Origin of the sequence: Curvibacter lanceolatus ATCC 14669 (assembly GCF_000381265.1) — a bacterium.
GTDB classification, from domain to species: Bacteria; Pseudomonadota; Gammaproteobacteria; order Burkholderiales; family Burkholderiaceae_C; genus Curvibacter; species Curvibacter lanceolatus.
Genome location: NZ_KB906253.1, coordinates 837,823 through 881,170, shown reverse-complemented (window position 1 = coordinate 881,170; position 43,348 = coordinate 837,823). Strand labels below are relative to the sequence as shown.

General features: G+C 66.6%; 38 protein-coding genes (1 of these 38 cut by a window edge). 18 read left to right on the top strand and 20 right to left on the bottom strand.

Annotated features, from left to right (window positions below; translation table 11 throughout):
* Nucleotides 1-116 precede the first annotated feature (116 nt).
* The 9 genes from F624_RS0104255 to F624_RS0104210 all read right to left on the bottom strand — a co-directional run bounded on the left by F624_RS0104255 (nucleotide 117) and on the right by F624_RS0104210 (nucleotide 13,653).
* The gene (locus tag F624_RS0104255) at nucleotides 117-3,509 is read right to left on the bottom strand and encodes an EAL domain-containing protein (RefSeq protein ID WP_019573027.1); all 3,393 of its coding nucleotides are present in this window, start codon (nucleotides 3,507-3,509) and stop codon (nucleotides 117-119) included.
* Nucleotides 3,510-3,839: 330 nt separating this feature from the next.
* On the bottom strand, nucleotides 3,840-5,030 hold the full coding sequence (locus F624_RS0104245) for a porin (protein ID WP_019573025.1): 1,191 nt from the start codon (nucleotides 5,028-5,030) through the stop codon (nucleotides 3,840-3,842).
* Between the two features lie 78 nt (nucleotides 5,031-5,108).
* A complete protein-coding gene (locus F624_RS0104240; RefSeq protein ID WP_019573024.1) occupies nucleotides 5,109-7,076 on the bottom strand; it encodes a glycoside hydrolase family 28 protein in 1,968 nt (655 codons plus the stop codon).
* A gap of 321 nt (nucleotides 7,077-7,397) precedes the next feature.
* The gene (garD, locus tag F624_RS0104235; protein ID WP_019573022.1) at nucleotides 7,398-8,993 is read right to left on the bottom strand and encodes a galactarate dehydratase; all 1,596 of its coding nucleotides are present in this window, start codon (nucleotides 8,991-8,993) and stop codon (nucleotides 7,398-7,400) included.
* Between the two features lie 22 nt (nucleotides 8,994-9,015).
* Nucleotides 9,016-10,302, bottom strand: a complete 1,287-nt coding sequence (locus F624_RS0104230) for a TRAP transporter large permease (protein WP_019573021.1) — start codon at nucleotides 10,300-10,302, stop codon at nucleotides 9,016-9,018.
* 5 nt (nucleotides 10,303-10,307) lie between these two features.
* A complete protein-coding gene (locus F624_RS0104225) occupies nucleotides 10,308-10,796 on the bottom strand; it encodes a TRAP transporter small permease (RefSeq protein ID WP_027475277.1) in 489 nt (162 codons plus the stop codon).
* Between the two features lie 92 nt (nucleotides 10,797-10,888).
* Nucleotides 10,889-11,860 (bottom strand): TRAP transporter substrate-binding protein, encoded by a 972-nt coding sequence (locus F624_RS0104220; protein WP_019573019.1) that lies wholly within the window; start codon nucleotides 11,858-11,860, stop codon nucleotides 10,889-10,891.
* A 66-nt stretch (nucleotides 11,861-11,926) separates the two neighbouring features.
* A complete protein-coding gene (locus tag F624_RS0104215; RefSeq protein WP_019573018.1) occupies nucleotides 11,927-12,823 on the bottom strand; it encodes an SMP-30/gluconolactonase/LRE family protein in 897 nt (298 codons plus the stop codon).
* Nucleotides 12,820-13,653, bottom strand: a complete 834-nt coding sequence (locus tag F624_RS0104210) for an NAD-dependent epimerase/dehydratase family protein (protein WP_019573017.1) — start codon at nucleotides 13,651-13,653, stop codon at nucleotides 12,820-12,822. The genes F624_RS0104215 and F624_RS0104210 overlap by 4 nt, the downstream gene beginning before the upstream one ends.
* Nucleotides 13,654-13,726: 73 nt before the next feature.
* Between F624_RS0104210 and F624_RS0104205 the strand changes: the two genes are divergently transcribed.
* From F624_RS0104205 to F624_RS0104170, 8 genes are all read left to right on the top strand, one after another.
* Entirely contained in the window at nucleotides 13,727-14,545 is an 819-nt protein-coding gene (locus tag F624_RS0104205) for a FadR/GntR family transcriptional regulator (RefSeq protein ID WP_031254023.1), read from the top strand.
* A 204-nt stretch (nucleotides 14,546-14,749) separates the two neighbouring features.
* Nucleotides 14,750-15,724 (top strand): Bug family tripartite tricarboxylate transporter substrate binding protein, encoded by a 975-nt coding sequence (locus tag F624_RS0104200; RefSeq protein ID WP_019573015.1) that lies wholly within the window; start codon nucleotides 14,750-14,752, stop codon nucleotides 15,722-15,724.
* Between the two features lie 63 nt (nucleotides 15,725-15,787).
* Nucleotides 15,788-16,705 (top strand): 5-dehydro-4-deoxyglucarate dehydratase, encoded by a 918-nt coding sequence (gene kdgD, locus F624_RS0104195; RefSeq protein WP_019573014.1) that lies wholly within the window; start codon nucleotides 15,788-15,790, stop codon nucleotides 16,703-16,705.
* 55 nt (nucleotides 16,706-16,760) lie between these two features.
* A complete protein-coding gene (locus F624_RS0104190) occupies nucleotides 16,761-17,210 on the top strand; it encodes a nuclear transport factor 2 family protein (protein ID WP_019573013.1) in 450 nt (149 codons plus the stop codon).
* A 14-nt stretch (nucleotides 17,211-17,224) separates the two neighbouring features.
* Nucleotides 17,225-18,247 (top strand): Bug family tripartite tricarboxylate transporter substrate binding protein, encoded by a 1,023-nt coding sequence (locus F624_RS0104185; RefSeq protein WP_019573012.1) that lies wholly within the window; start codon nucleotides 17,225-17,227, stop codon nucleotides 18,245-18,247.
* A gap of 77 nt (nucleotides 18,248-18,324) precedes the next feature.
* Nucleotides 18,325-19,776 (top strand): aldehyde dehydrogenase family protein, encoded by a 1,452-nt coding sequence (locus tag F624_RS0104180; RefSeq protein ID WP_019573011.1) that lies wholly within the window; start codon nucleotides 18,325-18,327, stop codon nucleotides 19,774-19,776.
* Between the two features lie 89 nt (nucleotides 19,777-19,865).
* Nucleotides 19,866-20,456 (top strand): aspartate carbamoyltransferase, encoded by a 591-nt coding sequence (locus F624_RS0104175; RefSeq protein ID WP_245573549.1) that lies wholly within the window; start codon nucleotides 19,866-19,868, stop codon nucleotides 20,454-20,456.
* Nucleotides 20,457-20,514: 58 nt separating this feature from the next.
* A complete protein-coding gene (locus F624_RS0104170) occupies nucleotides 20,515-21,651 on the top strand; it encodes a zinc-binding dehydrogenase (protein WP_019573009.1) in 1,137 nt (378 codons plus the stop codon).
* Here F624_RS0104170 and fahA read toward each other — a convergent pair.
* The 4 genes from fahA to F624_RS0104150 form a co-directional block, all read right to left on the bottom strand.
* Entirely contained in the window at nucleotides 21,638-22,984 is a 1,347-nt protein-coding gene (gene fahA, locus F624_RS0104165; protein ID WP_019573008.1) for a fumarylacetoacetase, read from the bottom strand. The two genes, F624_RS0104170 and fahA, sit on opposite strands and share 14 nt — an antisense overlap.
* A gap of 41 nt (nucleotides 22,985-23,025) precedes the next feature.
* Complete coding sequence (locus tag F624_RS0104160) at nucleotides 23,026-24,186, bottom strand: porin (RefSeq protein WP_157443293.1); 1,161 nt, start codon at nucleotides 24,184-24,186, stop codon at nucleotides 23,026-23,028.
* Between the two features lie 150 nt (nucleotides 24,187-24,336).
* Complete coding sequence (locus tag F624_RS0104155; RefSeq protein ID WP_019573006.1) at nucleotides 24,337-25,137, bottom strand: cyclase family protein; 801 nt, start codon at nucleotides 25,135-25,137, stop codon at nucleotides 24,337-24,339.
* Between the two features lie 17 nt (nucleotides 25,138-25,154).
* The gene (locus F624_RS0104150; RefSeq protein WP_019573005.1) at nucleotides 25,155-25,859 is read right to left on the bottom strand and encodes a TetR/AcrR family transcriptional regulator; all 705 of its coding nucleotides are present in this window, start codon (nucleotides 25,857-25,859) and stop codon (nucleotides 25,155-25,157) included.
* 137 nt (nucleotides 25,860-25,996) lie between these two features.
* Between F624_RS0104150 and F624_RS0104145 the strand changes: the two genes are divergently transcribed.
* The 4 genes from F624_RS0104145 to F624_RS0104130 all read left to right on the top strand — a co-directional run bounded on the left by F624_RS0104145 (nucleotide 25,997) and on the right by F624_RS0104130 (nucleotide 30,788).
* The gene (locus F624_RS0104145; RefSeq protein WP_019573004.1) at nucleotides 25,997-26,977 is read left to right on the top strand and encodes a tripartite tricarboxylate transporter substrate-binding protein; all 981 of its coding nucleotides are present in this window, start codon (nucleotides 25,997-25,999) and stop codon (nucleotides 26,975-26,977) included.
* A gap of 513 nt (nucleotides 26,978-27,490) precedes the next feature.
* Nucleotides 27,491-27,697 (top strand): hypothetical protein, encoded by a 207-nt coding sequence (locus F624_RS0104140; protein ID WP_019573003.1) that lies wholly within the window; start codon nucleotides 27,491-27,493, stop codon nucleotides 27,695-27,697.
* Between the two features lie 55 nt (nucleotides 27,698-27,752).
* A complete protein-coding gene (locus F624_RS0104135) occupies nucleotides 27,753-29,948 on the top strand; it encodes a phosphocholine-specific phospholipase C (RefSeq protein ID WP_019573002.1) in 2,196 nt (731 codons plus the stop codon).
* 63 nt (nucleotides 29,949-30,011) lie between these two features.
* A complete protein-coding gene (locus tag F624_RS0104130; RefSeq protein ID WP_031254018.1) occupies nucleotides 30,012-30,788 on the top strand; it encodes a DeoR/GlpR family DNA-binding transcription regulator in 777 nt (258 codons plus the stop codon).
* Between the two features lie 89 nt (nucleotides 30,789-30,877).
* On the opposite strand, the gene F624_RS0104125 is transcribed toward F624_RS0104130, so the two are convergent.
* A complete protein-coding gene (locus F624_RS0104125) occupies nucleotides 30,878-31,639 on the bottom strand; it encodes an IclR family transcriptional regulator (protein WP_019573000.1) in 762 nt (253 codons plus the stop codon).
* A 112-nt stretch (nucleotides 31,640-31,751) separates the two neighbouring features.
* On the opposite strand from F624_RS0104125, the gene F624_RS0104120 reads away from it, so the two are divergent.
* The 4 genes from F624_RS0104120 to F624_RS0104105 all read left to right on the top strand — a co-directional run bounded on the left by F624_RS0104120 (nucleotide 31,752) and on the right by F624_RS0104105 (nucleotide 36,621).
* Nucleotides 31,752-32,744 carry a Bug family tripartite tricarboxylate transporter substrate binding protein gene (locus F624_RS0104120; RefSeq protein WP_019572999.1) on the top strand — a complete coding sequence of 331 codons (993 nt, stop codon included), beginning with the start codon at nucleotides 31,752-31,754 and terminating at the stop codon, nucleotides 32,742-32,744.
* The gene (locus tag F624_RS0104115; RefSeq protein ID WP_019572998.1) at nucleotides 32,741-33,520 is read left to right on the top strand and encodes an enoyl-CoA hydratase/isomerase family protein; all 780 of its coding nucleotides are present in this window, start codon (nucleotides 32,741-32,743) and stop codon (nucleotides 33,518-33,520) included. The genes F624_RS0104120 and F624_RS0104115 overlap by 4 nt, the downstream gene beginning before the upstream one ends.
* Nucleotides 33,521-33,555: 35 nt before the next feature.
* Nucleotides 33,556-34,779, top strand: a complete 1,224-nt coding sequence (locus tag F624_RS0104110) for a CaiB/BaiF CoA transferase family protein (protein ID WP_019572997.1) — start codon at nucleotides 33,556-33,558, stop codon at nucleotides 34,777-34,779.
* Nucleotides 34,780-35,016: 237 nt separating this feature from the next.
* A complete protein-coding gene (locus F624_RS0104105; RefSeq protein WP_043425217.1) occupies nucleotides 35,017-36,621 on the top strand; it encodes a sensor domain-containing phosphodiesterase in 1,605 nt (534 codons plus the stop codon).
* Between the two features lie 57 nt (nucleotides 36,622-36,678).
* Here F624_RS0104105 and F624_RS0104100 read toward each other — a convergent pair whose 3' ends face one another.
* The 4 genes from F624_RS0104100 to F624_RS0104085 form a co-directional block, all read right to left on the bottom strand.
* Nucleotides 36,679-36,876, bottom strand: coding sequence for a hypothetical protein (locus F624_RS0104100; protein ID WP_019572995.1), 198 nt, complete (start codon nucleotides 36,874-36,876; stop codon nucleotides 36,679-36,681).
* 110 nt (nucleotides 36,877-36,986) lie between these two features.
* Nucleotides 36,987-37,337 carry an H-NS histone family protein gene (locus F624_RS0104095; protein ID WP_019572994.1) on the bottom strand — a complete coding sequence of 117 codons (351 nt, stop codon included), beginning with the start codon at nucleotides 37,335-37,337 and terminating at the stop codon, nucleotides 36,987-36,989.
* An 80-nt stretch (nucleotides 37,338-37,417) separates the two neighbouring features.
* Complete coding sequence (locus F624_RS0104090) at nucleotides 37,418-38,440, bottom strand: Bug family tripartite tricarboxylate transporter substrate binding protein (protein ID WP_019572993.1); 1,023 nt, start codon at nucleotides 38,438-38,440, stop codon at nucleotides 37,418-37,420.
* A 384-nt stretch (nucleotides 38,441-38,824) separates the two neighbouring features.
* The gene (locus tag F624_RS0104085) at nucleotides 38,825-39,217 is read right to left on the bottom strand and encodes a VOC family protein (RefSeq protein ID WP_031254016.1); all 393 of its coding nucleotides are present in this window, start codon (nucleotides 39,215-39,217) and stop codon (nucleotides 38,825-38,827) included.
* A 234-nt stretch (nucleotides 39,218-39,451) separates the two neighbouring features.
* Between F624_RS0104085 and xseA the strand changes: the two genes are divergently transcribed.
* Together xseA and xseB are read left to right on the top strand one after the other, a co-directional pair.
* A complete protein-coding gene (gene xseA, locus F624_RS0104080) occupies nucleotides 39,452-41,203 on the top strand; it encodes an exodeoxyribonuclease VII large subunit (protein ID WP_019572991.1) in 1,752 nt (583 codons plus the stop codon).
* Nucleotides 41,200-41,514, top strand: coding sequence for an exodeoxyribonuclease VII small subunit (gene xseB, locus F624_RS0104075; RefSeq protein WP_019572990.1), 315 nt, complete (start codon nucleotides 41,200-41,202; stop codon nucleotides 41,512-41,514). The genes xseA and xseB overlap by 4 nt, the downstream gene beginning before the upstream one ends.
* Nucleotides 41,515-41,553: 39 nt before the next feature.
* Here xseB and F624_RS0104070 read toward each other — a convergent pair whose 3' ends face one another.
* On the bottom strand, nucleotides 41,554-42,894 hold the full coding sequence (locus F624_RS0104070; protein WP_019572989.1) for an LLM class flavin-dependent oxidoreductase: 1,341 nt from the start codon (nucleotides 42,892-42,894) through the stop codon (nucleotides 41,554-41,556).
* Between the two features lie 15 nt (nucleotides 42,895-42,909).
* A protein-coding gene (locus F624_RS0104065; protein WP_019572988.1) for an aliphatic sulfonate ABC transporter substrate-binding protein crosses the window boundary here: on the bottom strand, nucleotides 42,910-43,348 show its final stretch. Its footprint extends 557 nt past the window's final position; only the last 439 of its 996 coding nucleotides appear in the window; its start codon lies beyond the right edge, outside the window; it ends in the stop codon at nucleotides 42,910-42,912.

Below are 43,348 nucleotides of genomic sequence, written 5' to 3'. Positions count from 1 at the left end.
TGATTCCGGGCCCCCGCCATCCCGCCTACCCAAAGCGCTGAAGGTTGTGCGGTAGCCGTGCCCTTCTGAATCCGTCTGGTGGCGCGGTTGAGGGGCCATCAGTGGCTGAGTGCAGGTCAACCGCCTTGGCGGGCTCTCTCGGCTTGCCGTCCGCTTTCATAGGCCAGGCGCCAGGCCTGAAACTCTTCCGGCGGCATGGGCCGGGCAATGAAGTAGCCCTGGGCATAGTCGCAGCCCAGGCTGGCCAGCTGGTCCCAATGGGCCTGGGTTTCGACGCCTTCGGCCACCGTTTTGCGGCCCAGGTCGTGCACCAGGTCGATGGTGGAGCGCACGATGGCGGCCGAATCCTTGTTGTTGCACATGTCGCGCACAAAAGACTGGTCGATCTTGATGTAGTCCACCGGGAGCTTCTGCAGGTAGCTCAGGGCGGAGTAGCCGGTGCCAAAGTCATCAATGTACAAGGCGATGCCCTCGGCGCGCAGGCTTTGTAAAACGCCCAGGGCGTATTCGGCGTCTTCCATCACGGCGGTTTCCGTGATCTCCATCTCCAGCAGGTGGGGCGCGCCGTTCCAGGTGCTGCGCAGATGGCGCAGTCGGGGCAGCAGGTTCTCATCGCGCAGGTTGCGCGCAGACAGGTTGATGGCAATTGGCAGCGCGCTGCCCTGGGCGGCCCAGTCGTGGTTGAGACGCAGCGCGGCTTGGATCACCCAGTCAGTCAGCGGCGTGATCAGGCCGGTCTGTTCGGCCAGGCCGATGAACTCCATGGGCGGGATCAACCCGCGTTGGGCATGCCGCCAGCGCACCAGCCCCTCGGCACCGCAAAGGGCGCCGGTGCGTATGTCCACCTTGGGCTGGAGGTAAAGCAGCAGATCACCGCCTTCGATGGCGCGGCGCAACTGCCCCGCCAGATTGAGCTGTTGCGGCTGGCTGGCGCCCAGTGCGAGGTCGAAGATCACATGCCCCACCCCTTTTTTGCGCGCCATCTGCAGGGCAATGTCCATGTGCCGGTACAGGTCGTGTGGGGTTTGGCCGTGTTGCGGATAAAGGGCGATGCCGGTGCGGGCTGAGATGTCGATCTCGATGTCGGCCATCGGCATGGGTGCGGCCAGGGCGGCGCTCAGCTGTTTTACCTGGGCCACGGCAGCGGCCGCGTCGGCGTTGGGCAGCAGGATGGCGAATTCGTCACCACGCAGTCGAGCGACCTTGGCGTCTGGTGGCACGCTTTGGCACAGACGTTGGCTAAATTCGCAAAGCAGTTGGTCGCCGAAGCTGAAGCCCAGGGCATCGTTGATTTCGCCGATGCGCTCGATGTTGATCTGCAACACGGCAAAGCCGCTGCTGTTCCGGTGCTCAGCCATGGCCAGTGCCATGCTGAGGTCTTCTGTGAAGTGGGTTTCATTGGGCAAGCCCGTCAGCGCATCGTGGCGCGTCAGGTGCAGCATCGCCTCTTCGATTTGCTGCTGTTCAACCCGGGCGCGCAGCGTGGCGATGCCAAAGGCCAGGTCGTCTGCCGATTCGCTGAGCAGGTTCACCTCGTCGGGCTTGAAGGTGTCCGGTTCGCTGTCGTACAAAGTCAGTGCACCGATGACCTTGTGGCCCACCCGCAGCGGGCAGCCCAATGCTGAGCGATTGCCGTCCAGGTATTGCAGCCAGGGGGCGTAGCCCGAGCTCTCAAGCACATTGGCAATCACGGTGGTCTGGCCGCTGCGCACGGCCTGCGCGGCCGCCCCTTGCCCGTTCTCGGTGTCGGCCCAGGTCAGGGGCAGGCGACTCAGCAACTCCGCGCTGTTGTGGTTGCCACTCTGGGCCATCAGTTTCAGGCTTTGGGCCGGGTCGTCCATGCGGTACCACACGGCAGCCATGCCAAAGCCCCCGGTGCTGACGATCGCCTGGCACATGTGCTGCAGCAGTTCGTCTTCCGTGGTGGCGCGCAGCATGGTACGGTTGACGGCACTCAGGGTGCGCAGTGCGCGGCCCACGTGCTCCAGCTCATGCACGCGCCGGGCGAGTTCGGTGTTCAACCCCTGGATGGCGGCCTCGCTGCGTTTGCGTTCGGTGATGTCGCTGCCCAGCAGGTAATAGCCCAGCACACGCCCCAGCGCATCGTGCTTCGGAAAGTAGTTGACGGCATGCCACAGGCCGGGTTCGGGCTCCCAGTCAAAGCTCTGGGGCAGACCCTGCAGCGCCTTCTGGATCATGGGAGCCGCAATGGCATAGCGTTCGGGGCCCAGGATCTCGCTCACGCTGCAACCGGTGATATCGGCGCGCTCGGGCGCGAAACGCTGCCGGTAAAGATCGTTCACATACACATAGCGTTGCTGGGCGTCGACATAGCCGATCAAGGCAGGCACCGCAGCCATCACGCTGCGCAGGTGTTCTTCGCTTTCAAGCAGTTGCCGGGTGCGTTCTTCAACGTGCTGTTCGAGCAGCGCGTTCTGGCGCTCGATTTGCAGCTCGGCCTGGTACTGGTGGGTCACATCACGAAACACCAGCACCGTACCGCGCATCTGGCCAGCAGCGTCTCGAATGGGCGCAGCGCTGTCGGCAATCGGGCATTCGCGGCCGTCGCGCGCGATCAGGCTGGTGTGGTTGGCCAGGTCCTGTTGCTGGCCGGTCTGCAGCACGCGCACGATGGGTACTTCGACCGAGGCCCGGGTGCTCTCATTGACGATCACAAACACCTCTTCGGCCAGGCGTCCGCGGGCCTGGGCCTCGGTCCATCCGGTCAAGCGTTCGGCCACGGGGTTGAGTCGCGTGATGCGCCCGTTCAGGTCGGTGGCCAGGACACCGTCACCAATGGACTGCAGGGTGATGGCCAGGTCTTCTTCGCGCTCAACCAGGGTTTCGCGCTGGCGCGCCAGTTGTTGCAGCTGGCGCTGGATCAATTTGTAGGTGGCCGCCAGCAGGGCCAGCAGCAGGGCCGAGACCAGCAAGCCCCCGCGAAGAAGCCATTGGCGGCTGCGCTGCTGCTCTGCGTCGCGAGCGGCCAACAGGCGCAGCTCTTCTTCGCGCATCTGGTCCAGCAGGCTGTAGACCTTGTCACGGGTTTCGCGCAGGGGGGCCCGGGCCACGTAGGCGGTGGCGGCGTCGACACCCTGGGTCTTGCGCAATACCTCGACTTGCCGGGCAATCGCTATGCGCTGGTCAACCACTTCACGCAGTTGCTGCCAGCGGGCCTGCTGCGCTCCGTTGTCGGCCGTGAGTTGTGCCAGGCGGCCCATGGCCTCCTCGCGAGAGTGGGCGGCTTTCTCCCGTTCAAGGAGGTAGCTGGTGTCGCCCGTGATGCGAAAGTTCTGTGTGCTCAACTCGACCTGGAGCATGTCGCCGCGGGTGATGCCCAGCGAATTCAGCACCTTCTGCGTGTGGTTGACGCTTTGCGTGGCAGAGGCTGCATCGCTTGCGAGCTTCCAGGTCAGCACCAGCAAGGCTGCCACCACCAGGGCGGCTGTGCCAAATGCGAGCAGCACCTTGGCACTGAAGCGCTCTTGCAGATCCGGGTGTTGGGGCATGGTTAAACAGACCCAGCTTCTGGGCTTGGCCCTGATCTGTTCGTGTCGGGCAGTCTGTGCGGCATGGAACACCTCCCTGAAGGCGTTGGTTTTCGGTGGTATGCACGATCCAGCTCAGATCTTCGCCTGAGGCCGAAGCGTGCGGCTTGGACTAGATTAGCCGCATTTGAACTTTCAAGCCACCCATGCATGTGCTGAGATGAGGGGTGAAACAAGGGCAAAAAAAAGCCCCGCCGTGGGCGAGGCTCAAACCTTGGATGCAATGAAGATAGGCTGCCGGCCCCGCTGGGGCACATGCGCGTGCAAGCACACTCCACGGCCGGCTGTGCGTCAGAACGACACGCGCAGGCCGATGTCAAAGCCGGTGGAGTTGCCGTTGACGTTGCTGGTGCCGGTGACCGGGCCCAGCGCGCCCGAGCCGTAGGAAGAGGCGGCCATGGAGGCGCCGCCGGAGTTGCTCACGCGGGCCACGGTGGCGTAGGCGGCGGTGCGCTTGGAGAGGTTGTAGATGCCTCCCAGGGCCAGCTTCTGTGCCTTGGCCGAGCCCAGCTTGACCTGGCCGATCGAGGCCAGCACGTTGAAGGCGCCCACGGGGGCGTTCACGCCCAGGCTCCAGCCCTTGGTGCTGAGGTCGTTGCCGGTGGTGGCCACGTTGGAGAGTTTTTGCTGGGCCACGATGCCCATCACCTTGGCGGGGCCGAAGTCATAAGAGCCATAGACGCTGGTGTCGGCCATGTCGCCCGCCAGCGGGGCGGCGGCGCCCGAGGTGCCGGGGCCGGCCAGACCGTTGTTGCCCAGGCTCTGGGTCAGGCCGGCGAAGGTGGTGCGGGTGTAGGCGGCAGCGACATCGAGCGGGCCTTGCTTGTAGCCCAGGCGGGCGCCGGTATAGCGGCCGTTGCTGGAGGTGTCGATGCTGTTGATGGTGGCGTTGCTGGGCTGGTTGCCGAAGGCGAGCATGGCCTGGCCGTAGAGGCCCCCCAGGTTGCCGGGCAGGAAGTAGCCCACAGAGTTGGAGGCGCGCACAAAGGTGTTGGTGGCGGCCGAGCCGGTGTAATCAAGGATCAATGTGCCCACGCCGGCGGCGGCGAAGGGGTCGGCATTGAGGTAGTTCTGCCAGCTGGGGGTGGTGTCGCGGCCGATGCGCAGCTCGCCGAAGGCGCCAGCGAGGCTGACGGTGGCGCGGCGGTTGAAGGTGAGGCCGCCGGCGGCGATGTCGGAGCGCTGGTTGTTGGTGGTGGTGCCGCTGCTGCCGATGCCGCTGGCGGGGTTGATGGCGCCCTCAAGCCAGAAGCCGGCGCTCAGGCCGCCGCCCAGGTCTTCGACGCCGCGAAAGCCGAGGCGGCTGGCGCTGTTGCCGGAAGGGGAGACGCCGGAGACGCGGCCGGCGTTGGTCTTGACGTTTTCATAGGCGAGGTCGAGCACGCCGAACAGGGTGACCGAGGACTGGGCCAGGGCCAGGCCAGGGGCGCCGAGGGCACTCACGGCCGCGCAGGCCAGCAGGGTTTTCTTCAGATGAGTCATGGTTTTATCTCCAGGGTTGACGAAAAGCACGGGGTTGAAAAATCGATGGGGCAAGCCTTGAGCGCAATTCATCGCGCTTCATCGCAGGTCGCTCACGGTGGTGTTGAGGGTGTTGCCCGCGATGCGCACATTGCTCAGGTTCATCGCGTTCACGTTCCAGGCGTAGATGGGCCCGGCCACGGTGGCGCTGGCTGGGCCGGCTGCGGCCGGGGTGCCAAAGTCGCAGTCGCGGAGGGTCACGCCGGTGATGGCGGGCACGGTGGGGGCCGGGGCGCTGCCGTTGTAGTCGTAGGCCACGGGGCCCTGGGCCACGATGGCCTGGAAGCACGAGGCCGTGACGCCGTTCAGAGTCACGTTGCTCACCCGCACGTTGCTGATGTTCACGTTCTGCACCAGGGCCGGTCGGGTGCGGATCGCGTCCTTGGCCGGTTGGTAGTCGCAGTCGAAGGTGATCACGCCGCCTTGCGAGGCCGAGGGGTTGGAGGCCGCCGTGGTGGCCACCCCGATCGGCACGCTGGCATTGATGGGGCTGCCCGCGATCATCGAGCTGCCGTAACCAGCGCCCGTCAGGCTCACGCCGTTGGGCAGGCTGACATCGTCCACATAAAGGTTCTTCACAAAGCCACCGCGGTTCATGTTGGTCTTGATGCGGATGGCAATGTTCAGCGGGTTGCTGGCCCAGTTCTGGTTCAGCATGGTCAGGCGGCGGGCGTAGATGTTCTGCACCCCGGCCCCCATTTCGCTGCCCAGGGTGAGGCCGCCGTGGCCGCTGTTCATGGTGCAGTTCTGGATCAGGTGCCGGTCGGCCGGCCCGTACTGGGTGTCGAGGTTTTTGCCCGACTTGATGGCGATGCAGTCGTCGCCGGTGTTGAAGGTGACCTTCTCGCACAGCACATTGGTGCAGGCCTCGGGGTCGAAACCGTCGTTGTTGGGCCCGATGCTGTCGGCCAGCACGCCGCGGATCACCACATTGGTACAGGCGACCGGGTGGTGTTGCCAGAAAGGGGTGTTCTGGGTGGTGTAGTTCTCCATCAGCACGTTGGTGCAACCGATGAATTCGACCATGCAGGGCCGCAGGTAGTGCCCCTTGCCGAAGATGCGCTGGGCCACCGGCACACCGGCTTCTGACAGGGCCGGCAGGTAGTTCTGGTCTTGCTGCCAGGGCGTGACCGGGTTGGTGAGCAAGGTGTAGAGCGCATTGCTGATGTTGGGGGCCATGGTCCTGAGGTCGGCATTGGCCGGGTTGGCGTAGGCGCAAGAGGGGGTGGATGAGCCGGTGCAGCCATAGGCGCCGCTGGTACCCTTCCAGGTCCACCAGCAGGTGCTGGTGCTGCCGCTGCCAGCGAAGGGGGTCATAGCCTGGCCGTTGAGCACCGAGGTGGAGTCTTCGCCGGTGAGGGCGATGTTGTTCTGCTGGTAGGCGTACACCGGCGCACCAAAGTTCAGGCAGTCGTCGGCCTGCCAGCGCGAGTAGTACAACTTGCCGTTGCTGCCGCAGTCATAGGGGCCGTCCTTGGCGTAGTCGGCCGGGTTGGGGCTGAAGTAGATGGTGCAGTTGGCGCTCAGGTGGAAGTTCACATTGCTCAGCAGCACGATGGGGCCGGCGCAATACCAGGTGCCGGCGGGCACCACCACGCGGCCACCACCCGCGGCATTGGCGACCTTGATGGCGGCCAGAAAGGCCGGGCGGCTGTCAAACGAGCCCGGGGCGTGGGTCAGGCTGGCCCCATTGCTCAGCGGCGAGCTGCTGGCCGGGTAGGGGCTGGTGGCCGCCACCACCTGGCAAGTCTGGGCGCCGTAGTTCAACACTGAAAAATCGCGGGCGGCAAAGCTGGTCTGGCTCACGCCGCTGAGGCTGCTGATGATCTGGTCAGCCGCACCGCCCACGCCCCAGATCGGGTCGCCATCGGCACCGCCACAGGCGGCCAGCGGGCCAGCCAAGGCTGCGGTGCCGAGCAGGGCGCCAGAGCGGCCCAGAAAGTCGCGGCGCTTGAGGGACGCTGAGGTCCACAGCGGGAAGTCGTGAGTGGCAGTCGGTTTCTTCATGTTGTTGTCTCCAGTTGATGTGTCAGTGGGCAAGACGTGGCCCTGCCCAGCTTGGCGCGGGCATTCGGGGCGGTGATCTGGGCCGTGTTCGGGCCGTTTGGGCGCAGCCTGACCCGCAGCCCGTGGCGTCTGCGCCAGGGCTGGTTTCAGGGTGTGGGGTGCCGTTGACCTGGGGTCAAGGCCATGACGGCCGAGGCTTCAGAAGGGCGCTCAGCCGCTGGGCGGGCTGGGTGGGTGCATGGTGGTCTCCGTTGGGGTGCAGGTTCTGTCGACTTGCTACCGGGTGCTGGGGTGTGAGGGTGTGAGCGGGCCTTTGGGGCCTCAGGTCACCGGGGCCGGGTTGAACAACACCAGGGCGTTGTGCAGCTTCCACTGCTCGGCCCAGGTCTTTTGGCGGCCGCTGGCCACGTCCAGCATGTACTGGAACAGCTGGCGGCCCACGTCTTCGATCGTGGCCTGGCCGGTGGCGATGGTGCCGGCGTCGATGTCCATCAGGTCGTGCCAGCGCCGGGCCAGGTCGCTGCGCGTGGCCACCTTGATCACCGGCACCTCGGCCAGCCCGTAGGGCGTGCCGCGGCCGGTGGTGAACACATGCAGGTTCATGCCGGCGGCCAGCTGCAGCGTGCCGCAGATGAAATCACTGGCGGGGGTGGCGGCGTAGATCAGGCCTTTTTGCGTGAGCTTCTCGCCGGGCGAGATCACACCGGTGATGGCGTAACTGCCGCTTTTCACGATCGAGCCCATGGCCTTTTCGACGATGTTCGACAGGCCGCCCAACTTGTTGCCGGGCGTGGTGTTGGCGCTGCGGTCCACGCGGCCCTGGGTCAGGTAGGCGTCGTACCAGGCCATCTCCCGGACCATGGCCTGGGCCACCTCGGGGCTGGCGGCGCGGGCGGTGAGCTGGTCGATGCCGTCGCGCACCTCGGTCACCTCCGAGAACATCACGGTGGCGCCGGCCTGGATCAGCAGGTCGGTGGCATAGCCCACGGCCGGGTTGGCGGTGAGGCCCGAGAAGGCGTCGCTGCCGCCGCACTGCACGCCCACCACCAGCTCGCTGGCGGGCACGGTCTCGCGCCGGCGGGCGTTCAGGCGCTGCAGGTGCACCTCGGCCTGGCGCAGGATGTGATCGACCATGGACATGAAGCCGACATGGGCCTCGTCCTGCAGGCAGATGGTGTCCAGCGGCGCGTCGGCGCCGGTGGCTTGGCCGCGTTCGTCGCGGATGGGGATGCTGCCCGGGGGCAGCAGGCGCTCGGGCTGGAGCTTTTCGCAGCCCAGGCTGATGACCATCACCTCGCCACCAAAATTGGGGTTGAGGCTGATGTTGCGCACGGTGCGGATGGGGATCACGGCATCGGGCGCGTCGATGGCCACGCCGCAGCCGTAGGTGTGCTCCAGGGCCACCACATCGTCCACATGGGGGTAGCGCGGCAGCAGCTCGGCCTTGATGCGCTGCACGGCGAAGTCGGTCACGCCGGCCACGCACTGCACGGTCTGGGTCACGGCCAGGATGTTGCGCGTGCCCACCGAGCCATCGGCATTGCGGTAGCCCTCGAAGCTGTGCTGCTCGGTGGCAGTGGGTGCCGGCACGGCCAGCGTGCCCACGGGCAGGTCGTCCAGGCCGGGCGGAGTGGGCATGCGCATCACGCGCTCGTTCACCCAGCTGCCGCGGGGCAGGGCGCGGGCGGCATAGCCGATCACCACGTTGTAGCGGCGGATCACCTCGCCCTCGGCCAGATCGGCCAGGGCCACCTTGTGCCCCTGGGGCACGGTCTCGACCAGGGTCAGGCCGCCGGGCAGCACGCTGCCGGCAGGCAGGCCGCCGTCGTTGACGACGATGGCCACGTTGTCGGCCGGGTGGACCTGGATGGTGCGCGGCGCCGGGGTTGGCGCGCCGGATTGCGTCTGTGGGCTCATGGCTGGGGCTTTCGGGTCGGCTTCACTTGGTCATGAACATGCTGGGCAGCCACATCGAGAACGAAGGCACATAGGTGACCAGCAACAGGGCAAAGATCAGCGCGCCATAGAAAGGCCAGATGGTGCGCATCACCGTGCCCACGGAGACCCCGCCGATGGCGCAGCCCACGAACTGGGTGGTGCCCACCGGGGGGGTGTTCAGGCCCAGGGCGCAATTGATCAGCAGCATGATCCCGAACTGCACCGAGCTCATGCCATATTGCTGGCAGATCGGCAGAAAGATCGGGGTGCACAGCAAGATGGTGGCGGCCATGTCCAGGAAGGTGCCGAGCAGGAACAGCAGCACGTTCACCAGCAGGAAGATCAGCCACGGGGTGGTGGTCATCTGCGACAGCATCTGGCCCGTGAGCTCGGCCACGCCGTACAGGCTGATCAGGTAGCCGAAGGTGCTCGAAATACCGATCAGCAGCAGCACCACGCCCGTGGTCTTGACGGCCTTGGCCGCGGCCTTGATGAAGTGCTCGCGCTTGATCGAGCGGTACACGAACACTGTCAGCGCCAGGGCGTAGAGCACGGCCACGGCCGCTGATTCGGTGGCCGTGAAGATGCCCGACAGAATGCCGCCCAGGATCAGCACCACGATCATCAGCCCCGGCAGCGCCGCCGCCAGCGAGCGCGCCACGATGGCCCAGCCCGGGAAGGTGCCGGCCGGGTAGCCGCGGTGGATGGCCACCAGGTAGGCGGCCGCCAGGTTGCACAAGGTCAGGATGGCGGCCGGCAGCAGGGCCGCCAGGATCAGCGCCGCGATCGACACCTTGCCGCCCGCCGCCAGCGAATAGATGATCAGGTTGTGGCTGGTGGGCATCAGGGCGCCCACCAGGGCCGCGTGGGTGGTCACGTTGACGGCGTAGTCGGCGTGATAACCCTCTTTCTTCATCATCGGGATCATCACCGCGCCCATGGCCGACACATCCGCCACCGGCGAGCCCGACACACCGCCGAACAAGGTGCAGGCCACCACATTGGACATGCCCAGGCCGCCGCGCACGTGGCCCACCAGGTTGCGCGCCAGGTCCACGATGCGGTCGGCGATGCCGCCGTACATCATCAGCTCACCCGCGAAGATGAAGAACGGGATGGCCAGGAACGAGAAGATGCTCATGCCCGAGGTCATCTGCTGGAAGCCCACCGCCAGCGGCAGGCCTTCATACAGCAGTGTGGACAGGGCGGACAGGCCGATCGAGAACGCCACCGGCACCCCCATCAGCAGAAACAGCGCGAAGCTGACGCAGAGAATTGTCAAGGCCATGGTGATCAGCTCCAGCAGGGTTCGACTTCGCGGCCCTGGGCCAGCGCGATGATGTGCTCGATCGAGAACATCACGATCAAGACACCTGAAAGGGTGGCGGGGATGTACTTCCAGCCTTCGGAAATCCACAGGGTGGGCAGGCGGTAGCTCCAGACCGATGCGGCCAGCTCGGCACAGCCCCAGGCCATGGCGCCGCCAAACAAGCCCACCAGCAGGTGGATCAGGATCTCGATCTTGTTGCGGACCTTCTCGGGCACCAGCACCAGCAGCGATTCAAGCCCGATGTGGCCCGCGTCGTGCACGCCCACGGCGGTGCCCAGCATGGTCACGTACAGCACCAGCAACAGGGCCAGGCTCTCTGCCCAGGTGGGCGTGTTGTTCAGGACGTAGCGGCCAAAGACCTGCCAGCTCACGGCGCCAATCAGGGCCACGATGCCGGCAATGCCCAGCCACATGCAGCTGCGAGCCAGCCAGCGGCAAAGTTTGGAATACATGGTGTCGACTCTTCAGAAAAAAGGGTGCAGCCAGCCCCCCGGCCCGCTCAGGTGGGCCGTGGAACGCACAGGGGCGGCCGCCTGGGCGGTGCTTACTTGGTTTCCTGGACGCGGCGGACCAGGTCTTTCAACTTCGGGTCGGTGATGAACTTGTCATACACCGGCTTCATGGCGTTCTGGAACGAGGCTTTGTCGACGGTGATGATCTCGGCCCCCCCGGCCTTGACGGTGGCCAGCGACTTGGCTTCGCGCTCATCCCACAGCTTGCGCATGCAGGGCACCGACTCCTTGGCGGCCTGGCGCAGGGCCACCTGCTCTTCGGGCGTCAGCTTGTCCCACACGCGCTTGGAGAACAGCAGCATCTCGGGGGCCATCGAGTGCTCGGTGAGCGAGAAGTACTTGGCCACCTCGAAGTGGCGCGAGCTTTCGAACGAGGGGTAGTTGTTCTCGGCACCGTCCACCAGGCCGGTCTTGAGGGCGGTGTAGACCTCGCCGAAGGGCATGGGGGTGGCGTTGGCGCCCATGGCCTCGAGCAGGGCCACCCACAGGTCGGATTGCTGCACCCGGATCTTCAGGCCCTTGGCATCCGCCAGGGTGCGCACCGGCTTGCGCGCGGTGTAGAGGTTGCGCGCACCGCTGTCGTAGTAGGCCAGGCCGATGAAGCCCTGGGGTTCGCACGACTTCAGGATTTCTTCGCCGATCGGGCCGTCCAGCACCGCACGCAGGTGCTCCTTGCTGCGGAACAGGAAGGGCATCGTCGGCACCTGGGTGGCCGGGCAGATGTTGTTCATGGGGGCGATGTTGACGCGCACCATGGCCAGCGCACCGATCTTGGTCTGCTCGATGGTGTCCTTCTCATTGCCCAGCGAGCTGTTGTTGTAGATCTTGACGCTGTCCTTGCCCTGGGTGAGCTGCTTGAGGCGCTCGCCCAGGAACTTCACCGCTTCGACCGTGGGGTAGCCGTCGGGGTGGATGTCGGCCGAGCGGAACTCGGTGGCCTGGGCGGCCAGGGGGCCCAGGGCCAGGCTGGCGGCCAGCATCATCAGGTGGTGTTTGAATTTCATCTTTGTCTCCTTGAGGATCAGGTTTGTCGAACTTCGGGAATCAGAACATTCAGCGGTGGGTGGGGGTCATTGCTGGTAATGGGGTTCGGGCAGCCCGCTCACGCCGGGGCGCAGCGCAAACACGCCGCCGGCCAGCGGCTGGTCGCTCAGGTCGATGCCCTCGGGGCGGATGCTGGTGACGTACAAGGTGTTCAGGCCGGGCCCGCCAAAGGCGCACATGGCAGGCTTTTTGACCGGCACGGCCAGCGAGCGGTCAAGGCGCCCTTGCGGGGTGAAGCGGTGCACCAGGCCGGCGTCATTGCCGCAGATCCAGTAGCAACCGTCGGCATCCACCGCGGCGCCATCGGGGCGGCCCGGGTGCTCGCGCATGTCGACGAACAGGCGGCGGTTGTGCGGTGTGCCGGTGTCCGTGTCGTAGTCAAAGGCCCAGATGGCCTGCACCGAGGGGTGCGAATCCGACAGGTACATCGTGCGGCCATCGGGGCTGAAGCCCAGGCCATTGGGCACGGTGAGCCCGCGCAGCACCGCCTGCAATCCACGGGCTGGGTCGTAACGGTACAGCTGACCCAGTGGCAGGTTGGCGCTCATGTCCATCACCATGGTGCCGGCCCAGAAGCGGCCTTGGCGGTCGCAGCGGCCATCGTTGAAGCGCATGCCCCGGCGCGCGTGTTGCACCGTGGCGATCGGGGCTGCGCTCAGAGCGTCGGAGTCTGCTTTTGGGTCGAGACGGAAGAGCCCGCTCTCCATGCCGGCGATGAAGCCCAGGCCATCGGCGGTCCGGGCCACGCAGGCCAGCATTTCGGGGGCTTGCCAATGGCGGCTCTGGCCGGTGGTCGCGTCCCAGCGGTGCAGGCGGGCGGCCGGGATGTCCACCCAATACAGCGCCTGCTCGGCCGGGCTCCACAGCGGGCTTTCACCCGTGCCGCAGCGCACGTCCAGCACCAGTTCGGCGGCAGAGCTCATGCGGCGCCTACCGGGGGCAGGGTTTCGAAGGGGCCGGCGGCGCAGAAATTGCCGCCTTGGTACAGGGCCGCCGGCGCGTCGGGCGGCACCGGGGGCTGTTGCTCGACTTTGGCGCGGAAGACTTCCGAGCTGTCTTGCGGCACAAAGCCCAGGTGGCGCGCGCCGGCGTTGTCCCACCAGCCGGCGGGGTTGTCCGAGGCGCCATACACCACGGTGTGGCCCACCTGGGGCGTGACCAGGCTGCGGCGCACCAGTTCGGTCAGGTCGCGGTAGCTGAGCCAGGTGCTCAGCATGCGGCGGTCGCGCGGCTCGGTGAACGAAGAGCCGATGCGGATGCTGACGGTCTCGATGCCATAGCGGTCGAAGTAGAAGTTGGCCAGGTCTTCGCCAAAGGCCTTGGACAGGCCGTAGTAGCCGTCGGGGCGGTGCGGCACCGAGGTGTCCAGGCGCTGGGTCTGGGGGTAGAAGCCGATCACATGGTTGGAGCTGGCAAACACCACACGCTGCACACCATGGCGGCGGGCCGCCTCATACAGGTTGAACACGCCGCGGATGTTGGCTTCGAGGATTTCCTCAAACGGGCGCTCCACCGAGATGCCGCCCAGGTGCACGATGGCATCGCAGCCCTGCACCAGGGCATCGACGGCGGCCTTGTCGGCCAGGTCGCACAGCTGGATTTCCTCCTGGCTGGAGCTGGCCGGGGCCAGGTCGGCGATGTCCGACAGTCGCAACTGGCGGGTGAAGGGTTTGAGGCTCTCGCGCAGGACGCGGCCCAGGCCGCCAGCGGCCCCGGTCAGCAGCAAGCGTTGCGGCAGTTGTCTCTCGTTCATGGCGTTTTGTTGTGCTTGAAGGGATGTATGTCATCGGTTGTCGTACAACCTGGGGCTGGATTATCATCACGCCATGTCAAAGTTGTCAACGGCCAATTCCACCGCGCCAACGGTCAATGCAGCGGAAGCCCCGGCCGGGGTGTCGCCCACGCGTCGGCGACCGCGCGGTCTGGCCCATGAACTGGTGGAAGACTTCAGCAGTCGCATCCAGAGCCAGGTGCTGAAGGTGGGCGACAAGCTGCCCACCGAGTCTGAAATCATGCGGGCCTTCGGCGTCAGCCGCACCGTGGTGCGCGAGGCGCTGTCGCGCCTGCAGGCGGCCGGCCTGGTGGAGACCCACCACGGCATCGGCACCTTTGTGCTGGAGGCCCAGGCTCCGGGCATGTTCCGCATCGACCCGTCCGACATCGCCGCCTCGGTGGATGTGCTGGCGGTGCTGGAGTTGCGCATCAGCCTGGAGACCGAATCGGCCGGCCTGGCCGCCTTGCGCCGCTCTGAGCAGAACCTGCTGGCCATGCGCCAGGCGCTGGACGACTTTGCCTCGCATGTGGAGGTGGCGGGGGACACCGTGTCGCCCGATTTCCGCTTTCACCAGGAGATCGCCCGCGCCACTGGCAACCGCTATTTCGGCGACATCATGGCCCACCTGGGCACCACCATCATCCCGCGCACCCGCATCTCATCGGCCATGCGCATGGCCCCCGAGCTGCGCGCCCAGTACCTGCAGAAGGTGAACCGCGAGCACGAAGAGGTGTACGACGCCATCGCGCGGCAAGACCCCGAATCGGCCCGCGCCGCCATGCGCATCCACCTCACCAACAGCCGGGAGCGCCTGCGCCGGGCTCAGGCCCTGGCCCAGGCGGGCCAGCCGGCGGACGATTTGGCCCGTTGATCTGAGTGGCCTGCGATGGGCAGGCCTCCCTCCTGGTAGAAGGGCTTTTCAGGCTCTTGGGCGGCTGAGGTCATCTTTAGTTGTCTTTTTCTAGACAAGCCGAAAATTTAGTTGTACGATGACTGACAACAACATCAGATCAGTCATCCCACCTCGCTGACGTCGTGCTGCGACCGGGTGCCTGGTCTTCCAACAGGAGACCGTATGACCTTGTCCCGACGCCGTTTGCTGGCCGCTGCCGCGCCCGCCGCCCTGCTGGCCAGCCCCGCCTGGGTGGGGGCCCAGACCTGGCCCGCCCGACCGATCCGCATCGTGGTGCCTTACCCGCCGGGTGGCTCGTCCGACATCATTGCCCGGGCCCTGAGCCAGCCGCTTTCCGAGGCACTTGGCCAGCCCGTGATCATCGACAACAAGCCCGGCGCCAATGGCAACCTGGGGGCCGATCTGGTGGCCCACAGCGCGCCCGACGGCTACACCTTGCTCTTGTGCGACGTGGGCGCCCTGGCCATCAGCCCCTCGGTGTACACCCGCCTGGGCTTCGACCCCTCCAAGGACCTGCGTGGCGTGACCATGCTGGCCTATTCTCCCCATTTGCTGGTGGTGCACCCCTCGGTGCCGGTGAACAACCTGGCCGAGTTGGTGGCGTACTCCAAGAAGACCGATCTCAACTTTGCCGTCACAGCCACCGGCAGTGCGGCGCACCTGGCCGGTGTAGCGGTGCAGCGCGCCAGCGGCGCGCGCTGGGAATACGTGCCCTACAAGGGCGGCGTGCAGGCCGTGGCTGACACGGTGGCGGGGCAGACCCAGGTGCTCATGAACGGCATGTTGGCCACCTACCCGCAGGTTCAGGCCGGCAAGCTCAAGCTGCTGGGCGTGTCCAAGGCCACCCGCATGCCCTTGGTGGGGCAGGTGCCGACCCTGGCCGAACAGGGCCTGACCGGCTTCGAGTCGGGCACCTGGCAGGGCGTGCGCGTGGCGCGCGGCACGCCCGACGCCATCGTCAACCGGCTCAACCAGGAGCTGATCCGCATCATCCGCTCGCCCGACATCCGCTCGCGGCTGGCCGGGCAGGGCGCCGAGGTGGTGACCATGGCCCCGGCCGAAGAGGAGCAATTCTTCAACAACGAACGCAAGCGCTGGGCCCAGGTGGTCCAGGCCGCCCGGATCCGGCTCGACTGATCGACCCGCCCCCTCTTTTTCGCATTTCCCTTTTTCGCACTTTTCTTTTTCTGGAGCATTCAAATGACCCCTCAAGAACTCAAGACCATCATGGGCTCGGGCCTGCTGTCCTTCCCGTTGACCGACTTCGACGCCGAAGGCAACTTCAACCAGAAGGGCTACATCGAACGCCTGCAATGGCTGGCCCCCTATGGCGCCAGCGCCCTGTTTGCGGCAGGCGGCACGGGTGAGTTCTTTTCGCTGACGGCCGATGAGTACCCCGGCATCATCCAAACCGCGGTCGATACCTGCCGCGGCGTGGTGCCCATCATTGCCGGCGCTGGTGGCCCCACCCGCTTTGCCATCCAGTGCGCCCAGGCCGCTGAAAAAGCCGGCGCTCATGGTGTGCTGCTGCTGCCGCACTACCTGACCGAAGCCGGCCAGGAAGGCCTGATCGCCCACGTCGAAGCTGTTTGCAAGAGCGTGAAGTTCGGCGTCATCGTCTACAACCGCGGGCAGGCCAAGCTGACCCCGGCCTCGCTGCAGATCCTGGCCGACCGCTGCCCCAACCTGGTGGGCTTCAAGGACGGGATCGGCGACATCGAACTGATGATGTCCATCTACCAGACCATGGGCGACCGTTTTGCCTATCTGGGCGGCCTGCCCACGGCCGAGGTGTATGCCGCGGCCTACAAGGCGCTGGGCACCCCGGTGTATTCGTCGGCGGTGTTCAACTTCATCCCCAAAACGGCCATGGACTTCTATGAAGCCGTGCGCACCGATGACCACGCCACGCAGAACCGCCTGCTGAAAGACTTCTTCCTGCCGTACCTGGAGATCCGCAACCGTGGTCAAGGCTATGCCGTGAGCATCGTCAAGGCCGGCGCCAAGCTGGTGGGCCACGACGCCGGCCCGGTGCGCACCCCGCTGACCGACCTGAAGGCCGCCGAAATGGAAGCCCTGGACGCCCTGATCAAGAAGCTGGGCTCGCAAGCCCTCTGATCACCGCGCCCTGACAGCCCCGCAACGGGGCTACGACAACAAAGGAGACAACAACATGAAACGACGTCTGAACCTGGCGGCCTGCGGGCTCGCCGCCTTGCTGGCCTGGACACCCGCGATCCATGCCCAAGGCGTGCCTGACGAGCCCGCCGTCGGGGCTGCGGTCGAGAAGCTGCGGTTGGCCATGGTCGATCCGGACCGGGCGGCCCTGGAAGCCCTGGTGGCCGATGAGTTGAGCTATGGCCACTCTGGCGGCCGGGTCGACACCAAGGCCAGCTTTGTGGGCGATCTGCTGAGCGCCAAGTCGGATTTCGTGAGCATCGAGTTGACTGCGCAAAGCGTGCGCGTGGTGGGTGATGTGGCCGTGGTGCGGCATCGCCTCACCGGCGCAACCCTGGACCAGGGCAAGCCTGGGCAGGTCGACTTGCACGTGCTGCTGGTCTGGCACAAGCGGGATGGGCAATGGCGCCTGCTGGCCCGCCAGGCCGTTCGCACCCCCGCATGACTGGAGACAAAAGAATGAGCAATGTGAATTCCACCCCTTCCCGCCGCCGAGGCCTGCTGGCCAAAGGCTGCGCACTCGGCCTGGCCCTGGGGCTGAGCCTGGCAGCCGGCTTGGCGCCCGTGTCCAGCGCCTGGGCCGCCTACCCTGACAAGACCGTCACTCTGGTGGTGCCCTTCCCGCCGGGGGGCACCACCGACATGGTGGCCCGTCTGCTGGCCACCAAGATGGGCGAAAAGCTCGGCCAGACGGTGATCATCGACAACAAGGCCGGTGCCACCGGCAGCATCGGCGCCACCTTTGTGAAGCGGGCCCCGGCCGATGGCTACACCGTGCTGGTGTCTTCGCTGGGCCCCTTTGTGATCGTGCCGCACCTGATCAAGGGCATCGGCTACGACGCCACCAAGGATTTTGACTACCTGACCGTGGCCGCCCAGTCGCCCAATGTGCTGGTGGTGCCACCGCAGTCGCCCTTCAAGAGCGTGGCCGATGTGATCGCCGCCCAGCGCAAGAAGCCCGACAGCGTGACCTTTGCCTCGTCGGGCAATGGCTCGTCGGACCACCTGAGCGCCGTGCTGTTCTGGCAGCAGACCGGCACCAGCGGGCTGCACGTGCCCTACAAGGGCGGTGGCCCGGCCATCAGCGATTTGTTGGGTGGCAATGTGGATGCCTCGTTCCAGAACGTGAACAACGTGATCCAGCACATCAAGGCCGGCAAGCTGCGTGTGCTGGCCGTGGCCGACGACAAGCGTGCCGCCGTGCTGCCCGATGTGCCCACGCTCAGCGAAAGCGGCGTGAAAGATGCCGACGTGCTGTCGTGGCAGGGTGTGGCCGCCCCCAAGGGCCTGCCCGCCGACGTCAAGAAGCGGCTGGTCGAGGCCTTGCAGTTCGCATTGAAAGACCCGCAGATCAAGACCCGCCTCAATGAGATCGGCCTGGAGGTGGTGGCCAACACCCCTGAGCAGTTCACCGCCAGCCAGGCCAAGGAATTTGCCCGCTGGAAAAAAGTGATCGAAGACCGAAAGATCACTGCAGATTGAGCCCGAGCGTCAGCTCTTGCAACACCCCGACGGCTCAGGCCGTCGTTTCCATTTCACCAACCTCTGTTCCACACACCATGAGCACTCCGCACCTGAACTTCATCAACGGCGAATGGCTGGCCGGCAACACCCTGGCCCCCAACCTCAACCCCAGCAACCTGGCCGATGTGATCGGTGAATACGCCCAGGGCGATGCGGCTCAACTGGACCTGGCCGTGCGCGCGGCCGAGACCGCTTTCCCGGCCTGGTCCACGGGGGGCATCCAGGCGCGCAGCGATGCGCTGGACAAGATCGGCAGCGAGATCCTGGCGCGCCGCGAAGAGCTGGGCACGCTGCTGTCGCGCGAAGAGGGCAAGACCCGCGCCGAAGGCATTGGCGAAGCCACCCGCGCCGGCCAGATCTTCAAGTTCTTTGCGGGCGAATGCCTGCGCCTGGCGGGCGAAGCCATCCCCTCGGTGCGCCCCGGTATCGGCGTGGAAGTGACCCGTGAGCCCATCGGTGTGGTGGGGCTGATCACGCCCTGGAACTTCCCCATCGCCATCCCGGCCTGGAAGATCGCGCCGGCCCTGGCCTTCGGCAACTGCGTGGTGCTCAAACCCGCCGACCTGGTGCCGGGCAGCGCCTGGGCGCTGGCCGAGATCATCAGCCGCAGCGGCATTCCGGCCGGGGTGTTCAACCTGGTGATGGGGCGTGGCAGCGTGATCGGCGATGCGCTGGTCAAGCACCCCGGCATTGCCGCCATCAGCTTCACCGGCTCGGTGGGCGTGGGCCGGCGCATTGCCGAGGCCTGCGTGCAGGGCCACAAGAAGGTCCAACTGGAGATGGGCGGCAAGAACCCGCAGGTGATTCTGGATGACGCCAACCTGCAGCAGGCTGTTGAACTGAGTGTGCAAAGCGCCTTCTTCTCGACCGGCCAGCGTTGCACCGCCAGCAGCCGCCTGATCGTGACCGAAGGCATCCACGACGCTTTTGTCGAAGGCGTGAAGGCCCGCCTGGCCGGCCTGAAGATCGGTGACGCCCTGACGGCCGGCACCGACATCGGCCCCGTGGTCTCGCAGGCCCAGCTGGAGCAGGACCTGAGCTATGTCGAGATCGCCCGCTCGCAAGGCGCCACCGTGCAGGCCGGCGGCCAGCGCGTGGCCTGCCACACCGGCAGCGGCGCCGAGGGCTTCTTCATGGCCCCGGCCCTGATCACCGACAGCACGCCCGAGCAGCGCATCAACCGCGAAGAAGTGTTCGGCCCCGTGGCCAGCGTGATCCGCGTGAAGAACTACGAAGAGGCCCTGGCTGTGGCCAACAACACCGAGTTCGGTCTGTCGGCCGGCATTGCCACGCAAAGCCTGAAGCACGCCACCCACTTCAAGCGCCACGCCCAGGCCGGCATGGTGATGGTCAACCTGCCCACCGCCGGGGTGGATTACCACGTGCCCTTTGGCGGCCGCAAGGGCAGCAGCTATGGCCCGCGTGAGCAGGGCCGCTACGCGCAAGAGTTCTACACCACCGTCAAGACGGCTTACACGCTGGCCTGAGTCGTAAGCGGCAGGCCATGCCGCAGCATGGCCCGGCACCCCCCACCCGGGGCGATTAGGATGGGCGCCTGTCAACTTCGGAGAAGTTCATGCGCATGTTCTGTTGCCCCCGGTGGGCGGTAGGTGGCCTGTTCGCGGTCGGGTTGCTGGGCGCCACAGGCGTGGCCACGGCGGCCACCCCGCCCACACCTTCCAGCCGCCAGGCCGAGGTGGCCCGGCGCGGCCCGCAGGTGATGCCTTTTGACCTGGCCGCCACCCGCCACATCTTCACCGCCACCCCCAGCGGCGGCGAGCAGCAGGTGCTGGTGCGTCAAAGCGGCGACCGAGTGCAGCAGGCCCTCATCCGATTGCACCTGGCGGTCCTGCGCGAGCAGTTTCTGGCGGGTGATTTCTCCGGCCCGGCCCAGCTGCACGGGCCCGACATGCCCGGCCTGGCCAGCCTGCGCAACGCCCCCCGCGGGCGGCTGCAGATCACCTACCACGATGTGCCCGATGGCGCAGCGCTGCGCTACAGCAGCCACGACCCGGCGCTGGTTGATGCGCTGCACCGGTGGTTCCGGGCCCAACTGGACGATCATGGCGACGATGCCGTGGAAGGCATGGCAGGGCATGCGTTGCACCACGGCATGCACCACCATCCCGGCATGCCAGCCCAGGATGCCGTCAAAGACGCACCCTGAGGCAAGCTCGAACCCTGAAACCCGAGCCCCGAATACCGAAATCCACCCGGAGACACCGATGAACCACCCCCTGCCAGCCACCGCCCTGCAACTGCGTTCTCTGATCCATGCCAGCGGCGAGCTTGAGATTTCGCTGGTGGACGAGCCCCTGCCCGTGCCCGGCGAGCACGAGGTGCTGATCCGCATCGAGGCCACGCCCCTCAACCCCTCGGACCAAGGCCTGCTGCTGGGCCCGGCCGACCTCAGCACAGTGCAGGCCGCCGGCAGCCCCGAGCGCCCGGTGCTCAAGGCCCAGTTGCCTGCGGCGGCCATGCCGGCCATGGCGGCGCGGGTGGGGCAATCGCTGGCGGTGGGCAATGAGGGCGCGGGCACGGTGGTGGCCGCAGGCGACTCGGCCGCGGCCCAGGCCCTGCTGGGCAAAAAGGTGGCAGCCATTGGCGGCGCCATGTACGCCCAGTACCGCTGCGTGCCCCTGAGCCAGTGCCTGCTGCTGCCCGACGACGCCACTGCGGCCGAAGGCGCGTCGTGCTTTGTCAACCCGCTCACCGCGCTGGGCATGGTCGAGACGATGCGGCGCGAGGGCCACACCGCCCTGGTGCACACGGCCGCGGCCTCCAACCTGGGCCAGATGCTGAACCGCATCTGCCTGCAAGACGGCATCGGCCTGGTCAACATCGTGCGCTCGCCGGCCCAGGCGGCGTTGCTGCGCGGGCAGGGCGCGGTGCATGTGTGCGACAGCAGTGCCGACAGCTTCAGCCACGACCTGACCGAGGCCCTGGTGCAGACCGGCGCCACCCTGGCCTTTGATGCCACCGGCGGCGGCACCCTGGCCGGCCAGATCCTGTCGGCCATGGAGGTGGCGCTGAACCGCAACGCGAGCGAATACAGCCGCTACGGCTCGCCCGTGCACAAGCAGGTGTACCTTTACGGCGGGCTGGACACCTCGCCCACCACCTTCCGCCGCAATTTCGGCATGGCCTGGGGCATGGGGGGCTGGCTGCTGTTCCCCTTCCTGAACAAGATCGGCCCCGCCGGTGCCGACGCCCTGAAGCAACGCGTGGCGCGTGAACTGCGCAGCACCTTCCGCAGCCACTACGCGGGCGAGCTGAGCCTGACCCAGGCCTTGGCGCCTGAGCAGGTGCGCCGCTACGCCCAGCGTGCCACGGGCGAGAAGTTTCTGATCAAGCCGAATTGAGGGCGGCCTCAGGGCCTTGGGTGGGGGCGTGTGGCACGACCTGGCCCCGGCATTCGCCAAAGCCGATGCGGGCCACACCTTCGCGCTGGCACCATCCACGCAGCACCACGGTGTCGCCGTCTTCGAGCCAGTGGCGCTGGGTGGGCCCCGGCAGCGTCAGGGCCTGGCGCCCACCCTGTGTCAGCTCCAGCAGGCAGGCCGCCTGCTCAGGCTCCGGCCCCGACAAGGTGCCAGTGCCCAGCAGGTCGCCGGCCTGCAGGCGGCAGCCATTGCTGCTGTGCTGGGTCAACATCTGGGCCGCCGACCAGTAGGCGTGCCGGTAATTGGTCTGGCACAGCCGCAGCGCTGAGGCCTGGCCGGCCGGCAGCAGCAGCGCCTCCAGCTCGATGTCGATGGCGCCCTGCGTGGTCTGCACCGGGTGGTCCAGGTAGGGCAGTGGGGGCGGATCATCAGCACTGCGCGGCAGCGGCACCCTGAAGGGGGCCAGTGCCTCGAACGTGACCACCCAGGGTGAAACGGTGCTCAGAAAGTTCTTGGCCATGAAGGGGCCCAGCGGCACCGCCTCCCAGGCCTGGATATCGCGTGCAGACCAGTCGTTGAGCAGGCACAGGCCGAACAGCTGTTGCTCGGCCTGGGGCAGGTCGAGGGTCTGGCCCAGGGCATTGCCTGGGCCCACCAACACCCCCAGCTCCAGCTCGAAGTCGAGCTGCCGGGTGGGTGCATAGACCGGCCGGATCTGCCCGGGCAGCATGATCTGGCCGGCGGGCCGTTGCAAAGGGGTGTTGCTGATGGCCACCGTGGAGGCCCTGCCGTGGTAGCCGATCGGGAGCCACTTGAACTGGGGCAGCAGCTCGCGCCCCGGCTGGAACACCCGCCCCGCGTTCAGCGCATGGTGGGCCGAGGTGAAAAAGTCGGTGTAGTTGCCCACCTCGACGGGCAGCTGGTACTCGGCCTCGGCCTGTGGCACCAGGCAGGCCCGCCAGGCCGCTGCCTGGGGCGCACCGACCCGCAAGCCCCGCGACAAGGCCAGGCGCAGCGCCCGCCAGGCCGCCGGGCCCAGCGCCATCAAGGCGTTGAGGCGGGGCAGGCTGGCCGCCTGCAGGGCCTGGGCGGCGCCCGAGTCGAGGGGGCGCTCGTGGTCAGGCAGGGCCGCCAGGGCGGCCAGGTCCAGAATCGCATCGCCAATGGCCACGCCGCCCCGCCAGGCCTCGGCGCCATGCTGGCGCCGGAAGACGCCATAGGGCAGGTTCTGGATCGGAAAGTCGGTGTCGGCCTTGTGGGCCGAGGCGACCCAGCTTTGCAGGCCGGGGTCGTGGGTTTCGTTCAACAGCATGAGAAGGTCCTTTTCGGAGGGGCGGATGGCAGGGTCTGCTTTCAGAACCGGTGTCGGATGCCCACGGCAAAGCTGGTGCCGCTGGCCTGGATCAGCGTCGGCGGCGCGGGCAGGGTGCGGGTTTCGGTCTGGTCCCGAGACAACAGCACGTAGACCTCGGTGCGGCGCGACAGAAAGTGGTCGTACCCCACGGTGAGCAGCTTGCGCGAGACGTTGCCGCCGGCCACCGTGGCCGGTACGGGGGCCACCGTGTCGCCCGTGTTGCGCACCCCGTAGGCCGCCAGCCACTGGCCCGTGCCCATGGGCAGGCCCAGGCTCACATCCCACACCCGGTAATGCACCGACTGGGGCGCACTGGCCGTGCCCCGGTTCTGGATCTGCCCCAGGTGGCCGTAGAGCTTGAGCGGGTTGAAGTCGTAGCTGGCGGCCCATTGCCAGGCGCGGGTGTCGTTGGCCGAGGTGCCGTCGGCAAAGGTCTGCGGGTTGCGGTTCACGCTTTGCCAGGCCAGCGAGGTGTTGAACGCCCCGGCGTTGTAGGCCAGGCGCGCTGCAGCGTTGGGGCCACCCTGGTTCTGCGAGGCGGCATAGGCCACCGAACCCGTCAGGCCGGCACGCACCGGGCTGTCATACACCACCGAGTTGGCCCAGGCCGTGCCGCCCGACAGCGGCGAGCCGATGAAGGTCAGCAGGTTCAGGGGCGAGAAGGTGGTGCTGTCGCCGAGTGCATTGCTGCTGATGGCGTTCAGGAACAGCAGGCTGGTGATGTTGCCCACCCGCACACGGCCCCAGTCGGGGTGGCTCAGGTCCACCCAGGCGGCGCGCGAGAAATACGGGTCGGCCGCCACGTTCACCGGGGCTGGCAAGGCATCGCTGCGCCCGGCGGCCCCCGATTCGTTGCGCATGAACGAAGACAGCTCAAACAAGGCTGTGGTGCCGCCGCCCAGGTCCTCCTGCCCCCGGATGCCCCAGAAGCTGGTGGACAGCCCCCCGCTGCTGACCTTGCTCACGGCCTGTTCCTTGGCATTGACACCGGAGGGGCTGGTGAAGCGCCCGGCAGCGGCATCGAGCAGGCCGAACAGTTGCACACCGGGCTGAGGGGCGGGTTGGGCCTGGGCCGGGGCGGCCAGGGTCAGGGCTGCCAGTGCGGCCCAGCCGGAGGCCGGGTGCAGGCGTTTCAGGGTCATGGGCTTTGAATTTGTCATGTTGTCTCCTTCTGGTTGCTTGGATGCGCAGGGCGCAGGTGTGCCCGCGGGCCGGCCCTGGCGGGCTGGTCCGGTGTGGCGGGAACTGGGGGGCGGACACTGTCGAGGGCGCAGGCAGGGCTGCGCCCGACGTGTCAGCTCAACATCGGCTTATGGGCCCGGGGCAGGGGTGTCGGTCTGGTCCAGAAGGGCCACGGCGCGGGTCCAGCCCGCGGAAGCCCCTTTGACCTTGACCGGAAAGCAACTGATGTGAAACCCGTGGGGCGGCAGGGCCTCGAGGTTGTGCAGTTTCTCGAGGTGGCAGTAGCCGATGTCGCGCCCGACCTTGTGCCCTTCCCAGATGCGGGATGCGTCCTGGTCGTCGGCATAGCGCTGGGCGGTGTGTGCAAACGGGGCGTCCCAGCTCCAGGCATCGGTGCCGGTCAGGCGCACGCCGCGTTCCAGCAGGTACAGCGTGGCTTCTCGGCCCATGCCACAGCCCGATCGGGTGTAGTGGGGCGAGCCATAGGCGGCACTCGCCCGGGTGTTGACCACGACGATCTCCAATGGCTTGAGTGTGTGGCCGATGCGGGCCAGCTCGGCCTCGACCTCGGCGGCCTGCACCACATGCCCGTCAGGCAGATGCCTGAAGTCGAGCTTCACCCCGGGCTGAAAACACCATTGAAGGTCGACCTCGTCGATGGTGATGGCACGCTGGCCGCCGTCCATGGTCGAGGCAAAGTGCCAGGGGGCATCCAGGTGGGTGCCGTTGTGGGTGTTGAGCTGAACCTCTTCCACTGCCCAGGCCTCGCCGTCGGGCAGGTCCTGGGTTTGCAGGCCCGGGAAGAAGCGGGCCAGGTCGGGCACGCTGCTGCGGTGGTCGATGTAGCGGATGTGGGGTTCCAGGCCTGGGGGGTCGGTGGCAACGTCGTTGCACAGCGGCATGGAGATGTCGATGATGTGGCGCGGCATGGGGGCGGTGCTCCGGTTCAGTGGGTGGGGGCGGCGCAGGCGCCGCGCATGCCGTTGGCGATGAAGCGCACCAGCAGCGGGCCGGCCTGTTCATGGTCGCCAGGCTGGTTCTCACCGCGCGACAGGCGTTCGATGCGCTGGTCAGTCACGTGGTGCAGCAGGGCCCCCAGGGCAAACTGGTAGCACCAGGCGGCCTGGCCTCGCGTGGCCTGGGGCAGGGCTTGGGCCAGGGCATCGATGAAGGCATGGGCCAGGGGGTCGAACAGCTCGCGGATGATGGGCTCGTCTTCTTCCAGGTGGTCGCTCATGCCGCGCGCCAGCATGCGCAGGAAGTGGCGCCCCTCGGTTTGAGCCGCCACCCGCAGGGTGGGTAGCACAAAGGCGGCCACGATGGCGTCCAGCCGGTCTGCGGCGGGCTCGCTCTGGCAGGCCTCGGCCAGGGCCTGCAGGCGTTCGCCGATGTAGCCCGCCCGCTCGCGGAAGATCGCGTGGTACAGCGAGAGCTTGGGGCCGTAGTAGTAGCCCACCAGGGCCAGCGGCACGCCAGCCTCGTCCGCAATGTCACGGATCGATACGCCGTGAAAGCCGCGCGCGGCAAACAGACGCTCGGCGGCTTGCAGGATGTTCTGCTGCCGGTTGGGTGCCAGGCTGGCCTCGCCGCCTGCCGCGGCACTGCGTGCCTTGGCGCGGGATGGGGTTGAGGTGGATTTCTTCGTTGTCATGGTGTGTTTGTACGATCGTATAAATAAATTGAACACTCGTACAAACCACTAGGTTCGGGTGCTTGGAATGCAATTTGTACGTTCGTATAATTTTTGCACAAATGGACACGACAAGACCCCTCAAACGGAGACACACCATGCTGACAAGACGCCACTTCAACCTCATCGGCACGACCCTGGCGGCCGGCGCCTGGGCGGGGGCCGCCCGGGCCGCCGAGCCCAACTTGCCGGTGGCCAAGATCATTTCGGGCTTTCCCCCGGGCGGCACGCTCGATGTGATCGCGCGCCGGGTGGCCGACAAGCTGCGCGGTGCCTACGCCGGCGCCGTGCTGGTGGACAACCGGCCCGGCGCGGCGGGCCAGATCGGCGTGATGGCCCTCAAGGACAGCCCGGCCGATGGCAGCAGCCTGCTGATCACACCGTCGTCCATGCTTTCGATCTACCCCTACACCTACCCACGCCTGCGCTACACGCTCGACGACGTCAGCGCTGTGTCGCTGGCCGCTCACATGGACCATGGCCTGGCCGTGGGCCCCGGGGTGCCTGATTCGGTCACCACGCTGAAAGACTTCCTGGCTTGGGTCGCCACCCACCCCGAAGGGGCCAACTTCGGCAGCCCGGGCGCGGGCTCAATGCCGCACCTGGTCGGCATCCTGCTGAACCAGTTGACCCATACCGACCTGCGCCACATCGCCTACCGCGGCACGGTGCCTGGGGTGCAGGATCTGCTGGGCGGACAGATCAGTGCTTTCTGGGGCCCGATTGGCGACTACCTGCAGTACCAGAAGGTGGGCAAATTGCGCGTGCTGGCCGTGGCGGCCCCGGCCCGGTCCGTGTTTCTGCCCCAGGTGCCCACCTTGCGCGAGCTGGGGTATCCGCTCAATGTGCGTGAGTGGTATGGCTTCTTTCTGCCTGGCAAGGCTTCTGCCGACGTGCAGCGCCGGGCCGCTGAAGCCATCGGGCAGGCCTTGGCGTTGCCCGATGTGGTGGAGGCCGGGCGGGCTTACGGCCTGGAGATCAAGGGCTCCACCCCGGCGGTGTTGCAGCAGATGTTGCAGGCCGATGCCCAGCAATGGCGGCAGTTGATCCGGCAGTCGGGGTTCACGGCAGAGTCGTGAACGGCTGCAAGACCGCTCCCGGTTTTGTGCCGCCTGGGGCGCCCGGGCGGTGCCCCGGCGCTGCATGTGCCTCAGGTCCTACCGCACCTCGGGCGATTTGAAACCCTCCCCCACGCCCATGGCCTGGCGTGGGCACCTTGGCCCGGCGTTCCGCTGCCAAGGGTCTCCATGCCAAGCTTGCCGGGCGCAGATTCACGCCCCGCCAGCTTCGCCCGGCGTTGAAGCCCTTCGCGCCTCATCTTCATGCTCGGCACCCATTGAACCCCCCGGGTCGAAATAGATGGGCTCCGTGGCCGCTGCGCCTCTCAGCGACGCTTCCTGCTGCTGCCTGCTGTGCTGTTGGGGCGCCCCCCTCTGAGCTCAAAGAGTTTCCTGCGCTTGTTTTGTGTAAATCCACAAAGTCACACAAACGCAATGTTATGCACATAGCATTAACAGAGTGTTAACAAACGACTTGGCGGCCCAGGGGCTGCGCAAGCCCCGTTCAACCCACCTGTCTCCGGGATATTCAAGATGACCAACACCTCTTTGCAGTGCTGCGCCGCTGCACCCAACATCCGCGCCCCGCAGCGCCTGAACAAGCCCACCAAGCCGCTGTGGCGAGGTCTCGCCCTGGGCGTGACCCTGAGCCTGGGCCTGGCGCTGGTCGGCTGTGGCGGTGGCGGCAGCAACAACTGCGGCTCGGCCGGCAACACCCGCGTCCTGCATTGCGCGCCCTGAGCCGGCACCGCCGCCCGGGCTTTTCAGCAACCCATCACCGAAACACCGACCTGCCATGACACTCAACCGTCGCAACTTTTTGCGCTCTGCCGGCACCGCCACCGGCTCGACCCTGGCGCTGAGCATGTTCCCGCCCGCCATCCAGAAGGCGCTGGCCATCCAGGCCAACAACAAGACCGGCACCCTCAAGGACGTCGAGCACATCGTGCTGCTGATGCAGGAGAACCGCTCGTTCGATCACTACTTCGGCAGCCTCAACGGCGTGCGCGGCTTTGCCGATCCCTTTGCCGTGCCCGTGCCCACGGCCAATGGCGTGCAAGGCAAAACCGTGTGGTCGCAGCCCAATGCCACAGCCGGCGTCACGCCCTCGGTGATTGCACCGTTCCGTCTCAACACGGTGCAGAACTTCGAGGTCATGCGCGTGCAAGGCACGCCGCATTCGTGGAGCGATGCCCAGGGGGCCTGGGATCAGGGCCGCATGAGCTACTGGACCAAGTACAAGGCCAACCACTCGATGGGCTATTTCACGCAAGAGGACATGCCCTTCCAGTACGCGCTGGCGAATGCCTTCACGATCTGCGATGCCTACCACTGCAGCTCGCAGACCGGCACCAACACCAACCGCCTGTTTGCCTGGACCGGCACCAACGACGGTCTGGCCAAGGGCAATGGCCCCGCCACCTACAACGATTACGACTGGTTTGACGCCAACCCTGGCAATGACGGCGGCTACACCTGGACCACCTACCCCGAGCGGCTGCAGGCCGCCGGCGTGAGCTGGCAGGTGTACGAGAACATGGAGGACAACTTCACCGACAACTGCCTGGCCGGTTTCCACAGCTTCCGCGATGCCTATTACCAGCGCCCTGGCTACTCCGAGGCGCTGCGCCAGCGCGGCGTGAGCACGCGCGACCTCGACAAGCTCAAGGAGGATGTGCTGGCCGGCAAGCTGCCCCAGGTCAGCTTCATTGTGGCCACCGCCGAGGGCTCCGAGCACCCGGGCCCGTCCAGCCCGGCGCAAGGCGCGGACTACACGGCCAAGGTGCTGGACGCCCTGACCGCCAACCCCGATGTCTGGAGCAAGACCGTTCTGTTCCTGAACTTCGATGAGAACGACGGCTTTTTCGACCACGTGCCGCCACCGGCCCCGCCGTCCTATGCCAGCTACAACGCCGATGCGTCAAAGGCCCAGTTTGCGGGCGCCAGCACGGCTGACGCCACGGCCGAGTACCACGAGCACCTGGTGAGCTACCACAACTCGGCCGCCGAGCAGGCCTTGCTGCATCGCCCCTATGGCCTGGGGCCGCGCGTGCCCATGTACGTGATCTCGCCCTGGAGCAAGGGCGGCTGGGTCAACTCGCAGGTGTTCGACCACACCTCGGTGTTGCAGTTCATCGAGCAGCGTTTCGGCGTCATCGAGAGCAACATCTCGCCCTGGCGTCGTGCCGTGTGCGGGGACCTGACCAGCGCCTTCAACTTTGCCGACCCGGACAACACCGCCTTCTACAAGAGCCTGCCCGCCACCCAGGCGCTGGCCGACCGGGCCCGGGCGCTGCCAGGCCGCACCACGCCGCTGCCACCGAACGCACCGGCCATGCCGGTGCAGGCCAAGGGCACCCGGCCATCGCGCGCGCTGCCCTATGAGCTGCACGTGAGCGCGGTGTGCGCGCCCGCGAGCCAGCAGGTCAGCCTGATCCTGGCCAACACCGGCAAGGCGGCCGCTGTCTTCCATGTCTATGACCGCCTGCACCTGGACGCCATCCCGCGCCGCTACACCGTCGAGGCAGGCAAGCAACTCAGTGGTGTGTGGTCGGTGGCGGCGGACAACGGTCTGTACGATCTGTGGGTGCTGGGGCCGGCGGGCTTTCACCGCCACTTCAGTGGCAACGCCAAGGCCCTGAACGCCAGTGCCCAGCCCAATCCCGAGATCCAGGTCTGCTACGACGTGGCCAACGGGGATCTGCTGCTCAAGCTGCACAACACCGGCAGTGCCAGTTGCACCTTCAGCGTGAAGGCCAATGCCTATTTCGACGCCACGGCCCAGACCGCCAGCGTGAGCCCGGGGGGCGAGGCGGTGATGGCGTGGGCGCTCAAGGCCAGCGGCAACTGGTACGACTTCAGTGTCAGCGTACCGGCCCTGGCCGGCTACACCCGCCGCTTTGCCGGCCGGCTTGAAACGGGTGAACACCTGATCAGCGACCCGGCCATGTATGGCACGGCGGTGTCCGATCAGCTTGCCATCAAGTTCTGAGCACCCAACGGTGTGCTTGCCGCGGCCTGGCCCCATGGGGCCAGCTGCGGCATGATCGAGCCCATGCTTCAAGAAAAACGTCACCAGCGCATCCTCGCCCTGCTGGCCGGCAGCGGCCATGTGAGCACCGAGCGCATTGCCAATGACCTGGGGGTGTCGCGCGAGACGGTGCGGCGCGATGTGCTGGTGCTGCAGACCACGGGCCGGCTGCGGCGCGTGCACGGCGGCGTCAAGATCGGCGGCCCTGAGTCCGAGGCGCCGCTGCAGCAGCGCCTGCAGACCAACACCTTGCAAAAGCGCGCTGTGGTGCAGGCCGCAGCCCGCCTGCTGCAGCCGGGCCAGTCGCTGTTCATCGATGCGGGCAGCACGGTGTCGATGCTGGCCGAGGAGTTGGCCTCGCTGCAGGGTCTGACCATCATCACCAATTCTTTCGATGTCGCCCTCAAGCTGGCGGGCCCAGGCCACGAGGGCGCGCCGCGCCACCAGGTGCATCTGCTGGGCGGGCGACCCCGGCCCGGCCTGGCCGCCACCTATGGCGACAGCACCGTGGCCGAACTGATGCGCTGGCGCCCCGATTGGGCCATGCTCTCACCGGTCGGCATCGAAGCCACCCTGGGGGCCAGCAGCTTCGAGCCGGCCGAGGCCGAACTGGCCCGCGCCATGGTGCGCCAGGCGCACCGCAGCGTGCTGTTGGCCGATGACAGCAAGATCGGCGTGCAGTCGCGCCTGTCGTTTTGCACGCCCGATCAAATCCACACCCTGATCACCAACCGGCGCGCCGCGCGGCACCCGGCCCTGCTGGCCTTGCAGCAGGCGGGCTGCACCGTCAGCTTGGCGTGAGACGGCATCGGATCAGTCGCTGGAAAAGGTCCATCTGTTCAAGTTGCAGCATCTCTTGTGCAAGGAGTGCTTGGCCCTTTGCTTCACGCTCAGGCTCTGACGGCACTTGCGAAAGGTTGGACGGCCTCTCTCAGGATCTGCAGCAAATCGGTGCAGGCGGCCTGGATCTCGGCCATCGGGCCGCCGACGCTGAGCGTGAGCGGCTCGCGCTCCTGCCCGGTGGGCAGAAAGATGGCCAGCGCCGCGGCGCCCGGCATGGAGGTGCCCTGAGACAGCGCATACCCCTGCTGCCGGACGGTCTCCAACTCTTGCAGGACGGCCGGCAGCTCCCGCAGTTCCTCCGCGCTGCCGGCCTGCGCATTGGCCTTGCGCAGCAGCAGAGACACCTCTCGCTGGGGTAGACCGCTGAGCAGCATCTTCCCCGCCGCACTGTGGAACAGGGGGCGCAGAGCGCCGATCCGTGCGGTGAATCGGCCCTCGCGGGTGGACTGCAACACGTGCAGATAGCGCACGTGAATGTCTTTTCGGCACCCGATCATCACGGTGTGGCCGGTCTTGGTCAGCACCTGTTCCATCAAGTGCAGCAGGTGTTGCTCGCTGTAGAGCCGGTCGTGGATCCAGGCCGTGATCAACGCGACGCGCACATTGGGGATGTACAGGCCCGAGCGGGTGTCATGGTCCAGATAACCGGCCAGGGCCAGACTTTTGAGCAGCACGGAGGTGCTCGATTGGGGGTAGCCCAGCGAGCGCGAAATCTCGCCTACAGAACAGGGGCGCCGTTCTTCTGCAAAGAACTCCAGCAGTTCGAGGACCCGTTGTGCCGACTTGACCTGGGGTGCGAGATTGTTCATATCCGTGATATTTGATCACATCCATGATGGACTGCGCGCTGGCGAGGGCCCCACCCTAAGCTGGCGCCACGTTCAAAAGCCGCCTCTGAGGCGACTACCACATGGAGACAAAATGACCTTTCCTTCACCTGCCTCGAGAAGGCGCCATCTGGCGCAGCTTGGCGCCGGCGCCATCGGTTTGCTGGGCGGCCTGCCGGCGAAGGCCGCCGGCTATCCCGAGCGCCCCCTGCGCCTGGTGGTGCCGTACGCGGCCGGGGCTGCTGGCGACCTGTTGGGGCGCATTCTGGCGGACCGACTGGGCCTGCTTCTGGGGCAAGCCATCATCGTGGACAACCGGGCCGGTGCCGGCGGCACGCTGGGGGCGGACAACGTGGCCAAGGCGGCCCCGGATGGCTACACCTTGCTGCTGGGCACCGACGCCTCGCAAGCCACGAATGTGTTCCTGAGCAAGCGATTTCCGTACGACCCGGTCAAGAGCTTCACGCCGGTGGCTGCTGTAGCCACCAACCACATCGTGTTGCTCGTTCACCCCTCGTTTCCTGCCAGAACGGTGGCTGAACTGGTGCAGTACGCCAAAAGCCATCCGGGCAAGCTGAGTTTCGGCAGTTCCGGGCCCGGTTCGGCCCATCACCTGGCGGGCCAGTTGCTCAATGAGGCCGCAGGCATCGACATGGTTCATGTGGCTTACAAGGGGGGCTCGCCCGCCATGACCGATCTGCTGGGGGGCCAGTTGCAGGTCTTATTTGCCAGCCTGTCCACCGCGCGCCCCTACCTGGACAGTGGCAAGGTGCGAGCCCTGGGGGTGGTCGAGGCGGCGCGGGTCAAAGGCTTGCCACAGGTTCCGGCGATCAGCGAGACCCTGCCTGGCTACGAGGTCAGCTCTTGGTTTGCCGTGTTCGGACCTGCAGGCCTGCCCACGCCAGTGGTGGCGCGCCTGGGCAGCGAGATCAACAAGGTGCTGGCTCAGCCGTCGGTGGTTGATTTGCTGGAGAAAAATGGCCTGTCGCCCTGGCTCACCTCGCCCGAGGAACTGGCCAAGCGCCTGAAGTCCGAGTTGCAGAGCCGTGAGCGCCTGGTGAAGGCTGCTGGACTGGAGGCGGAATGACCCCCCGCACAGGCGTACCTGAACTGATCGTGGCAGGTGGCGTGGCCACGATCACCTTATGCCGACCGGCACAGCGCAACCGTCTGCAAACCGAAGATCTGCACGCCTTGATGCGGCACTTCGCTTTGGTGGAGGCTGACCCGGCGGTGCGGGTGCTGGTCATCACATCCATCACAGACGGCCAGCCCCGGCCGGTGTTCTGCGCGGGATACGACGTGGGCGGTTTTGACAATGCCGCCCACGACCCCCAACTGTTCGAGCGTGTGGCCGACACCCTCGAACATCTGCGCCCCATCACGCTGGCCGCGGTCAATGGCAGTGTGTTTGGCGGCGCCACCGATCTGGTGCTGGCCTGCGACCTGCGGGTGGGACTGGCCGGGTGCGAGTGGCGCATGCCAGCGGCTGCCCTCGGTCTGCATTACTACCCCAGCGGCTTGCGCCGCTATGTGGCACGCCTGGGTCCGGCCCTGGCGCAGCGGGCCTTCCTGACCGCTCAGACCTTGGGGTTCGACCAATTGCAAGCGGCCGGAGGGCTGCAATGGGTGCTGGCTGATGAAGCGTTTGAGGGGCATCTGCAGGTGCTGGTGCATCAGGTGGCGGCACTGGCTCCCTTGGCGGCCCAGGCGACCAAGCAATCCCTTCTTGAACTGGCGGCTGGGCACACCGACCTGAAGTTGTTGCGTGAGCGCGAGGCCAGCACCTTGGCCAGCGCTGATTTTGCCGAAGGGCGGGCGGCATTCGCCGAGCGCCGTGCCCCTGTTTTCCGGGGCCTGTGAGCCCACCCGTGTCCCCCATTCATGAAAGCATCCCAATGAAGCAGCAACAAGCCATGGCCGCGCCCCATCAACCGCTTGCGGGGGTGCGTGTGCTCGAACTCGCTCAGATCATGGCCGGCCCCACCTGCGGCATGATGCTGGCCGACCTGGGCGCCGAGGTGATCAAGATCGAGAAGTTTCCGGGTGGCGATGATGCCCGGCAGTATCAAAAGCCGGGCGACAGTGCCATGCCGCCGTCATTTCGCATGATCAATCGGGGCAAGCGTTCTCTTGCTGTGGACATCCGCACGCCAGCGGGCAAAGCCATCATCCAGCGCCTGGCCGGTCAGTGTGATGTGCTGACCGAGAACTTCCGCCTCGGCGTCATGGAGCGCCTGGGCTTGGGCTACCAGGACATTCGGCCGTTCAACCCCGGTCTGATCTATTGCTCGATCACGGGGTATGGGCGGGTAGGGCCGTTGGCGAGCAAAGGGGGGTTCGATCTGATCCTGCAAGCCTTCAGCGGGCTGATCAGTGCCACCGGCGAGCCCGATGGCCCCCCGGTGAAGCCAGGTGTTTCGATTGCGGATACCAATGCAGGCATCCTGGCGGCCCTCGCCATCGTGTCCGCCTATGTGCACCGGTTGAAGACCGGTCAGGGCCAGCATGTCGAAACCTCGCTGTTGCAGGCTTCGTTGCAGCAGACCTACTGGCTGGCGGCCAACTATTTTTCGAGCGGACGCGAGACCCCACGTCTTGGCACGGCGCATTCGTTGATTGCGCCCTACCAGGTGTTCAAGACGCGGGATGGCGGCATGGTGATCGGGGGCGGCAACCCCAAGGCCTGGATCAGCATCTGCGAGGTGCTGGGGCATCCCGAGTGGAGCGCCGACCCCCGCTTCGACCATCCGCAAAAGCGGGTACAGAACAGGCGAGCGCTGGAGATGCTGATCAACCAGGTGTTGGCGCAGCACGACACCGCCATCTGGTGCAGCCGCTTCGACGCAGCGGGGGTGCCGGCCGGCCCCCTCAACACCGCGGGTCAGGCTTTGGAGCACGAGCAATCGCGGGCCGTGGGCATGGTGGTGGAGGTGCCAGATGGCCTGGGTGGCCGCAGCCGAGGTATTGGCTCCCCGCTGACGTTCAATGGGCGTTCTGAGATTGCCAGCAGCCCCGCGCCCCGCATCGGTCAGCACAGCCGCGAGCTGTTGAAAGAGTTCGGATGTGCCGATCCCGAGATCGATCGATGGCTGCAGTCCGGGGTGGTGCACCAGGGATGATGGCAGCCGGCACCTTGCCAAAGCCTGTGAGGTCAGCGGCGGCCCTGCCGGGCTCGATCACGCCGGGCAGCGGCAGGGGGCCGTCAAGTCAGCTTGACGCAGGGTGGCAGCGCCTGGAGCCCGGTGAAATCCCTCGCCAGTGCAAGGGGATTCCCCCGTACACTGACAAGCGGCGGTGGTTCGCCCTGCCAGCGTTGCTCTGGGCAGCGCTTCCAACTTCACTGCGTGATCAAAAGCATGACGACTCTTGCAAGCATCGATCAGACCCGGGCGTGCCTCGCTGGCGCCCTGCAAGCAGGGGAGGTCTGGCCGGCATTTCAACCTTTGGTGCGCTTGCGCAGTCGGCGCATTGCCGGCTTCGAAGTGCTGGCACGGTGGACGTCGCCGGTGCTGGGCACGGTGTCCCCCGGGGTGTTCATCCCCTTGGCCGATGGCTTGGGCCTGCTGCACGAGCTCAGCCTGTACCTGATCCGCGAGGCTTGCACGCTGGCCCGCGACTGGCCTGGCGACTTCTACCTGGCGTTCAACCTGGCGCCCAGCCAGTTTCTGCTGCCCGACCTCGCTGAGCAGATCCAGGCGACGGTGACCGAGGCGGGTTTTCCGATGAAGCGGGTGCAGATCGAAATCACCGAGAACGCCCTGTTTCATGACAGCCAGGTGGCTCGCCGCAGTGTGGACGCCATCAAGCGCTCGGGAGCCACTCTGTCGTTGGACGATTTTGGCACGGGGCACTCCAGCCTGACGCGCCTGCAGTCCCTGCCGTTTGACGAGATCAAGATCGACGCCAGCTTTGTGCGGGATCTGGAGTCGGACTCGGGCAGCCTGAAGATCGTCACCGCGGTGCTCGGGCTGGGCCAGAGCCTGGGCGTGCACGTGATCGCCGAAGGCATCGAAACCGATCGCCAGGCCAAGCTGCTGCAGCACATGGGCTGCACCCTGGGGCAGGGCTACCTGCTGGGCCGGCCGGCGCCTCACGCCCAGGCGCTGGCGCAGCTGGCGCGTGACGGCTGCCACAGTGGCCATGATTCGCCACTGGATGCGTCCCCTTTTCAGCGCTTGCACCAGCTGGAGACCCTCTACAAGGACGCGCCGGTGGGCCTGTGTTTTCTGGACACCGAAATGCGCATCATCAGCGCCAACCCGAAGGTCATCCAGTACCTGGGCCTGGAGCGGATGGAATTGCGTGGCCGATCGGTGAAGAAATTGCTGAACCAGCCGGGCTCCGGAAGCTTGCTTGACGCGCTGGAGCAGGTGCGCGCCGGGGCCGAGCTGGCGCCCACGGAATACCTTCACAAGGGCACCGGCTCGACCTTTCTGGTGGCCCACCAGCGCGTGTGCAATGAACTGGACGAGTGGCTGGGCATCTCGCTGGTGGTGATCGACATCACGGCCCGGGTCACGGCCGAGCGGGTATTGCAGCAAAGCGAGGAGCACTTCAGGCGCTCGATCGAGCTGGGCCCCAACATCGCCTGGGCTGCCGGGCCGGACGGTGCTGTCGACTACATGGGGCCTGCGTTCGAATGGACCCCGTTGCACTCGGCACAAGAGCGTTATGAACGTTGGTGCGATCGCATGGACCCGCAAGACCGTGACCGGGTGCATGCGGAGTGGTTGGCCCATCTGCCCAGCCGGGCACCTTTCAAGACCGAATTCCGCATTCTTTGGCCCGACAACAGCTGGCGCTGGGTGCGCAGTCAGGCCTATCCCCACCTGAACGAGCAGGGCGAGGTGCTGCGTTGGTACGGCGTCATCATGGACATCTCCGGCGAGCGCCGACTGGAGCACCGCGTGGCCGAACTGGAGCAAAAAATGACCCAGTGGGGTGAGCTGCACGGTTTGTGAGCCTGGCCTCGGCCAGGCTGGTGTCCCTATGGCGTGCTGACCCTCAGGTCAGCTCGGTCAGGCGTAGGTATTGACCGAATTGCCCATCGTCTCGGTGGGCTTGGGGGGTTGTGGCTGGCTGTTGCTGGCAGGGGCAGGCGCCGCGGCAGCACGGGTGCCGTCGTTGTCGCCATCCGCATCCACGCCACCGGTTTTGGCCACCGGCGTCTGGGCCTGGTAGGGGTTGTTGGAACCTACGGAAGAAATGCTGGACATGGTGATCCTTGGTCAGGGTTGAAAAAGCTCTTTGTCATCGTTTGTATCGACAGGCTGACAATTTGGCTGAAGCTTCTTTACATGCCGGAAATCGACCGCAGGCCTGGCGCTCAGGCCCCGGTGCCGGTGTTGGCGCTTTGCACCTGGATGCGGAAGTGCTCGATGGTGCCGTCATCCATGGCGGCCTTGATCCAGTTGGGTTTGCGGCCCTTGCCGCTCAAGGTGCCATCCCAGGACAGCCCACGACTCGGGTCGTAGAAGGTGGCCGGGCGCTTGAGCTTGTTCGGTGCGTGGGTTCGGCTCAGCGAACTGAGCGCCACCTGGGCCGGGGTGAGTTGAAAGCGCTGCACCAGATCGCGGGCCAGTTCGACGGCCTCTTTCCTTTTGGAGCGGAACAATGCATCGCGTTGTGCTTGAAGCTGCGCGATCTGCTGATCGAGGGATCGGATTTCGTTGAACATAAGCCCGCTATTTTAGGGACTTGTGAAGCAGGGTCGCCGCCCGGGCTTTCACCCAGGTGGCGTTGCCCACCGGCAAAGCGTCAATCCAGCGACGCGCCAGCCTTCTTGATCACGTCGGCAAAGCGGGTCGATTCACCGTCCATGAACTGCTTGAACTGATCACGGGTGGTGGGGAAGGCCTCGTAGCCGAAGGAGACGAACTTCTCTTTCACGTCGGCTTCAGCCAGGGCCTTTTCCACATCGCGCTTGATCTTCTCGGCCACGGCGGGCGACACGCCCTTGGGGGCGGCGATGGCGTTCCAGCCCGTCACCTCGTAACCGGCGGGGCCGCCGGATTCGGCCACCGTGGGCACATCCGGGAAGTTGGCCAGGCGCTTGGGCGCGGCCACGGCCAGGAAGCGCAGCTTGCCCGCGCGCTGCAACGGGCCCGCGGTGGCGCTGGTGCCCAGCGCAAAGCTCAGCTCGCCATTGGCCACGCCGGTGTAGAGCTGGGTGGTTTCCTTGTAGATCACATGCGTCATGTCGGTCTTGGTCATGCTCTCGAGCAGGGCCGAGCCCAGGTGCACCGGGTTGCCCACCGACCACGAGCCGTAGTTGAGCTTGCCGGGGTTGGCGCGCGCATCGGCGATCAGGGCACCCATGTCCTTGTAGGGGCTGTTGGTGGCCACGTTCACAAAGAAGTAGGTCTTGAACAGCGGCAGGATGATGTCGAAATCCTTGGCCACGTCGTAGGGCAGCTTCTTGAACAGGTGCGGGTAGGCCGCGATGTGCACGGCGTCGAGCTGGATCAGGTCATGCCCATCGTTGGCGCCACGCTTGAAGGCATCGATGGCGATGAAGCCGTTGCCGCCCGGGCGGTTTTCCACCACCACGGGTTGGCCCCACATGCGCGACAGCTTGTCCGCTACCAGGCGGGCCACGCCGTCCGGGCCGCCGCCCACCGGGAAGGGCGTGATGATGCGCACCGGCTTGGTCGGAAACTGCACGGCCGGTGCCGTGCTCTGGGCCTGGGCCGGCAGCAGGGCACCGGCGGCACCCAGGCCAAGGGCCAGGGCGGCCAGACGGCGGGTCAGCGACTGGGGGGAGCGGAAGGCATGTTGCATGGATTGTCTCGGTTGTCGGAGGAAGATACAGACGCTTAAACGGTCGGTTTGAGCGCTGTTCGCGCACTCTCGATTGTCGGCACTCGAGCCTGCCCAGGCCAGTGAGCATGCGTGATATCAGCTAGAACGAAATGGCATGACGCTGCGGTAGCTATGCCATGGCAAATGGTGATGCCACCCGATGAGGTCGGCGCTGCGCCCGATCTGCCGCAGGGGTGAAGGTCTCTTTCACACTGTCCTTGAAGGGGGTGGCATGGGCTGGGGCATGAAGATCGAGCAGGGCGGTTGTGACAGGCGCTGGGCTGAGCCCGCACCGGCTGCGTGCTGCCTGCGGCCCACCCAGACGGGAGTGCAGCAAAGAGGTGGAGCCGGTGCCTTGGCTGCCTAGGCCCCCATGGGCGAGCACAACTCAATCAGGGTTCCGTCTGGGGCCCGAACATACGACACCACCTGGCCCCAGGGCTTTTGACTGGGTGCGGCCAGTTCGGAGGCGCCTGCTTGAAGTGCCCGGGTGTGTGCGCCTGCGACATCCGGGGTGACCAGGCCCAGTTCCATTCCCAATGGTTTTTGGGACTCAGAGGCCGCCACATGGCCGCCCGGGAAGTTGCCATGGCCCAGTTCGTGGGCCGCGAAGGCAAGCGTGGTCTCGCCTGTGGCCAATTCGCCATAGGTTCCAGACTCATGCAAGAACTTCAGCTCAAAGCCGAAGGCCGTCGCAAAAAACTGCAGCGACGCTTTGACATCAGGCACATAGACGATGGTGTATCCGAGCTTCATGGTGTTCCAGTCTCCCTGGGGGTGCACGGGCGCCAGGCCCAATCAAACCATCCTATCAGCCCACGGCCCGGGCCAAATGGCGGCGGTGGGGGGCGCCGCTGGGGCTGGTGGGGCCGGCAGTTGGAGCCCAGACCCGTTCAGCGCTGGGTCCTATTGGCCAAGCCCTGGGGAGCTGAGGGCGTTTGCGCGCCGTTCAGCCCTGAAGCGCGGCCGGGAGGCCGTACCATTGCGCCCATGAGCGACACCTACCTCGTCACCACTTACGCCGACAAGGACCAAGTCAAGGCCTTGGGTGCCCGCTGGGATCCGGCGCGGCGGCAATGGCGGGTGCCGGCCGGGCTGGACCTGGGCCCTTTTGCCCGCTGGCTGCCCCAGGGCCTGGCGCTGGAGCCGGTGGCCAGCGCGGGCGCGGTGGCCCGTGCCGCCGGCACGGCATTGACGGAGCCCTTCAGTAGCAGTGCCGGTGCCCTGGCCCCGGCCGATGCCAAGGGCGTTTCCCTGTCGCGTCTGCTGGGCGGCGTGGCCGTGGCGGTGTCCGATGCCTTTCGCGAAGGGGTGTGGACCACGGTCGAGGTGGTCGATGTGCGGGCGCGCAACCATGTCTACCTCGAGGTGTCGGAGCGTGACCTGAGCGGCAACACGGTGGCCAAGGCCCATGCTGTGATCTGGTCCAGCGTGGCGCAGCGCATCCTGCCGGCTTTTCAGCAGGCCACAGGGGTGGAACTGGCGGCAGGGCTCAAGTTGCTGGTGCGGGCCCGGCCCGTGTTCAAGGCGCAGTATGGGTTTTCGTTGGAGGTCGACGAGATCGACCCCAACTACACCCTGGGCGATCTGGAGGCCACCAAGCGCGAGATCCGCGAGCGCCTGCGCCGCGAGGGCCTGTTCGAGCTCAACCGCGAGTTGCCCCCGCCCTGGGATTTCAACCACGTGCTGGTGGTGGCACCCGAGGGCGGCGCCGGGCTGGGCGACTTCCAGGCCGAGGCCAGCCGGCTGGAGCGCCATGGGCTGTGCAGTTTCATCTATGTGTACAGCCGCTTCCAGGGCGAGGGCGCGCCCGCCGAGATCCGCCAGGAGCTGCTGGCTGCGCTGGAACAGATCCGCGTCAACCACCCCTGGCTGCCCGATGCCGTGGTGCTGATCCGCGGCGGCGGGGCCGTCAATGACATGGCCTGGCTGAACGACTACGCGCTGGCGCGCGCCCTGTGCGAGCTGCCGGTGCCGGTGTTCACCGGCATTGGGCACGAGCGCGACAACACCGTGCTCGACGAGGTGGCGCACCAGCGTTTCGACACGCCCTCCAAGGTGATTGCCGGCATTGAGCAGGTGATCCGTGAGCGGGCGCACCAGGCCCGAGCCATGTTCGACAGCATCGCCACCCAGGCCCGGCGCAGTGTCGAGCAGGCCCGCCTGCAGGCCACCCAGCTGCGGGCCCAGGTGCACACCGGGGCGCTAGGGCAGATCGCGCTGGCCAAGGCCGGCGCCAGCCAGGCCCTGACCGATGTGCGCCTGCACGCCGTTGTCACCGTGCGGCAGGCAGCCGATGCCGCACAAAGTCGCCTGGGCGAGGTGCAGCAACTGGCCCGGGCCCAGCTGCAGTCGGCCCAGCGCGAAACCCCCGCCCTGATCGGCGAGATCCGCGCCGAAGCCCGCCAGATGCTGCGCACCGCCCGCCTGCAGGTGGGCAGCGACCTGGAGGCCATCCGCAGCCAGGCCAGGGCCGACCTGCGCCAGCAGCAAGACCACCTGAGCCGCAGCCTGGGCGATGTCAGCTTGCTGGCGCGCCGGGCCATTGCCCAGGCGCGCCAGGGCAGCGAAAGCCTGATGCGCGAGATTGCCGGCCAAGGCCCGGGCAAGACCTTGGGCCGGGGCTTTGCCCTGGTGCGGGCCGACTCGGGCGAACCCATCACCAGTGCCTCGACCCCGGCGGTCGAGGTGACGCTTCAATTTCACGACGGCCAACGCGCCGCAACCCTGCTCAAGCCATGAAACACAGCTTCAAGGAATCCTACGGCGTGCTGCAACGCCACGCCCAGACCCTGCGCGAACAGCGCGAACCCAACATCGACGACCTGCTGCAGATCGTCGAAGAGTCGGTGAGCGCCTTCAAGATCTGCCAGGCCCGCATCGATGCGGTGGAGAAAGCGCTGGAGAAGGAACTGGGCGAGCCCCAGCGTGAGACGGCTGAGCGAAGCCCGGTGCCCACAGCGCCCGCAGAGTCCACCGCGTCCAAGACTGCCCCGAAGACGGCCTCCAAGACGGCCGCACCGGCCACCGACGACGACGACGTGCCGTTCTGAGGCGGTGGCCGCTCGCCAGCAAGGCTCGGGCTGTGCTGATCAGACCGTGGCGCTGGAGAACTGATTGGGCGGGACGGCCAGCCCCAGCGTGTCGCGCAACGTCTGGCCCGGGTAGGCGGTGCGAAAGGCGCCCCGGTCCTGCAGGCGGGGCACCACCTGCTCCAGAAAGTCGTCCGCGCCCAGGGGCATGATGGCGGGCAGCACCACAAAGCCGTCGCCGCCGCCTTCGTCGTGCCAGCGTTTGAGCTCGTCAGCCACCTCGCTGGCCGTGCCCACAGGCGAGAAAAAGCCCAGGCTCTGGGCGTACCAGGTGCCCAGTTGGGCCACGGTCCAGCCTTCGTCGCGCGCTTTTTGCAGCACGCCCTGAAAGCGCCCCCGGCTGCCGGTCAACTGGCTGGCGATGTCGGGCACCCGCTGGTGCAGCGGGTACTGCGCCAGATCGTGGTTCATGCTGGCCGACATGAAGCTCAGCGCCGCCTCGGGCAGCACCAGCTCTTTGAGCTCACGCTCCAGATCCAGCGCCTCGCGTCGGGTCTGGCCGATGATGGGCACGATGCCGGGCAGCACCTTCAGGCTGTCTGGCGAGCGTCCCACCTCGGTCAACTGTTGTTTGAAGCGGCGGTAGAAGGCCTGGGCCCGGGTCAGATCGGGCTGCACGCCAAAGACCACCTCGGCCTGCTCCAGGGCGGTGCGCTCAAAGTTGCCCGACACGCCGGCCTGTACCTGCACCGGGTGCCCTTGTGGCGGGCGCGGCACGTTCAGCGGGCCGCGCACCTTGAACCAGTCGCCGTCGTGGTCCACATAGTGCAGCTTGCTGGCGTCGCCATGTCGGCCCGTGGCCTGGTCGCGCACCAGCCAGTCGCTCTCCCAGCTGTCCCACAGCTTCTTCACCAGTCGGGTGAACTCGGCCGATTTGGCATAGCGCGCGTCGTGTCCCAGGTGCTGATCCAGCCCGTGGTTGCGGGCCTCGCCGTCGCTCACCGAGGTGACCACGTTCCAGGCCACGCGGCCACCGCTCAGGTGGTCGATGGTGGCCAGGGTGCGGGCGGCGGTGTAGGGCTGGGTGTAGGTGGCCGATACCGTGGCGGCCAGGCCGATGTGCGTGGTGGCCCCGACCAGCGAGGCGATCACGCTCAGCGGCTCGACGTGCTGGGGCAGGGCGCGCGACTCGACCGTGGCCCTGAAGTCGCCGCCATAGACATCGTCCACCGACAGCTTGTCGGCCAGAAACACCATGTCCAGGCAGGCCCGCTCGGCCTTCTGGGCCAGGTCGCGGTAAAAGCGCCAGTCCAGCGGGCGGGTGTTGCCCGCTTTGGGGTGACGCCAGGCGCCGTGCTGGCTGCCGATTTCGGCCAGGTACAGGGCAATGTGCATGCTCATGTCAGGGCTCTGAGCTCAGGGCTTGAAGCGCGTGTCGAGCAGGTCTTTGGCATCGAGGCGGCGCGGGATCAGCTTGGCCTCCACGTACAGGTCGATGGTGTTCTGCTGCAGGCGCACGATGCTGTCATCGATGGCCAGCGGGGCATGGCCCTCGCGGCGTTGCTTGGACAGGGCCACGTCCTCCGGGATGCCCACCAGCTTGGCGATGGTCTTGGAGTAGGGCTCGGTGTTCTTCTGCGCCCAGACGCGGGCCCGGGCGTTGCGGGCCACAAAATCCTTCAGTGCGGCAGCCTTGTCCTTGTCGGCCAGTGCGTGGTTGGAGGCCACCAGGTACGACAGCGCCGGGAAGTTCTTGCCATCCACCAGGATGCGGGCGCCTGATTTCAGGATGGCAAACGACACATAGGGCTCCCAGGTGACGGCCGCATCGACCGAGCCCTGCGTCAGCGCCAGC

Bases quoted from the DNA above. Each gene is read 5' to 3' on its own strand.
- F624_RS0104200 (WP_019573015.1), top strand. From the start codon at position 14,750: ATGACCTTGTCCCGACGCCGTTTGCTGGCCGCTGCCGCGCCCGCCGCC.
- F624_RS0104255 (WP_019573027.1), bottom strand. From the start codon at position 3,509: ATGCCCCAACACCCGGATCTGCAAGAGCGCTTCAGTGCCAAGGTGCTG.
- F624_RS0104130 (WP_031254018.1), top strand. From the start codon at position 30,012: ATGCTTCAAGAAAAACGTCACCAGCGCATCCTCGCCCTGCTGGCCGGC.
- F624_RS0104095 (WP_019572994.1), bottom strand. From the start codon at position 37,337: ATGTTCAACGAAATCCGATCCCTCGATCAGCAGATCGCGCAGCTTCAA.
- F624_RS0104110 (WP_019572997.1), top strand. From the start codon at position 33,556: ATGAAGCAGCAACAAGCCATGGCCGCGCCCCATCAACCGCTTGCGGGG.
- fahA (WP_019573008.1), bottom strand. From the start codon at position 22,984: ATGCTGTTGAACGAAACCCACGACCCCGGCCTGCAAAGCTGGGTCGCC.
- F624_RS0104150 (WP_019573005.1), bottom strand. From the start codon at position 25,859: ATGACAACGAAGAAATCCACCTCAACCCCATCCCGCGCCAAGGCACGC.
- F624_RS0104180 (WP_019573011.1), top strand. From the start codon at position 18,325: ATGAGCACTCCGCACCTGAACTTCATCAACGGCGAATGGCTGGCCGGC.
- F624_RS0104120 (WP_019572999.1), top strand. From the start codon at position 31,752: ATGACCTTTCCTTCACCTGCCTCGAGAAGGCGCCATCTGGCGCAGCTT.
- F624_RS0104145 (WP_019573004.1), top strand. From the start codon at position 25,997: ATGCTGACAAGACGCCACTTCAACCTCATCGGCACGACCCTGGCGGCC.
- F624_RS0104210 (WP_019573017.1), bottom strand. From the start codon at position 13,653: ATGAACGAGAGACAACTGCCGCAACGCTTGCTGCTGACCGGGGCCGCT.
- F624_RS0104215 (WP_019573018.1), bottom strand. From the start codon at position 12,823: ATGAGCTCTGCCGCCGAACTGGTGCTGGACGTGCGCTGCGGCACGGGT.
- F624_RS0104190 (WP_019573013.1), top strand. From the start codon at position 16,761: ATGAAACGACGTCTGAACCTGGCGGCCTGCGGGCTCGCCGCCTTGCTG.
- F624_RS0104225 (WP_027475277.1), bottom strand. From the start codon at position 10,796: ATGTATTCCAAACTTTGCCGCTGGCTGGCTCGCAGCTGCATGTGGCTG.
- F624_RS0104140 (WP_019573003.1), top strand. From the start codon at position 27,491: ATGACCAACACCTCTTTGCAGTGCTGCGCCGCTGCACCCAACATCCGC.
- F624_RS0104175 (WP_245573549.1), top strand. From the start codon at position 19,866: ATGCGCATGTTCTGTTGCCCCCGGTGGGCGGTAGGTGGCCTGTTCGCG.
- garD (WP_019573022.1), bottom strand. From the start codon at position 8,993: ATGAGCCCACAGACGCAATCCGGCGCGCCAACCCCGGCGCCGCGCACC.
- F624_RS0104220 (WP_019573019.1), bottom strand. From the start codon at position 11,860: ATGAAATTCAAACACCACCTGATGATGCTGGCCGCCAGCCTGGCCCTG.
- F624_RS0104160 (WP_157443293.1), bottom strand. From the start codon at position 24,186: ATGACAAATTCAAAGCCCATGACCCTGAAACGCCTGCACCCGGCCTCC.
- F624_RS0104170 (WP_019573009.1), top strand. From the start codon at position 20,515: ATGAACCACCCCCTGCCAGCCACCGCCCTGCAACTGCGTTCTCTGATC.
- F624_RS0104230 (WP_019573021.1), bottom strand. From the start codon at position 10,302: ATGGCCTTGACAATTCTCTGCGTCAGCTTCGCGCTGTTTCTGCTGATG.
- F624_RS0104245 (WP_019573025.1), bottom strand. From the start codon at position 5,030: ATGACTCATCTGAAGAAAACCCTGCTGGCCTGCGCGGCCGTGAGTGCC.
- F624_RS0104205 (WP_031254023.1), top strand. From the start codon at position 13,727: ATGTCAAAGTTGTCAACGGCCAATTCCACCGCGCCAACGGTCAATGCA.
- F624_RS0104155 (WP_019573006.1), bottom strand. From the start codon at position 25,137: ATGCCGCGCCACATCATCGACATCTCCATGCCGCTGTGCAACGACGTT.
- F624_RS0104085 (WP_031254016.1), bottom strand. From the start codon at position 39,217: ATGAAGCTCGGATACACCATCGTCTATGTGCCTGATGTCAAAGCGTCG.
- F624_RS0104135 (WP_019573002.1), top strand. From the start codon at position 27,753: ATGACACTCAACCGTCGCAACTTTTTGCGCTCTGCCGGCACCGCCACC.
- F624_RS0104105 (WP_043425217.1), top strand. From the start codon at position 35,017: ATGACGACTCTTGCAAGCATCGATCAGACCCGGGCGTGCCTCGCTGGC.
- F624_RS0104070 (WP_019572989.1), bottom strand. From the start codon at position 42,894: ATGAGCATGCACATTGCCCTGTACCTGGCCGAAATCGGCAGCCAGCAC.
- F624_RS0104125 (WP_019573000.1), bottom strand. From the start codon at position 31,639: ATGAACAATCTCGCACCCCAGGTCAAGTCGGCACAACGGGTCCTCGAA.
- F624_RS0104115 (WP_019572998.1), top strand. From the start codon at position 32,741: ATGACCCCCCGCACAGGCGTACCTGAACTGATCGTGGCAGGTGGCGTG.
- F624_RS0104240 (WP_019573024.1), bottom strand. From the start codon at position 7,076: ATGAAGAAACCGACTGCCACTCACGACTTCCCGCTGTGGACCTCAGCG.
- F624_RS0104090 (WP_019572993.1), bottom strand. From the start codon at position 38,440: ATGCAACATGCCTTCCGCTCCCCCCAGTCGCTGACCCGCCGTCTGGCC.
- xseB (WP_019572990.1), top strand. From the start codon at position 41,200: ATGAAACACAGCTTCAAGGAATCCTACGGCGTGCTGCAACGCCACGCC.
- F624_RS0104100 (WP_019572995.1), bottom strand. From the start codon at position 36,876: ATGTCCAGCATTTCTTCCGTAGGTTCCAACAACCCCTACCAGGCCCAG.
- F624_RS0104185 (WP_019573012.1), top strand. From the start codon at position 17,225: ATGAGCAATGTGAATTCCACCCCTTCCCGCCGCCGAGGCCTGCTGGCC.
- kdgD (WP_019573014.1), top strand. From the start codon at position 15,788: ATGACCCCTCAAGAACTCAAGACCATCATGGGCTCGGGCCTGCTGTCC.
- xseA (WP_019572991.1), top strand. From the start codon at position 39,452: ATGAGCGACACCTACCTCGTCACCACTTACGCCGACAAGGACCAAGTC.